General features: G+C 66.2%; 46 protein-coding genes (1 of these 46 running past the window's edge). 28 read left to right on the plus strand and 18 right to left on the minus strand.

The genetic code is table 11. From position 1 onward, the window contains the following. The 4 genes from mltG to AAF184_08275 all read left to right on the plus strand — a co-directional run. Positions 1-1,041, plus strand: a 1,041-nt coding sequence (gene mltG / locus AAF184_08260) for an endolytic transglycosylase MltG (GenBank protein MEO0422312.1), incomplete at its 5' end; no start/stop codon positions are given. Further along, positions 1,034-1,705 carry a dTMP kinase gene (gene tmk / locus AAF184_08265; protein MEO0422313.1) on the plus strand — a complete coding sequence of 224 codons (672 nt, stop codon included), beginning with the start codon at positions 1,034-1,036 and terminating at the stop codon, positions 1,703-1,705. The genes mltG and tmk, both read left to right, overlap by 8 nt. Next, positions 1,698-2,765: a DNA polymerase III subunit delta' gene (holB, locus tag AAF184_08270; protein ID MEO0422314.1), complete on the plus strand. Its 1,068-nt coding sequence runs from the start codon at positions 1,698-1,700 to the stop codon at positions 2,763-2,765. Before tmk ends, holB begins: the two co-directional genes overlap by 8 nt. Before the next feature lie 72 nt (positions 2,766-2,837). Beyond that, entirely contained in the window at positions 2,838-3,188 is a 351-nt protein-coding gene (locus AAF184_08275) for a PilZ domain-containing protein (GenBank protein ID MEO0422315.1), read from the plus strand. A gap of 4 nt (positions 3,189-3,192) precedes the next feature. On the opposite strand, the gene AAF184_08280 is transcribed toward AAF184_08275, so the two are convergent. From AAF184_08280 to AAF184_08320, 9 genes are all read right to left on the minus strand, one after another. Next, entirely contained in the window at positions 3,193-4,287 is a 1,095-nt protein-coding gene (locus AAF184_08280) for a cyclic nucleotide-binding domain-containing protein (GenBank protein MEO0422316.1), read from the minus strand. A gap of 295 nt (positions 4,288-4,582) precedes the next feature. After that, positions 4,583-5,017 carry an acyl-CoA thioesterase gene (locus tag AAF184_08285; protein ID MEO0422317.1) on the minus strand — a complete coding sequence of 145 codons (435 nt, stop codon included), beginning with the start codon at positions 5,015-5,017 and terminating at the stop codon, positions 4,583-4,585. After that, positions 5,014-7,113: a 3-hydroxyacyl-CoA dehydrogenase NAD-binding domain-containing protein gene (locus AAF184_08290; GenBank protein ID MEO0422318.1), complete on the minus strand. Its 2,100-nt coding sequence runs from the start codon at positions 7,111-7,113 to the stop codon at positions 5,014-5,016. The genes AAF184_08285 and AAF184_08290 overlap by 4 nt, the downstream gene beginning before the upstream one ends. 46 nt (positions 7,114-7,159) lie before the next feature. Further along, a complete protein-coding gene (locus tag AAF184_08295) occupies positions 7,160-8,446 on the minus strand; it encodes an acetyl-CoA C-acetyltransferase (GenBank protein ID MEO0422319.1) in 1,287 nt (428 codons plus the stop codon). A gap of 138 nt (positions 8,447-8,584) precedes the next feature. Continuing rightward, positions 8,585-9,946, minus strand: a complete 1,362-nt coding sequence (locus AAF184_08300; protein ID MEO0422320.1) for an energy transducer TonB — start codon at positions 9,944-9,946, stop codon at positions 8,585-8,587. A 32-nt stretch (positions 9,947-9,978) separates the two neighbouring features. Next, positions 9,979-11,643 (minus strand): response regulator, encoded by a 1,665-nt coding sequence (locus AAF184_08305; GenBank protein MEO0422321.1) that lies wholly within the window; start codon positions 11,641-11,643, stop codon positions 9,979-9,981. A 35-nt stretch (positions 11,644-11,678) separates the two neighbouring features. Continuing rightward, positions 11,679-13,442: a hypothetical protein gene (locus tag AAF184_08310; GenBank protein MEO0422322.1), complete on the minus strand. Its 1,764-nt coding sequence runs from the start codon at positions 13,440-13,442 to the stop codon at positions 11,679-11,681. A 115-nt stretch (positions 13,443-13,557) separates the two neighbouring features. Next, positions 13,558-14,043, minus strand: a complete 486-nt coding sequence (locus AAF184_08315) for a thioesterase family protein (GenBank protein ID MEO0422323.1) — start codon at positions 14,041-14,043, stop codon at positions 13,558-13,560. Next, a complete protein-coding gene (locus tag AAF184_08320; GenBank protein MEO0422324.1) occupies positions 14,040-14,819 on the minus strand; it encodes an SDR family NAD(P)-dependent oxidoreductase in 780 nt (259 codons plus the stop codon). The genes AAF184_08315 and AAF184_08320 overlap by 4 nt, the downstream gene beginning before the upstream one ends. 269 nt (positions 14,820-15,088) lie before the next feature. Here AAF184_08320 and gltB point away from each other — a divergent pair, with 269 nt between their 5' ends. Both gltB and AAF184_08330 read left to right on the plus strand, forming a co-directional pair. Beyond that, complete coding sequence (gene gltB / locus AAF184_08325; GenBank protein MEO0422325.1) at positions 15,089-19,576, plus strand: glutamate synthase large subunit; 4,488 nt, start codon at positions 15,089-15,091, stop codon at positions 19,574-19,576. A 13-nt stretch (positions 19,577-19,589) separates the two neighbouring features. Beyond that, entirely contained in the window at positions 19,590-21,020 is a 1,431-nt protein-coding gene (locus AAF184_08330; GenBank protein ID MEO0422326.1) for an FAD-dependent oxidoreductase, read from the plus strand. Positions 21,021-21,033: 13 nt separating this feature from the next. Here AAF184_08330 and AAF184_08335 read toward each other — a convergent pair whose 3' ends face one another. Continuing rightward, on the minus strand, positions 21,034-23,058 hold the full coding sequence (locus tag AAF184_08335) for a chorismate mutase (GenBank protein ID MEO0422327.1): 2,025 nt from the start codon (positions 23,056-23,058) through the stop codon (positions 21,034-21,036). Between the two features lie 204 nt (positions 23,059-23,262). Here AAF184_08335 and AAF184_08340 point away from each other — a divergent pair, with 204 nt between their 5' ends. From AAF184_08340 to AAF184_08380, 9 genes are all read left to right on the plus strand, one after another. Next, positions 23,263-25,647 carry a TonB-dependent receptor gene (locus tag AAF184_08340; GenBank protein MEO0422328.1) on the plus strand — a complete coding sequence of 795 codons (2,385 nt, stop codon included), beginning with the start codon at positions 23,263-23,265 and terminating at the stop codon, positions 25,645-25,647. Positions 25,648-26,098: 451 nt separating this feature from the next. Continuing rightward, on the plus strand, positions 26,099-27,058 hold the full coding sequence (locus AAF184_08345; GenBank protein ID MEO0422329.1) for a CoA ester lyase: 960 nt from the start codon (positions 26,099-26,101) through the stop codon (positions 27,056-27,058). Between the two features lie 12 nt (positions 27,059-27,070). After that, complete coding sequence (locus tag AAF184_08350) at positions 27,071-28,249, plus strand: malate--CoA ligase subunit beta (GenBank protein MEO0422330.1); 1,179 nt, start codon at positions 27,071-27,073, stop codon at positions 28,247-28,249. 7 nt (positions 28,250-28,256) lie between these two features. Further along, positions 28,257-29,147, plus strand: a complete 891-nt coding sequence (sucD, locus tag AAF184_08355; GenBank protein ID MEO0422331.1) for a succinate--CoA ligase subunit alpha — start codon at positions 28,257-28,259, stop codon at positions 29,145-29,147. A gap of 11 nt (positions 29,148-29,158) precedes the next feature. Further along, complete coding sequence (locus AAF184_08360; GenBank protein ID MEO0422332.1) at positions 29,159-30,130, plus strand: D-glycerate dehydrogenase; 972 nt, start codon at positions 29,159-29,161, stop codon at positions 30,128-30,130. Between the two features lies 1 nt (position 30,131). After that, complete coding sequence (locus AAF184_08365; protein MEO0422333.1) at positions 30,132-32,918, plus strand: phosphoenolpyruvate carboxylase; 2,787 nt, start codon at positions 30,132-30,134, stop codon at positions 32,916-32,918. A gap of 15 nt (positions 32,919-32,933) precedes the next feature. Beyond that, positions 32,934-34,607, plus strand: a complete 1,674-nt coding sequence (locus tag AAF184_08370; protein MEO0422334.1) for a formate--tetrahydrofolate ligase — start codon at positions 32,934-32,936, stop codon at positions 34,605-34,607. 78 nt (positions 34,608-34,685) lie between these two features. Continuing rightward, positions 34,686-35,936: a serine hydroxymethyltransferase gene (gene glyA, locus AAF184_08375; protein MEO0422335.1), complete on the plus strand. Its 1,251-nt coding sequence runs from the start codon at positions 34,686-34,688 to the stop codon at positions 35,934-35,936. A gap of 26 nt (positions 35,937-35,962) precedes the next feature. Continuing rightward, positions 35,963-37,144, plus strand: a complete 1,182-nt coding sequence (locus tag AAF184_08380; GenBank protein MEO0422336.1) for an aminotransferase class V-fold PLP-dependent enzyme — start codon at positions 35,963-35,965, stop codon at positions 37,142-37,144. A 64-nt stretch (positions 37,145-37,208) separates the two neighbouring features. Here AAF184_08380 and AAF184_08385 read toward each other — a convergent pair whose 3' ends face one another. Next, on the minus strand, positions 37,209-37,697 hold the full coding sequence (locus tag AAF184_08385; protein ID MEO0422337.1) for a YcgN family cysteine cluster protein: 489 nt from the start codon (positions 37,695-37,697) through the stop codon (positions 37,209-37,211). Positions 37,698-37,867: 170 nt separating this feature from the next. Beyond that, the gene (locus tag AAF184_08390) at positions 37,868-38,230 is read right to left on the minus strand and encodes a hypothetical protein (protein ID MEO0422338.1); all 363 of its coding nucleotides are present in this window, start codon (positions 38,228-38,230) and stop codon (positions 37,868-37,870) included. A 111-nt stretch (positions 38,231-38,341) separates the two neighbouring features. Here AAF184_08390 and AAF184_08395 point away from each other — a divergent pair, with 111 nt between their 5' ends. Then, positions 38,342-39,364: a nucleotidyltransferase domain-containing protein gene (locus AAF184_08395; GenBank protein ID MEO0422339.1), complete on the plus strand. Its 1,023-nt coding sequence runs from the start codon at positions 38,342-38,344 to the stop codon at positions 39,362-39,364. Between the two features lie 19 nt (positions 39,365-39,383). Here the strand turns inward: AAF184_08395 and hutG are convergent, their stop codons facing one another. Next, a complete protein-coding gene (hutG, locus tag AAF184_08400; GenBank protein ID MEO0422340.1) occupies positions 39,384-40,202 on the minus strand; it encodes an N-formylglutamate deformylase in 819 nt (272 codons plus the stop codon). A gap of 200 nt (positions 40,203-40,402) precedes the next feature. Here hutG and pabB point away from each other — a divergent pair, with 200 nt between their 5' ends. The 7 genes from pabB (at position 40,403) to fae (ending at position 47,315) form a co-directional block, all read left to right on the plus strand. Next, positions 40,403-41,779 carry an aminodeoxychorismate synthase component I gene (gene pabB, locus AAF184_08405; protein MEO0422341.1) on the plus strand — a complete coding sequence of 459 codons (1,377 nt, stop codon included), beginning with the start codon at positions 40,403-40,405 and terminating at the stop codon, positions 41,777-41,779. Positions 41,780-41,879: 100 nt separating this feature from the next. Beyond that, on the plus strand, positions 41,880-42,776 hold the full coding sequence (locus AAF184_08410; GenBank protein ID MEO0422342.1) for a formylmethanofuran--tetrahydromethanopterin N-formyltransferase: 897 nt from the start codon (positions 41,880-41,882) through the stop codon (positions 42,774-42,776). An 11-nt stretch (positions 42,777-42,787) separates the two neighbouring features. Beyond that, positions 42,788-43,870, plus strand: coding sequence for a beta-ribofuranosylaminobenzene 5'-phosphate synthase family protein (locus AAF184_08415; protein MEO0422343.1), 1,083 nt, complete (start codon positions 42,788-42,790; stop codon positions 43,868-43,870). A 34-nt stretch (positions 43,871-43,904) separates the two neighbouring features. Then, positions 43,905-44,795, plus strand: a complete 891-nt coding sequence (locus AAF184_08420; protein ID MEO0422344.1) for an NAD(P)-dependent methylenetetrahydromethanopterin dehydrogenase — start codon at positions 43,905-43,907, stop codon at positions 44,793-44,795. Beyond that, entirely contained in the window at positions 44,792-45,772 is a 981-nt protein-coding gene (mch, locus tag AAF184_08425; GenBank protein ID MEO0422345.1) for a methenyltetrahydromethanopterin cyclohydrolase, read from the plus strand. The genes AAF184_08420 and mch overlap by 4 nt, the downstream gene beginning before the upstream one ends. A 10-nt stretch (positions 45,773-45,782) precedes the next feature. Then, positions 45,783-46,703 (plus strand): triphosphoribosyl-dephospho-CoA synthase, encoded by a 921-nt coding sequence (locus AAF184_08430; GenBank protein MEO0422346.1) that lies wholly within the window; start codon positions 45,783-45,785, stop codon positions 46,701-46,703. Between the two features lie 99 nt (positions 46,704-46,802). Continuing rightward, positions 46,803-47,315 carry a formaldehyde-activating enzyme gene (gene fae / locus AAF184_08435; GenBank protein MEO0422347.1) on the plus strand — a complete coding sequence of 171 codons (513 nt, stop codon included), beginning with the start codon at positions 46,803-46,805 and terminating at the stop codon, positions 47,313-47,315. A 58-nt stretch (positions 47,316-47,373) separates the two neighbouring features. Here fae and AAF184_08440 read toward each other — a convergent pair whose 3' ends face one another. Then, positions 47,374-48,252, minus strand: a complete 879-nt coding sequence (locus tag AAF184_08440) for a dihydrofolate reductase family protein (GenBank protein MEO0422348.1) — start codon at positions 48,250-48,252, stop codon at positions 47,374-47,376. Between the two features lie 151 nt (positions 48,253-48,403). Here AAF184_08440 and AAF184_08445 point away from each other — a divergent pair, with 151 nt between their 5' ends. Genes AAF184_08445 through AAF184_08455 form a run of 3 tightly spaced genes read left to right on the plus strand, consistent with a single transcriptional unit; the run spans position 48,404 to position 50,833 of the window. Continuing rightward, positions 48,404-48,781: a 4a-hydroxytetrahydrobiopterin dehydratase gene (locus tag AAF184_08445; protein MEO0422349.1), complete on the plus strand. Its 378-nt coding sequence runs from the start codon at positions 48,404-48,406 to the stop codon at positions 48,779-48,781. 31 nt (positions 48,782-48,812) lie between these two features. Continuing rightward, positions 48,813-50,267 (plus strand): DUF6513 domain-containing protein, encoded by a 1,455-nt coding sequence (locus AAF184_08450; GenBank protein MEO0422350.1) that lies wholly within the window; start codon positions 48,813-48,815, stop codon positions 50,265-50,267. Beyond that, the gene (locus AAF184_08455) at positions 50,267-50,833 is read left to right on the plus strand and encodes a DUF447 domain-containing protein (GenBank protein MEO0422351.1); all 567 of its coding nucleotides are present in this window, start codon (positions 50,267-50,269) and stop codon (positions 50,831-50,833) included. The genes AAF184_08450 and AAF184_08455 overlap by 1 nt, the downstream gene beginning before the upstream one ends. An 18-nt stretch (positions 50,834-50,851) precedes the next feature. Here AAF184_08455 and folP read toward each other — a convergent pair whose 3' ends face one another. Next, positions 50,852-52,198, minus strand: coding sequence for a dihydropteroate synthase (gene folP, locus AAF184_08460; GenBank protein MEO0422352.1), 1,347 nt, complete (start codon positions 52,196-52,198; stop codon positions 50,852-50,854). A gap of 180 nt (positions 52,199-52,378) precedes the next feature. On the opposite strand from folP, the gene AAF184_08465 reads away from it, so the two are divergent. Beyond that, entirely contained in the window at positions 52,379-53,302 is a 924-nt protein-coding gene (locus AAF184_08465; GenBank protein MEO0422353.1) for an HDOD domain-containing protein, read from the plus strand. After that, the gene (locus AAF184_08470) at positions 53,259-55,034 is read left to right on the plus strand and encodes a PP2C family protein-serine/threonine phosphatase (protein MEO0422354.1); all 1,776 of its coding nucleotides are present in this window, start codon (positions 53,259-53,261) and stop codon (positions 55,032-55,034) included. Before AAF184_08465 ends, AAF184_08470 begins: the two co-directional genes overlap by 44 nt. Positions 55,035-55,059: 25 nt before the next feature. On the opposite strand, the gene AAF184_08475 is transcribed toward AAF184_08470, so the two are convergent. From AAF184_08475 to AAF184_08485, 3 genes are all read right to left on the minus strand, one after another. Continuing rightward, positions 55,060-55,500 carry a YtoQ family protein gene (locus tag AAF184_08475; protein MEO0422355.1) on the minus strand — a complete coding sequence of 147 codons (441 nt, stop codon included), beginning with the start codon at positions 55,498-55,500 and terminating at the stop codon, positions 55,060-55,062. Positions 55,501-55,514: 14 nt separating this feature from the next. Beyond that, on the minus strand, positions 55,515-57,251 hold the full coding sequence (locus AAF184_08480) for a CRTAC1 family protein (protein ID MEO0422356.1): 1,737 nt from the start codon (positions 57,249-57,251) through the stop codon (positions 55,515-55,517). Next, positions 57,248-57,671, minus strand: part of the annotated coding region (locus tag AAF184_08485; protein ID MEO0422357.1) for a tetratricopeptide repeat protein (this coding region is incomplete at its 5' end). 569 nt of the annotated region lie beyond the right edge of the window; 424 of its 993 annotated nt are in view. The genes AAF184_08485 and AAF184_08480, both read right to left, overlap by 4 nt.

Below are 57,671 nucleotides of genomic sequence, written 5' to 3' on the forward strand. Positions count from 1 at the left end.
CTGAGCCTGCTGCTGCTTGGCGGCGCCGCTGCGTGGGGAGCACACGTGGTATGGCGCTGGCTCGAGTCCCCTCTGCCCATTCCTGCCGATTCGGTGCTAGAGGTCGAGCCCGGTACCTCGCTCTCCGGGTTGGCGCAGCGCCTAGCGGAGCGCGGCTGGTTGACCCACCCACGCTGGTGGCGTGCGCTGGCGCGTTGGCAGGGAGACGCCACTCGAATTCAGGCGGGGCAGTACCGGCTCGATGGGGATCTCACCCCCTCAGGCCTCCTGGCCTTGCTCGTGAGCGGCGATGTCATCCAGTACCAGGTCACGCTGATCGAGGGGTGGACCGTGCGCGAAGCGGTCACGGCGATTCGCGAACATCCCCATGTGAAGGTGACGCCGGCGACCAGCAGCCCGGCGGCCATCGTGGAGGCCCTCGATCTTCCGGCGGACTGCACGGGGGACGCATGCGCCTGGGCGACCCTCGAGGGTCAGCTCTTTCCGGATACCTATCAATTCCCAGAGGGTAGTGAGGACGTCGCGCTGCTCGAGCGAGCGCATTCTAGACTGCGCGACGCGCTCAAAGCCGAGTGGGAATCACGCGATCCGCAGTTGCCTCTGGAGACCCCGATGGAATTGCTCGTGCTGGCCTCCATCGTGGAGAAGGAGACGGGCCTGGCACAGGAACGTGAGAAGATCGCCGGGGTGTTCGTGCGGCGCTTGCGCAAGCGTATGCGCCTGCAGAGTGACCCGACGGTGATCTATGGCGTGGGGGATGCTTACGCGGGCGATATCACCCGCGCTCATCTGCGCACGGATACGCCCTACAACACCTACACACGCGGTGGCCTGCCGCCAACGCCGATCGCCCTCACGGGGCGCGCCTCGCTACACGCTGCCGCTCACCCAGCGTCGGGCGATAGCCTGTACTTCGTGGCCACGGGGGCAGGGGACGGTAGCCATCAGTTCTCGGCCACCCTCGACGAGCACAACGCGGCCGTGCGGCGCTATCTTCAGCGTCAGCGGCAACGTGAGCAGCAGGAGCAGGCAGATGAGTAGTCACTCGGGCCGCGGTCAGCTGATCACCCTCGAAGGCATCGAGGGGGTTGGCAAGAGTACGCAGGTGTCCACCGTCACTGCCTGGCTGGAGGCGCAGGGGCTGACAGCGCTCGCCACCCGTGAGCCAGGTGGTACAGCCCGCGCCGAACGAATTCGCGAGGTGCTCCTCGACACGGAGGGGGACGAGTTGCCGCCCCTGGCCGAGTTGCTGCTCATGTTTGCGGCCCGGCAGACGCATATCAGCAACTTGATCCTGCCAGCCCTACGTCGCGGGGAGTGGGTGGTGTGCGATCGGTTCACGGATGCCACGCGCGCCTACCAGGGCGCGGGGCGTGGCCTCGATGACGTGCCAATCGAGACCTTGGCGAGTTGGGTGCACGGAGAGGAGTTGAGGGCGCCGGACTGCACGGTGCTGCTGGACGCGCCCGTGGACGTGGCCCTCGCTCGCGTGCGCACGCGCCGCGGACGTACGGATCGCTTCGAGCAGGAGGCCGCACCGTTCTTTGCCCGGGTGCGAGACCGCTATCTGGTGCTCGCCGAGCAGGAGCCAGACCGGTTCCTCGTGATCGACGCTGCCCAGGGTGGGCCCGACGCGGTGGCGGCACGCATTCGCGAGGCGCTCACCGCGCGCTACTCGGCGCAACTGGTGCACGGTGATGGCTAAGGCCCCGGTGACTTTGCGCGATGGTCGGGGACAGGCTGTGGTCTTGCCCTGGCTCGACGCACTCTTCGAGCGCCTGGTGGAGGCACGCTTCGCCCAGACCCTAGCCCACGCGTTGCTGCTGAGCGGTCCAGCAGGTGTGGGTAAGGATGCCCTGGCCCACGCCCTGGCCGATGCGTGGCTGTGCGAGGCCGAGGGGGTGCAAGCGAGCGAGCGCCCCTGCGGACGATGCCGCGGCTGCGGACTGACCGCGGTCGGTAACCACCCGGACCTGCATCGGCTCGTGCCAGCCGAGGGCAAAGCCACGATCTCCGTGGATCAGATACGGGAGCTCTCCGCAGAACTGGCCCTGAAGCCGCATGCCGGCGGCAGCCGGGTGGCGTTGATCACCCCGGCCGAAGGGATGACGGTCAGTGCACAGAATAGCCTATTGAAAACGTTGGAAGAGCCGCCGTCGGGAGCGGTGCTGGTGCTGATCACCCACCAACTGGATGCCTTGGCGCCAACCATCCGCAGCCGCTGCCAGCAGCTATCGGTGGCCGGGCCAGACCCCGCCCAGGCACAAGCCTGGCTCGCCGACCAAGGCGTGGAGCCAACGGCGAGTGCGGAGGCCTTGCAGCTCGCACGCCAATCGCCCCTGGCCGCGCTTCAGCTCGTCGAGGACGGGTTCGCCGAGCAGGCATCGAGCCTGGCGGAGGCCCTCGGTCAGATCGCCCTCGGCAGGGCGGAGCCGATCAACGTTGCCGGAGGCTGGGAGAAGCTCGACATGCAGCGGATCCTCGCCTGGTGGCAGGGCGCCCTGCATGCGATCGCCCGGGAGGGGTTGGCGAGCGGCGCGCAGGGGGCGGAGGAGGGCCCGGAGACGGCGACGAGCTACCGCGTGTTGGCCGCGCAGGGCGCGCGCTGGGTGGCCCCGAGTGACCTGTTCGAGTTCGCCGATCGCCTCGCGGAAGCCACCTTGACCCTGCGTGGTCAGGCCAACCCGAGGCTGCTCCTGGAGGGACTGTTGATCGACTGGGCACGCGTGACCCGTCCCGCACGTACGCGTCGTAAGCCCACATGATCGCGACTTCTCGGCGCGAGAGCGTGATCTAGCCACTTTGCCCACCGCAACACATCTGCCACTATTCAGAATATGGCCATAGCTCCCAACAAACCGGGTCTCCTGCGTCTGACGATCAAGGACACCAGCGCCTTGTATCTCGCCTATATGCCGTTCGTGAAGAATGGCGGGCTCTTCATCCCGACCAACAGCTCCTACCGCTTGGGCGATGAGGTCTTCATGCTGCTCACCCTCATGGATGAGCCGGAGAAGCTACCCGTAGCGGGCCGCGTGGTGTGGATGACGCCGAAGGGTTCGCAGGGTAAGCGAACGGCGGGGATCGGCGTTCAGTTCAGCGAGCAGGACCGCGGGGCTACGCAAGAGAAGATCGAGAACTATCTCGCCGGCAAGCTCACGGCCGATCGCCCGACGCACACGATGTAGCTGCTCAGCGCAGCCCCGCGACGCCGTCCTTCACGACGTACACGTCGAAGCCGCGCTCGGCGAGGAGGTAGGCGGCCGCGGTGGAACGCCCGCCGTCATCGCAGACCGCGATCAGCTTCTGCGCCGGATCCAACGACCGGGACTTCATGCGGATCATGAACAAGGGGATGGAGATCGCCCCTTCGAGCTGACTGTCCTCGGGCACCTCCGTCGGTAGCCGCACGTCCAGCCACTGGGCGTCCTTGGTCAGCACCATGCCCTGGGCTTGCTCGTAGTCGACGAACTTCAGCATGGGCTTGCACAGGAGCTCGAAGAAGTCGTCGTTGGACAGGCGCATCACGGCGCCGTCGGTGTTCATGGTGACCGATGCCGTGCGCTCGCGTCCCGACAGGAGTGCTTCCTCACCGAAGGTATCACCGGGGTTGAGCGTCGCGAGCACGAACCCACCGGTGCTGCTGTGGGGCGACGTTCGCGTCACTGATGCAGACCCTTCGATCACGAAGTAGAAGTAGTCGCCGGGGTCGCCCTGACGTACCAGCGTCTCGCCGGCAGACGTCGGGCGTCGCTCGAGTTTGAGAAAGAGCGCTTGAATGTTCCCCGGGGGAATCCGCTGAAAGAGCGCCGAGTGGAGCAGGGCGCTCATCCAGTCATCCCCGGCCCCATCCTCGCTATTGAGATCGCTCACCTCGTAGGAGCCGGTCTTGTCCCACGTGAGCATGATCTCGAGAAACTCGCTCTCCACCACGAGCAACTTGGTGTCCTTCTCCGCGCGCAGGCCGAGGCGGCGCGGCTTCATCGGGGCGAGTTCCGCCCTGGCCTCAGGACCGCCTTGTTCCACCGCGCGGACGCGACGGCCATCGTCGGTGTAGAGGCCGATGGAGCCGGTCAGCAGGAAGTAGGAGTGCTTGTCGTTGTCGCCGGAGCGGAAGGCCCACTCACCGCTCTTCAGCGAGATGCTCCGGGCGCGCTCCATGACCGCTTTGAGGTTGTCATTGCGCAAGCCTTCGAAGGGCGAGAGGCGACGTACGTCGGCCATGGTGACGCCGCCGCTCAGGGCGGAGCCGATCTGCGAGTCGGAACGGGTCACAGCGCTTGCCATTGCACTCATTCTACACTACCTAGCAAGCACCCAAGGGTGCTTGCCCCGGCGAACGGTTGTCGTCGCGCTCCGCGCTGTTGCTGCCCTTGTGCCGTAAACCCGTTGATTTCCATGGCCCTCGCCTTAATGAGGAAGGCGCTAGGTGAGGTTTCCGCCCTAGCGCAAGGTCCGCCCCTGGGGAGTTATAGCGCCATTCGGCGCGCTCCACCCGCACGCGGATCCGACCAGCAGCCTACCCGCGATATGTTCGACTACGCAGAGTAGCAGCGGGTTGCAGCATTACCCGGTACATCGTTCACATTTCATGATCGTTCACGTCGGCTGCGTCGCTCGGCACGGGCCGCGGCCGACGATCCTCGCCCACGTGCACGTAGGTGATACACGCCGTCGCCACCTGCAGTGGCAGAGCGTCGTGTCGACCAGGACGATCTACGCGGATATCGATGGCGACGCGCAAGGAACTGGTCCCCACCTCGGCCACGTGGGCGTAGCAAGAGACCACATCGCCCACGTACACCGGCTGCAGGAAGCGGAACTCGTTCACGGAGACGGTCACCACTTTGCCGCCGGCTCGCTGGTAGGCGAGGATCGCGCCAGCGAGGTCAGCGTGGGACATGAGCCATCCCCCGAAGATGTCGCCAAGCCAGTTAGCGTCGCGCGGCATCGCCATCGTGCGCGCGGTGGCGACGCCTTTTGGGGGAGCGTCCTCAGCTGCGTACATCTCGCTCATGGGGCTGCTCGCAAACGATCCCAACCGTCATCGGGGGCGAAGCGCTGTCCGTGGCGCTCACTCAGTGCCGTCAGTTCGGCAACGATCGTATCGATACCCCGTCGCCGCGAATGGTGGATGGGACCACCGGTGAAGGGCGCAAAACCCGTGCCGAAGATGATGCCCGCGTCCAATAGTTCCGGGTCTTCGATCACCCCTTCGCGCAGGCACCTAACCGACTCGTTGAGCATGGGCAGGATCAGACGTTGGGCGAGTTCGCGTTCCTTGCCGTCGTCCTGCGAAGGCCCCAGCACCGGTTTTCCCCGGCGCCATTGATAGAACCCTTCGCCTGTCTTGCGCCCGAGCTTGCCGTCCGCGACCATGCGTTGGAGCTTCTCGGGCACCTCCAGACCGAACTCTTCGGCGAACACGCCGGACACCAGCAGGCAGACATCGAGGCCAATAGTGTCGGCGAGCTCCACGGGGCCTACCGGCATGCCGAAGGCCTTTGCCGCGCGGTCTATCGATGACAGGGCGACGCCTTCCTCGATAGCGGTGAACGCTTCCATCAGGTAGGGCATCAGCACCCGGTTGACCACGAAGCCGGGTGCACTCGCGCAGGGCAACGGCAACTTGCCGATCTGCTTGACCAGGGCGCAGCCGCGCTGCAACGCGCCCGCATCCGCTCCAGGCGCCGCGATCACCTCGACCAGGGGCAATTTGGCGACGGGATTGAAAAAGTGCAGGCCGATCAGGCGTTGCGGCTGTTCCAGCGCTTCGCGAATGCGTTCGAGGCGGATGCTCGAGGTATTGGTCGCTAGCACCGCGTCAGGTCTCGCCTTGGCTTCCACCTGCGCGAAGAGCTCCCGCTTGGCGTCGAGATTCTCGTAGATCGCCTCGATGATGATGTCGGCACTGGCCACGCCGTTGCCCTGGGGGTCGGGAAGCAGACGATCGTAGGCAGCTGTAATCGCTCTGGGCTCCCGCAGGCGGCGCTTGAATAGACGGCCCGCGCGCTCGAAGGCGGGTGCCAGGTACTTCGCTTTGCGGTCTTGCAGGGTGACCGTGAGGCCGCGCATCGCGCACCAGGCGGCGATGTCGCCGCCCATCAGGCCGGCGCCGATCACGTGGACATGCTGCGCGCGGGGGGCTTTGCGTGGCGCCAAGGCTTTGAGGCGATCTTGCAAGCCGAACACGCGTACCAGGTTGCGAGAGGTGCACGAGCACATGAGTTCGGCGATGGAGCGCGCCTCGGCCTCGAGGAAGGTGCCGTGGCTGGAGTCGCCGTGGCGTTGCCACAGGTCGATGATCGCGTAGGGGGCTGGGTAGTGCGCTTGGCGAGCCTGCTGTGCCACCTGGCGGCGCAGTTGCCGCGCCAGCAGACCACGCGTGAAGGGCGTATCGAGCAATGTCTGGGTGACGGGACGCTGGCGCGGCGCGGGCGGCGCGAGGGCCAGGCGTCGGGCGGCGCGCAGGAGATGGCGGGCCGGTACGACCTGGTCGACCAGGCCGATGCGCTTCGCCTCGCGTGAACGGACGTTGCGACCTGTCAGCATCATGCTCATGGCGGGCACCGGGCCCAGCTGTCGGATGCTCCGTACGGTGCCGCCAAACCCCGGGTGTATGCCGAGCTTCACCTCGGGCAGGCCGAGGGTGGCGGCGGGGTCATCGACCATGACCCGGTAGCGGCAGGCCAGTGCGAGCTCCAGTCCACCGCCGAGGGCGAAGCCGTTGATCGCCGCCACGGTGGGGCAGGGCAGCTCAGCGATCTGTTCGATGATCAGCTGGCCTCGGCGGATCAGCGTGTAGGCCTCGTCGGCGTCGGACAAGCGCTCGAACTCGGTGATGTCAGCGCCCGCGATGAAACCACGTTTCGCGGAACAGAAGATGACCGCCTTAGGCGAGCGACGCGCCACCGTGTGCAGCAACGCCTCCAGCTCCCCCAGCACGAGGCTCGACAGCACATTCGTGCTACTGCGTGCGCGATCGAGGGTGAGGCACCACAGGCCCTCATCGTCGCACTCGATGCGCCAGTGTTCGGTGGTGGGAAAGCTATCGTCGAGAGGCTGGCTATCGCCCGCGTCGGCCGTGATGGCAGCACTGCTGGGTGAGCTCATATGAGGGCTTCCGAACTGTTGCCGTTGATAGGTATGGCGGCCGGCGCTAGGCCGGTCGCTCCAGGAGCATGGCACCGCCTTGTCCGCCGCCGATGCATAGGGTGGCAAGGGCGCGCCGCCCCCCGCTGCGCTTGAGGATCTCCAGGGCGTGCAGGACGATTCGCGCCCCGCTCGCCCCCACCGGATGGCCCAAGCTGATCGCGCCGCCGTCCACGTTCAGGCGATGGGCTGCCAGGGGCCCAAATGCTGCTTCGAGGCCGAGGTGTGCCTTGCAGTAGTCCGCATCTTGCCAGGCCGCGACGCACGCCAGCACCTGCCCGGCGAAGGCTTCGTTCAGCTCCACCGTATCGATGTCGGTGAGCGACAGTCCCTGGCGTTGCAGGATGGGGGTGGACGCGTGCACGGGCCCAAGGCCCATCTCCGACGGGTCGAGGGCGGCCCATTCCACATCCACCAGCTTACCGATCACGGGAAGATCGAAGCGCTCTACAGCGTCTTCGGAGGCGAGCAGGAGCAGGGCCGCGCCGTCGGTGATCTGTGAGCTGTTGCCGGCCGTCACCAGCCCCACGGAACGGTCGAAGAAGGGGCGCAGGCGCGCCAGCTTCTCGGCGCTCGAATCGCGACGCAGGCCATCGTCAGCGTCGTGCAGGCGACCTTCGCCGTCGAACAGCGGTGTCACCTCGTACATCCTGCCATCGTCGTACGCCTGGGCCAGGCGCTGATGACTTCTGACCGCGTAGGCATCCATGGCCGCGCGGGTGATGTCGAAGCGGTGGGAGATCACCTCGCAGGTCTGCCCCATATTGAGTCCCACGATGGGATCCGTGAGGCCACGTACCAAGCTCAACACCGGCGTCAGGTGCTTGGGTCGCAAACGCGCGAGGGTGCTCAGTTTGGGGAGCGGCGTACGGGCCTGGCTCAGGGCGGCCAGCCAATTCACGGCCTCGTCGTTGAGCAGGACGGGGGCTCGGCTCATCGCCTCCGTGCCGCCGGCGAGCACCAGCTCCGAGCGTCCGAGGGCGATGTCCTTGGCGGCACTGTCGAGGGCCTGCATGGCTGATGCGCAGTTGCGCATCACGGTGTACGCCGGCACACGCTCGCCGCAACCCAGGCGCAGGGCGATGACCCTGGCGATGTTGGCTTCGTCGGGCGAGGGCATCGCGCAGCCGATGACGAGCTCGTCGACATCTTCGGGGGAGATCCGCAAGCGAGCGAGCAGCTGGCGGCCTGCCTGCACCGCCAGGTCCGACGCGGCAAAGGCACCGGGCTTTCCACGGGCTTTCAGGAAGGGGGTGCGCAAACCGTCGACGAAGTAGACCGGACGGCCACTCAAGGCAGTCGTGGCGATGGTGTGCCTCCTTGTGGGGGCTGATGCTGTGAGCGTGGATCAAGGGGGTGCGCCAGACGGCGCGGGCAGTGTGCCCAGACGAGAAGTGTAGCGCAGCTGGCGCGTGGCGCTCTGCGGGAGACGCTAGTCGCCCAGGCGGAAGGCAAGCCGCGTACGCACCCGCTGCGACAGGGGACGCCCGAGGTAAGTGCGCGGCTCGAGCTGCCACTGGCGAATCGCCGTCAGCGCTGCGTCGCGAAAGTTTGCGGTGCGCGCGGAGTCGAGTACCACGATGTCCGTGATGCTGCCGTCCTCCTGCACCAGAAACTCCACATCGACCCAGCCCTCGGCCCCGCGCTGGCGGGCAACGGTGGGGTAGCGAGGGGGTACGTAGTTGGCAAACTCGAATTCGTTGAGGTTGGCGATCCGTTCGCTTTCCGCGGCGTGCCGCGCGGCGGCGACTTGGTCCCGCAAGGTGGGCAGGCGTTGATCGTGTTCATTGACCATCGCCGCTTCGGTGATCCAGCCCTCTGCGGAATCGAAATCACCGCCCTCGATACGCTGGGCAACGCCATCGATGAGCTTGTTGAGGTAGGCGCCACGCAGGCGCGCCATCGCGACGGGGTCGGCCTCGAGGTAGTCGAGCTCGGCGATAAGCTGCTTGGCGTTCTCCCATTCGGGCGATAGCAAGCGATCCTCCTCGATCGCCCCGCGCGCGGACGCCAATAGCTGACCCATGCGGGTCTGAAGGGCACGCTCGCGTTCAGACTGCGCCTGCGCCTCCACCCGCGCGGCTTCGGCCTGGAGGATAGCAGCCTCGTTGGCGGTTGCCTCAGCAGCGGCGGCTGTCACGGCGGCTGCACGCAGGTTCCCCAACTCGTCCCAGGCGTTTTGCAGTCCGTCCTCGCTTGGGCCCGGGATCGCCTCCGCCCGCGACAGCATGTCGCTCGCCACATCGAAGTTGCCGGAGCGCGAGAGAATCTCGGCGGTGTTGATCAGGCGCGACCGCTCAGCTTGCAGTTGCTGCTCTACCAGTGCCACGAGGCGATGACCGGGGCGCAGTGACTTGGCGGCAGCGAGCTGGTTGATCGCGGTTTGTACCTGCTCCTCCGCCAGAGCGCCCGTCGCGCGCTCGAGCACGATTTCGGCGAGTCGGTCGAGCCCGAGATTCGCTTGCACGTGTTCCGGGGCGAGCGCCAGCACGGACTCGTAGTAGCCGCGAGCGTTTTGCTCGGGGGGCGAGAAGTACTGCTCGGCGGCCATGGCGAGGTTCGCGTTGTCCAATAGCCGATCGATATCCTTAGCCAGCGTGGCATCATCGCCCTCACTGGCCGGCAGGGCTTCCCCATCGACGGTGACCGCGTTCGCGACGCGCACCAGGGCGTCGGCCTCCGCCGAGGCCATGCCGAAGGCGCCGCCCGCAAACCACGCGGCAGCCGTGCCGACACCGACGAGGGCGGCGACCTGAAGCAGCAGGATGCTGGGTTGGCGCGAAAGCAAGGGCATGGTGGCTATCTCCGGCGGCTAGGTCAGAGCTCTCAGTCGTCGTGGGCACCGGTCAGGAACCGGCTCACGCGCCGTAGGCGGTCGCTCAGCAAGGCGCCAGTGCTTTGCGTCGAAGCGGCCGCGCTCGGCAGGCCCCGCGCCTGCGCCACAGGCGGATCCACCACCACCGGCGGCACGGCGAGCGCCGCATCGAGCAGCTCAGTCTCGTAAGTGGCCACCGCGTGCGCCCAGCTGAGAGCGCCGAACAGCTGCTGGGGTGTGGGCAGAGCGTAGAGCAAGCTGATGATACCGGGCACGCGAGCGGGGAGTTCGAACAGGGCGGCACACTCGGACACTTCCGCGAACACGAGAATACTCAGCTCCGGCGCCGCGCCCAGCAGGGTGCGTGCGGTGCGTTCCACCGCTCGTGCCGAGCGCCCTCGACCGTCGACCAGGGCGACCGCGCAACAGGAGCTGCAGATGGCGTTCAAGGCCGCGTCCGGCGACGCCGCATCCACCACGACGTGGACGCGTTCGAGGGCGCGTCGTAGCTCGGCGCGCGTGATGGCATCGTCCGAGAGCAGCAGCACTTCGGTAGGCACCACCGGGGCGGTGGTCGACGCCCGCGGCGCCGCAGGCGGCTGCGGAGGCATCGCTGCGCCCGGCAGCGCCTCGCCGACGCCACCGATAGGGCCGGCCAGAGGGGCGTCCGGGAGCACGCTGTGACCGCCCGAGTCGGCGGCGAGCGAGGCGCTCACCTGCACCGCCGGAGAGGTGTTCTCCTCCGTCGCGTGCGGCGGGCGGGTCGACTTATCGTGGAGCATGCTGGCGAAGACCCGTTGCGTGTCGGTCGGGTCGTCGTAGGCGTCCTCTTCCACGGTGATCCCGTGGGCGCTCCAGACGCGGGTGCTGATCGGGCGACTGTGTTCGTCCGTGCTCTCACCGGGTGCGGGAGCAACGTCAGTATCGTCGATGGTGCTCGAGGCTGTGTCCGGCGTGGCGAATGGTGCTGATAGGCCGCCCTCGGAGGAGGGCGTCGACGCGTCCGTCATCGCAGCGGGGGAGGCCTCGGTGTTCGCCGGAATCGCATCGACGTCGGCAAGGGGGACACTTCCGGTGACACTCGCCGAGTCGATCGACCGGGGCGTGCCGCCAAAGGTGTGCTCGGCGCCATCCAAGGTGCGGTGCAGGCCAGAATCGTCGTCGCTCAGCGTCAGCACCGGACGGGTCCCGTCCTTGTCTTCGCGAAGGATGTCGTTAGCGGCGCTATCAGGCTGGGCGGCGCTGGCGGCGGCGCGCACCAGGGCACTGGCACGTCCGACGCGTGCGGTGCGCCCGGCCTGAGCGATGGTCGCCCTCAGCACATCGGGGGCGCACGGCTTGGAGAGCACGCGAAAGAGCTGGGCGCGGCGAATGGTGGCCGCGTCGTAGGGTTGCTCCCCAGCACCGACCAGCAGGATTCTGGCGGCTTCGGGCGCGCGCAGGCGAACCCAATGCAGCAGATCGAGGCCGTTGGTGTCAGGTAGGCGATCGTCCGCAACCACGACGTCCACCGGCGTCTCGTCCAAGGCCTGGAGTGCCTCGTGCACATGGGTGGCTGCAACAACATCGTGGTCGTGGCGGAACATCGCACGCAGGCTGTTCAGTACGCGCCGGTCGGCGTCGACGAAGAGCAACTTCAATCGCGAGGCTGACTCGAGTCGATCTTCGTGATTCATGCCTGCATGGGTCCGTGTCTGCACATCGTGTGGCGTCAGCTCGCGGTGGCCTGCTCGCCGTCGGGATCGGCGGTGCTAGGGGTGGACACTAGGGCCGTCTCCGGCTCCTGTTGGGCGAGCAGTACAGGAAGGGTGATGGTGATGGTGGAGTCCGTCCCATCCGCCGCGTCGCCGCCTTGGAGCTGACCTCCCGCGCCGGCGATGAGCTTGGCCGCGATGGCGAGATCGAGGCCGGCACCCGTGCCGGATTGACCGACGGGTTGGGCGGCCGCCAGCATCAGTTGTACCTGTTGGCCGTCGCGGTGGGCGCTGGCCATGATCGATTGACCTCGCGCCTTCGCATCCATCGGCGCCAGCGCCGTGAACGCCCGTGCCAGGCCCCGCTGAAGGGGCTCCTGGGAGGCGTCCACGATGATGGGCCCATCGAGGGCAACCGTCACCGGCGCGTCGGAACGTTCCGCGGCCCACTGCCCGGCCACCTGGCCGACGAGGGCCGCCAGGTCCGGCGCCGGGGACTGATCAGCATGCTGCAGGCCGGACACGATGGAACCGACATCGCGAGTCAGGTCATCGAGGCCGTCGGCGTTGTCCTGCAGGAGCCCGCGCACTTCCACCACGCTGTCCGTCAGGTTGTTCTCGCGCAGGGTGCGACGCAGGGCCGTCAGGCCTTCGGCAACGCGCTGGCGATCGGTTTGTTCGCCACTGAACAGGGCGAGGGTTTGCGCCGTCTGGTCGACGAAGCCCTGCAGCTCATCCAAACGTTCATCCACCAAGGTGGTGTTGCTGCGCAGGTACCAAAGGGGTGTGTTCATCTTCGAGTCGATCTGCGCGGCCACCTGCTCGAGCTGGTCAGCGTGGCGGCGCTGGGCCAGTCCACGTTGCGCTAGCTCCAGGTCGGCGATGGCATCGTCCAAGGTTGCCAGCTGCTCGGCCAGTCGCAGCTGGACGTCGGTTTGCGCCTCCACGTCCGCCACCAGGGGGCGGGGTGCCGCCGCCGCGACGGCCGGCATCGCGTCCTCCTCTAGCTTGCGCAGGCCGAGGAGCAGCAGGGCAGCGAGCGACAAGGCCGAGAACGCAGACAACGCGGCCCAGCCCTGGGCGGCGCCCAGGTTGGTCGAGCCACGCAGCAGGCTCGCTTCGGCCTGACGGGCGAGGCGCGGAATCGACAGCGCCTCCAATTGCGCGAAGGACGCGTCGGCGAGCGGACGATCGCCCGCCACAGACTCGACCGCATCGAGCAGCGGTGTCAGGTAGGGCAGATCTACCGTGTCGGCCCGCAGCAGCTCGGCGTCCTCGCCCAGGGAGGACTGGTCCGTGCCCCCGCCGCGGCGGGCGGCGTCCACGGCGCGGGTAAGCAGGGAGAAGGCACGCTCGGCGGTCAGACTGTTGCCGCTCTCGCGCAGCTGGCGCACCACCTGCGGGCCTTGGCCACGTAGCCAGGCCACGTGGTTGGACAGGCGGGCGCGATGATCGACGAGGGCGCCGCCGGCCGTCAGGGCATCACGACCGGCCAGGATCAGCGCCTGCGCTTGCGTGTTGCTGGTGCCGTCGAGCGCATCGATGGCCGTATTCAGTTCGGCGAGTGAGCGGTCACCGCGAGCCGAGGCGTCAGCGGTAAGCTGATAGGGGTCGAGGTTGGCGAGCAAATCGGCGTATTCGACGGCGATCCGGCGAACCGCCGGCACCTGTGCTGCGTCGTTACCCGCCGCATCCGAGGTTGGTCTCGAAGCCAACACGAGCAGCACTAGCGCGCCGCACAGCACGCCGGCCGCTAACCATGCGCCGATCGCTTTGAGCAAGTGTGCCCCCGGTGGTGGTGGAAACCCCTCGCCGGTGTTGTCCCAGCGTGAATCCTCCCGAGATTACCACCGCAAGTTGCTAGACGACAGTGGTCTTTCGGGGAGAAATATGTCCTCACGATGGACGGTTTGGAGCTCGCTGTTCGGGCACTGGAGTGAGCACCGACGCGTAAGTGTCGGCGAAGGCTTGGGGCATCCTGCTCGCCCGCCCCGTGTCCAGATTGATGCAGGCAAACTCCGTACGCGCTCGCAATAGGGTGCGGCCATCATGCGCATTTCGAATCTGGAATCGCCGTACGATGCGGATGATCTCGTCGCACTCCACCACCCAGGTGGCCAGGCGCAGCGGCTCGTCCGCGTAGGCGGCGGACAGGTAGTCGTACTCGCAGCGTCTGATCACCATCGCCCGGCGCATCGTTTGATAAGTGTCTAGGGTGATCCCGAGGCTCTCCGAGTGGGCCCAGCTCACCCGCTCGCACCAGCGCATGTAGCTGGTGTTGTTGGCGTGGCCGAGACCGTCGATATCCTCGCGCGCCACCGCGTGATCGATCAGAAACGGCGTCGGCAGATCCCAGCCATCGTTCGCAGTTCGCTGGGTCACGGCTCGATCCTCTGGCCATCCCACGCGAAGCAGCTACCGCTATCGCCCTGGTCTAAACCGCCGAGCACGTCGAGCAGTGCGCCGGCGGCACGGGTTGGTGAAAACAGCGCCTGCGCCGACACGCCACTGCGAAACGGCGCCGACAATTGCGTGTCCACCGTGCCTGGGTGGAGCCCGACGCAGATGCACTCGGGCAGGCGTCTGGCCCATTCGATGGCGAGGGTCTTGGTCAGCATGTTCTGAGCCGCCTTAGAGGCACGGTAGGCGTACCACCCTCCCAGACGGTTGTCGGAAATGCTACCAACGCGGGCACTCAGGGAAGCGAATACGCTTGGACCCTCTTTGGGAATTAGTGGCATGAACTGCTGAGCGACGAGGATCGGCCCGGTCGCATTCACGGCGAAGGCGCGCGCGAGCGCTTCGGCCTCTACGTTCTCCAAGCGCTTTTCCGGTTGATGGGCACCGTCGTGCAGGAGCCCCGTGGAATTGATCACGATGCGCAGCGCCTCATCCTCCGGCAGTCGCGCTGAGACCTCGCGCGCCGCCGCCTCAATCGAGCTGGGCGCCTCCACATCCAGCGGCACGGTGATCAGTCGCGGACCGAAGCGCTCGCTCAAGTCCGCTAGCGTCGACGATTGGTGCGGGCGGCGGCTGGTGGCGACCACGCCGAGGACATTCACACGGGAGAGCAGGGCTTCGACCAAGGCGTAGCCGATGCCGCGCGAGGCGCCCTGCACGAGGGCCCAGCCAGGCGTAGCGATCAATGTATCGGGCAATGGGGATCCTCATATCGGGCTGGTCTCGCCCGAGCGTGCGGCGTCGGCACGCTCAGGTGAACCCGAGTGTGCTTGACACGGGTCGATGGCGGCACATGCACCGGGAAAGGATTGCCGCCTTGACCGCTTCTTCGCCCCTATAGCAGGATTGCTGCTATGCACCGCACGGCACGGGCCCAGACCCGCGCCAGGCCAACCAGGGGCGCTTGGGGCTCTCTCCCGGCGCCCTTGTTGTTTCTGGCCTGAAGGGGAATGCGGTCGGAGGTGGAATGACGATACTCAGCAAGCGGGCCGCCGAGGCTCACCCGGATCACGGCCTGTGGCAGCCCGATTTCGAGAAGGACAGCTGCGGCTTCGGCTTGATCGCGAGCATCGACGACCGCCCTGATCACCGCATCGTCTCCCGCGCCATCGAGGCGCTCAGTCGGCTGACCCATCGCGGCGCTGTGGCGGCGGACGGGCGCTCCGGCGACGGCTGTGGTTTGCTCATTCGCCGACCCGATTCCTTCCTTCGCGCCGTCGCCGCCGCCGCCAACATTACGCCGGCCAAGCGCTTTGCCGCCGGCAACGTCTTCCTGCCGAAGAATGCACCGCGCGCCGAACAGGCCCGTCAGGCACTCGAGCGCGCGGTCAGCGACGGTGGCCTGTCCTTCGCCGGGTGGCGCCAGGTGCCGGTGGACGTCGCCGCGTGCGGCGAGGAAGCCCTGGCGCTCCTGCCCACGGTCGAACAGGCCTTCGTGAATGCCCCGGCGGAGATGTCGCTCGGGCAGTTCGAGCGCCGCTTGTTCGTCGCCCGTCGCCGCGCGGAGATGGCGATGGCTGGCGACGTGGAAGACTTCTACGTCTGCAGCCTGTCGAGCGATGCCATCGTCTACAAGGGCATGGTGTTGCCGCGCCTGCTGCCGGAGTTCTACCTGGACCTGCGCGATGAACGCCTGACCACGTCCGTCTGCGTGTTCCATCAGCGTTTCTCCACCAACACCCTGCCGCAATGGTCCCTCGCCCAACCGTTCCGCTACCTCGCGCACAACGGCGAGATCAACACGATCCGGGTCAATCGCAACTGGGCCGAGGCGCGCCGCGGTCGCTTTACCTCAGACCTCCTGCCCGAGCTCTGCGAGCTGGCACCTCTGGTCTCCATGCAGGGCTCCGACTCATCGTCGCTGGACAACATGCTCGAGGTCCTGCTGGCCGGCGGCCTGGATCTCCTGCTCGCGATGCGCCTGTTGGTTCCCCCGGCCTGGCAGGCCACGGCCAGCCTCGATCCCGATCTGCGCGCGTTCTACGAGTTCTACTCATCGCACATCGAGCCCTGGGATGGCCCAGCCGGCATCGTCATGGCCAACTCGCGCTACGCGGCCTGCACCCTGGATCGAAACGGGCTACGTCCGGCGCGCTACTGGCTTACGGACGATCGGATCATCACCGTGGCCTCGGAGACGGGGGTCATCGACTACGAACCGTCCACCGTGGTGGCCAAGGGCCGCCTGGGCCCCGGCCAGATGATCGCCGTCGACCTTGAACACGCGCGGCTCCTGCACAGCGCCGACATCGACGAGCGCTTGAAGCAGACGGCGCCTTACAAGCACTGGCTAAAGGAAGGTGTGCGCTATCTCGACTCGCAGCTGGTGGACTCGCGCCTCGCCGCGGAGCCGATGCCCGCCGACACGCTTCTCGCCTACGAGAAGATGTTCGGTGTGAGCAACGAAGAGCGCACCTCGGTGATCCGCCCCCTCGCGGAGAGTGAGATGGAGGCGGTTGGCGCCATGGGCGACGACACGCCGATCGCGGTGCTCTCGCGTCGCGTCCGATCACCTTACGATTTCTTTCGCCAGCAGTTCGCGCAGGTCACCAATCCGCCGATCGACCCCCTGAGAGAATCGGTGGTGATGTCGCTGCAGACGCAGATCGGGCGAGAGTGCAACGTGCTCGACCCACAGCCCGATCACGCCCATCAGATCGTGCTGTCCTCGCCGGTGCTCTCCCAGCGCAAGCTGCGCCAGATCCTGGACTTCGATCAACACGGCGTCAGCCACGCGTTCCTCGACCTGAATTTCCCCGTCACCATGACCCTGGCGGAAGCGCTGGACTCGCTCTGCACCCAGGCGGAGCAAGCGGTGCGCGCCGGCAACCTGGTGCTCCTGCTGAGCGATCGCTACCTCACGCGCGAGAAGCTCCCCCTGCACGCCCTGCTGGCCACCGGTGCCGTGCATCAGCATCTGGTGGACACGGGCCTGCGCTGCCGCTGCAACCTCGTCATCGAGACCGGCACCGCACGCGACCCGCATCACTTCGCGTGCCTGATCGGCAACGGGGCGACGGCCGTGTACCCCTACATGGCGTATCAGTGTTTGCACGATCTGAGCCGCAGCAACGAGATCAAGCAGGACTACCATTCCAAGCAGCTCGGGCGCAGCTATCGCCGCGGCATCCGTAAGGGCCTGCTGAAGATCATGTCCAAGATGGGCATCTCCACCATCGCCAGCTACCGCGGCGCGCAGCTGTTCGAGATCGTCGGCCTCCACGAGGAGGTGGTGGCGCGCTGTTTCCGCGGTACCCCCAGCCGCATCCAGGGGGCCAACTTCGATGATCTGAAGGCGGATCAAGTGGCGCTCAGCGAGCGCGCGTGGAACGAGCGCGCCCCGCGAGAGCAGGGTGGCATCTACAAGTGGGTTCACCGCGGTGAGTACCACATGTACAACACGGAGGTCGTGCAGGCCCTGCAGATGGCCGTGCGCACCGGAGACCGGGAGGACTACGACGTGTTCGCCCGTGCGGTCAACGAGCGTCCTATCGCCTCCCTACGCGATCTGTTCGAGTTGGACCCCTTGGGCGAGCCGGTGCCGCTGGAGGAGGTCGAATCGGTCGAGGCCATCACCAAGCGCTTCGAGTGCGCGGGCATGTCTCTCGGCGCCCTATCGCCCGAAGCCCACGAGGCCCTTGCCATCGCGATGAACCGCATCGGCGGGCGCAGCAACTCGGGCGAGGGCGGGGAAGACCCCGCGCGCCATGGCACGGAGAAGCGCTCGAAGATCAAGCAGATCGCCTCCGGGCGTTTCGGCGTCACGCCCGAGTACCTGGTCAACGCCGAGGTGCTGCAGATCAAGATCGCCCAGGGCGCCAAGCCGGGTGAGGGTGGCCAGCTGCCCGGGCACAAGGTGGATCAAACGATCGCCCGCCTGCGCTACGCCAGCCCGGGGGTCGGTTTGATTTCGCCGCCGCCCCACCATGACATCTACTCCATCGAGGATCTGGCCCAGCTCATCTTCGATCTGAAGCAGGTCAACCCCTCGGCGCTCGTCTCCGTGAAACTGGTCGCCGCCCCGGGTGTCGGCACCATCGCCGCGGGTGTGGCCAAGGCCTATGCCGACCTCATCACCATCGCCGGCCATGACGGCGGCACGGGCGCCAGCCCCCTGACCTCGATCAAGTACGCGGGCGGACCCTGGGAGTTGGGACTCGCCGAGACCCATCAAACGCTGCGCGCGAACAACCTGCGCCACAAGACTCGGATTCAAACCGACGGCGGGCTGAAGACCGGTCTCGACGTGGTGAAGGCCGCGCTCCTCGGCGCGGAAAGCTTCGGCTTCGGTACGGCGCCGCTGATCGCCCTTGGCTGCAAGTACCTTCGCATCTGTCACCTCAACAACTGCGCCGTGGGCGTGGCCACCCAGACCAAGACCCTGCGCCAGCGCTTCTTTACCGGCTTGCCGGACATGGTGGTGAAATACTTCCAGTTTGTCGCTGAAGAGGTGCGCGAACTCATGGCCTCGCTCGGCGCGCGTACGCTCGATGAACTCATCGGTCGGGTGGATCTCATTCGCCTCCGCGAAGGGGAGACGGACCGCCAGCGGCGCTTGGACCTCACCCCGATCACGGCCGGTAAGGGCTTGGACGACGGCAAGCACCTGTGCACCTCGCCCACCAACGATCCCTTCGACCAGGCCGAGCTCGCCCAGCAGATGCTGCGCGACATGCGAGGCGCCATCGAGGCTGGCCACGGCGGGCGCTTCCATTACACCGTGCACAACTACGATCGGTCCGTAGGCGCGCGCATCTCCGGGGAGATCGCTCGCCATCACGGCGATCAGGGCATGGCACGCACGCCGCTCGAGGTGCGCCTCCAGGGCAGTGCCGGCCAGAGCTTCGGCGTGTTCAATGCCGGCGGCCTGCACCTGCACTTGGAAGGGGATGCCAACGACTACGTTGGCAAGGGGATGGCGGGCGGCAAGCTCGTGCTCTACCCCCCGCGCAGTGCGACCTTTCGCGCACGCGACACGGTGATCATGGGCAACACGTGCCTCTACGGCGCCACCGGAGGCGAGATCTACGCCGCCGGACTCGCGGGCGAACGCTTCGCCGTGCGCAACTCTGGCGCCGTCGCCGTCATCGAGGGCGCCGGGGATCACTGCTGCGAGTACATGACCGGCGGCGCGGTGACCGTGCTCGGTCGCACGGGGGTGAACTTCGGCGCAGGCATGACCGGGGGCTTCGCGTTGGTGCTCGACCTCGACCGCGACTTTGTCGACCGCTACAACCACGACCTGATCGACATCCACCGTCTCACGCCCGAACGCATGGAGGCCCACAGCCAATACCTCCTACGCCAGCTCGCCACCCATGTGCAGGAGACGGGGAGCAAGTGGGCGCAGGAGATGCTGGACGACTTCCGCAGCGTGGTGGGGCGCTTCTGGCTGGTGAAGCCGAAGGCCGCGAGTATCGACAACCTCGTCGAATCTCTGCGTCGCGCCAGCTAGGAGCTTCATCAACGTGGCACAAGACAAACCTCTGCACTTCCTGGATACGCCCCGGCGCGAACCGGAAAAGGCGCCCGCCAGCGAGCGTGTGCGCCATTTCGGCGAGATCTACGGACACTATGGCGCTGACGCGGCAGCGGAACAGGCCGCCCGTTGCCTGGGGTGCGGCATCCCCTTCTGCGAGTGGAAGTGTCCGGTGCACAACTACATCCCAGACTGGCTGCGCTTGATCGAGGAGGGCAACCTCTTCGAGGCGGCGGAGCTCTCCCACCGCACCAACTCCCTGCCCGAGATGTGTGGGCGCATCTGCCCGCAGGATCGGCTCTGTGAGGGCGCTTGCACCCTGAACGACGGCCATGGCGCCGTCAGCATCGGCGCGATCGAACGCTACATCACCGACGAGGCCATCAAGCGCGGGTGGCGTCCGGACCTCTCCTACGTGCAACCCACCGGCAAGAAGGCGGCGGTGATCGGCGCCGGTCCGGCGGGACTCGGCGCGGCGGACATCCTGGTGCGCAACGGCGTGGAGGCCGTCGTCTACGACCGTTACCCCATGATCGGGGGGCTCCTGACCTTCGGCATCCCGCCGTTCAAGTTGGAGAAGGAGATCGTTGAGCTGCGCCATCGCTTGATGGAAGAGATGGGCGTGGAGTTTCGCCTCGGGGTCGAGGTGGGCCGGGACGTGGGCTTCGAGGAGTTGCTCGAGGAGTACGACAGCGTGTTCCTCGGCCTGGGCGCCTACAGCGCGGTCAAGGGAGAGTTCCCGGGCGAGCAGCTGCCGGGTGTCTATCCGGCGTTGCCGTTTCTCATCGGCAACGTCAACCGCTTGCTCTCGGTGAGCACGGACGATCCGTACATCAGCTTGAAGGACAAGCGCGTGGTGGTGCTCGGCGGTGGAGACACGGCAATGGACTGCAATCGCACGGCGCTGCGCCAGGGCGCGAGAAGCGTCACCTGCACCTATCGCCGCGATGAGGCCAACCTCCCGGGCTCCCGCCGCGAGCTACGCAACAGCGTGGAAGAGGGCGTCGAATTCCTCTACAACCGCCAGCCGGTAGCCATTGTCGGAGAGGACCGAGTCGAGGGCGTGCGGCTGATGGAGACTCGCGTGGGGCCGGCGCGCGGACGCGCCGGTCGGCGCAGCACGGAAGTGGTCGAGGGCACGGAGCACGTGATCGAGGCCGATGCGGTAATCATCGCCTTCGGCTTCCGTCCGAGTCCGCCCGCGTGGCTCGCTGACCACGGGATCGCCTTGGCACCTGATGGCAAGCTACAAGTCGGCCGGGACGCCGATCGCCCCTACCAAACCACCAATGAGAAGGTCTTCGGCGGTGGGGACATGGTGCGCGGCGCCGACCTTGTGGTCACCGCCGTCTTCGAGGGCCGCGAGGCGGCGCGCGGTATGCTGCACTACATGGGCGTGCCGCGTCAGCAGCAGGCGTAGGCGCGAGAGCCGCTCATCGCCGCAACACCTGTGCTACGACGTCGGCGAAGTGTGCGCGGGTTAGCGTAGGCGCCTCGCTCTCAGCACCATCACCTTTCAACGCAATCAGGCAACCGTTGGCGCCGGCCGCCTTACCGGCCGCCAGCAAAGGTGTGGCCAGGGCCGCCGTGCCGCCCAGGGCGGCGCCGGGATCGATCAGTACGGGGCAGTCCGTCTCGTGACGAAGGCGGGCGACGGTGCCGAGATCCAAGGTCGGTTGCGTCGCGTCGTCCGCGGCGGCGGCGCCCGCTTCACACAGCAACACCTGTCGATTGCCTTCCGTGCGCAGGATGTTCAAGGCGCGCAGGAGTTCGCGCATGCTGCTCGACCGCCCGCGCGTGAGAATCACCGGACGCGCCGTACGACCGACCGCCCGTAACAGGTCGAGATGTTCCATGTGGCGGCCGTCCAAACGCAGGGCATCTGCCGCGGCCGCCGCTTCGGCCACGTGTTCCACCCGCATCACCGTGGCGACCAGGGGCAGGCGAGTGGCGCGCGCTGCCTCGGCCAACCATTGCAGCTGCCGCCGCCAACGTTGGGCATCGACGGCGAGGGCGTTGTCCTGCAGTCCACTCACGAGGGCGCTGGCGCCCGCTTGAGCAGCCTGCTCAGCCTCGCGCAGGGCGGTTTGTTGAGTGGTCTCCTGCGCGGGGCCGGCCATGATGGCGAAACGTTGCGCATCCACGGTCATCGGGCCGATCCTCACGCTGACCAAATGAGCCGATTCGGTAGCGGGTACCGTGGAGGAGTGACCTGCCGAAGTCGCCGCCGGTTCGCTGCCGACCCAGCGCTCGGGCGCCACCGGGGTGGCGCGAATCTGATGCGATGGGTAGCACCCGAGTACCTTCAGGTAGCGGGTCACACGCGCCAGGCGTCGCAAGGTCTCGCGCATCGCTGGGGCATCGACGTTGCCCTCCACATCCACGTAGAACATCTCCTCCCAGGGGTTGCCCATGATGGGGCGCGACTCCAGCTTGCACATGCTCAAGCCCGCATCGCGAAAGAGGGTGAGTGCCTCCACCAGCGACCCGGCCGTGTCCGCTGTGGCCATCACCAACGAGGTCTTGCAGGCGATCGGCAGGGGCACCGCGCGCGCTTGGCGGGCCACGCACAGAAACCGCGTCACGTTTTCCCGCTGGTTCGCGATGTTCGTCGCCAGGGGCACGAGGCCGTAGCGCTCGCCCGCTTGCCGGCTCGCAATCGCACCCGCACGCTTGTCGGTGTCCTGAGCGGCGCGACGCACGGCCTCCGCCGTCTCCAGGGACTCCTGGCGACAGTGGCGTAGGCCCGCCACGAACTGACTGCACTGGGCGAAGCCCTGCGGGTGGGCGTAGATGCGATCGAGGGACTCCAAGCTGGTGCCCGGCGGCGCGAGCAAGCAGTGGTCGATCTGCAGGGTCTCCTCGCCGATCACATTGAGGGGCGTGTGCATGAGCAGGTCGTAGACCTCGTTGATACCGCCGGAGGTGGTGTTCTCGATCGGCAGCATGGCGTAATCCGCGGCGCCGGACTCCACCGCCTCCACCGCTTGGGAGAAGGCGTCGAAGCCGAGGAATACGAGGCGGTCGGCGCGGCTCGCGAAGTGCTGTTGCACGGCGACCTGGCTGTAGGAGCCCGTGTCGCCCTGGAAGGCGACCCGAATGCTCGGGGCGTCCACCGCCGGGTCGTTGCTCTCCACCAGTCGCGATTGTTGCAGCCGAACTGAGTCGTCGATGATCAGATGAAAGACGCGGGTGACATAGGGCGCGTCGAGACCGTGCGATTTGCCGCGTTCGATGAGTCGGACCAGCAGGTCTTCTTCCCGTTCCTGGTCGCGGATCGCGCGCCCGGAGGTGGCCTTGGTTTGCGCGATGCCCACGGCGAGTTCACGGCGCCGGGCGAGCAGCTCGATGAGCGAGCTGTCGAGCGCGGTGATCTCATCACGCAGGCCGGTCAAGGCATCGGGGGTAGGTGGGGCTGATGGGTCTTGTTTGCCGTCGACGGTCGGTTTGTCGGCCATAGCCGGGGTCCTTTTCATGGGCGAGCGTCGCGAGCGCCCTAGGGTGCTCGCCGCGGAGCATTATCGTGCACGTTGCCGCCCGTGTCTGTGCGCTCGAGCCTCATCGGGAGGCAGGCAACATTGCTGCCATCGGACCCGGTGGGCTACATTGCCCGCGTTTGCAATCGTTGCCGTGGGGGCATAGGGGGAGCAATGACGGTCGTGGTGAAGGATAAGAGCATTCAGCTGGCGCGGGCGATGTGGCCTGCCGGGGTGGCGCTCGCACTGGTAAGTACGGGTGTGCAAGCCCAGCTGGAAGAGGTGGTGGTCACCGCGCAGAAGCGCGAGGAATCCCTGCAGGACGTGCCCATCGCCGTGAATGCGATCGACTCCGGCACGCTCGAGAAGGCCGGCATCGTCGACATCCGACAGCTCACGGCGCTCGCACCGAGCCTGGTACTGTCGAGTTCCGCGTCAGAGGCGGCCGGCACGGTGGCTCGTATCCGCGGCATCGGCACCACCGGGGACAACCCCGGCCTCGAGTCTTCCGTCGCCATCTTCATCGATGGCGTCTACCGAAACCGCAACAACAACGCCTTGACGGAGCTCGGTGAGATCGAGCGCATCGAGGTGCTGCGCGGCCCCCAAGGAACGCTGTTTGGTAAGAACGCCTCGGCGGGTTTGATCAATATCATCACCAAGGGGCCTTCCTACGAACCGGAAGGTCATCTGAGCGGCTCCTTCGGCAGCTTCAATGAGATGCGGCTGAACGCGGGGTGGAGCGGTCCGTTGGTAGAGGACCAGATCGCGTTCCGTATCGATGGCGCGTTCACGGAGCGTGACGGGTTTCTGGAGGACCGCGCCACGGGCGTGAGCTTCAACGACCGTGACCGCGTCTTGTTGCGCGCCCAGTTGCAAGCCGACCCCACCGAGGCGATCTCCATGCGGATCATCGCCGACTACGCCGATCGCAACGAGACCTGCTGCGCGGCCACCACCATCGTGGCAGGACCCACCACCGGCTTCATCACCGCCCTTGGCGGCGATGTGGTGGTACCGCCCGATCCCTTCGAACGCGACGCCACGGTGAACGTGGAGCGTGGCTACCAGCAAGACGTGGAAGACTACGGCGTCTCCCTGCAGATCGATGCGGACGCCTCCTTCGGCACCTTTACTTCCATCACCGCCTACCGCGAGTGGAACGCGAACCGGTCCCAGGATCTCGACTACACGAGCGCCGATGTCCTCTTCCGTGACATCGACGGCAACGTGCAGGGCTTTGATACCTTCACCCAGGAGCTGCGGCTTGCGGGCACGAGCGATCGCTTCGATTGGATGATCGGTGGCTTCTACTCAGATGAGGAACTCGCGCTCGATGACGCGATCCGAACCGGCGCCGTGTACGAGCCTTTCCTCGACCTGCTCCTCGGCGGTGGCGTTCCCGGCACTCTGCCGGCCATCACCGGCCTGGCGCCTGGCACTATCTACAGTGAGGGCCAGGGCGTCGTGAGCGACTCCTTCCACCAGGAGGCGGTGAGCTGGGCGCTGTTCACCCACAACACTTTGCGGTTTACCGACCGCGTCTCCTTGGGCTTCGGCGTGCGCTACACGGAGGAGGACAAGGATCTCGAGGCCAGCCTGCTGTCGGACAATCCAGCGTGTTTGGCATCGGTGGGGTTGGGGGTGGCACCGCCCGACGCTATTGGTCTTGTTTGCCTGCCGTTCTTTAATCCTCTGACCGACGGTGAGTACGCCGCAGATCGCACGGACAGGGAAGTCACGGGAACCGTCAACCTCGGCATCGAGTTCACTGACAGCGTTTCCGGCTACGCTTCATACGGCAGGGGCTTCAAGGCCGGGGGCTTCAACCTGGACCGTGCGGGGCTTGCCAACCCTCTGCTCGGGCTGACGCCCTCCGGTGCCGATCTCGAGTTCGAAGCCGAGACCGTGGACTCCTACGAGATCGGGCTCAAGTCGCGCCTGGCCGGCGGCGCCCTCCAGTTGAACCTGGCAGCCTTCAGCAGCGAGTTCGAAAACTTCCAGCTCAACACCTTCACGGGGATCAACTTCGTGGTGAGCAATCTCGCGGAAGTGACCACGGAGGGCTTCGAGCTCGACTTCACCGCGCTGCCCTTCGAGACGCTCACGCTACGCGGCGGTGTGGCCTTCGCCAACGCCCGCTACGGCGACGACATCATCGACCCGGCCACCGGTGTGCTATCGCCGTTGGCAGGCCAGACGCTTACCAACGCACCGCGCTGGAGCGCGTCGCTGGCCGCGACCTACGAGCAGCCCCTCGGCAACGGCCTGCTCGGGTTCATCCACCTCGATTCGCGCTTCACCTCTGAGATGAACACCGGTTCCGATCTCGATGTGGAGAAGATCCAGGACGCGTTCACCGTGCTCAACATGCGGGTCGGGCTCGGTAGCGATAGCGAGCGGTGGACCATCGAGGTGTGGGCGCGCAATTTGCTGGACGAGGACTTCATCCAGATCGCCTTCGACCAGCCGCTGCAGGGGTCGGGAAGTGGCCCTGGGTCCACCCAGACTTTCGGCGCCTTCCTCGGCGAGCCTCGCATGGTCGGCGCGACCCTTCGTTTGCGCTTCTAGCGCGTCCTTCCTCAGCTTCGGGCGGCAACTTTTTCCATCTCTGGGAAGGAGTTGCCGCGCCTTCCCCTTCGCTCCACGAGTTCTCGTGTACATTCCGAAGGGATGTATCCAGGTCGATGCCCTAACCCAAGGAATACTTGCCGGAATGTAAGTATTCCTTATTTCGTCTTATATTTTGGTTCCGGCAGACTTGGCCTCCGTCTTTCGCAAGTCGTGCGGCAACGAGCATTCGACGCCCGTTGCCCACAGAGATCGAGACGCGTCGCCTGATCGGGGAAGCCAGGATCAGCGACGCAGCGTCAAGGGCCACCATCGCCCTGACCACGATCGGCTCGGGTGAGCGCAAACCCAGCGTAAGGCCAGAACTGAAAATGCAGCGGCGCGATCGCCAGGACGGCTTGTCCCGCGCGATGACGTCGAGAATGCACCCTTCACGCGCACAGGAGAATCAATGAGCTTCACCCAGTACCCGCCGGCCCCGGCGAGGCTGCATCGCAGTGAATTGGCCGTACCCGGCTCCAACCCGAAGATGATCGAGAAGGCGGCCGATAGCGCGGCCGACTACGTGTTCCTCGATTGCGAGGATGCCGTGGCGCCGGCGGACAAGGAGCAGGCACGGCGCAACATCATCGAAGCCCTCAACGAGATCCCCTGGCGCGAGAAGGGCAAGACCATCTCCGTGCGCATCAACGGCCTCGACACCCACTATATGTACCGAGACGTGGTGGACATCGTGGAGCAGGCCGGCGCCAACCTGGACACCATCTTGATACCAAAGGTGGGTGTGCCCGCAGATGTCTACACGGTTGACTGCATGGTCACCCAGATCAGCGACGCTAAGGGCTTCGGCGAGCACCGCATCGGCCTCGAGTGCCTGATCGAAACGGCCCTTGGCGGGGCTAACGTAATGGCAATTGCGCAATCGAGTGCAAGGCTCGAAGCGTTGCACTTCGGCGTCGCCGACTACGCCGCGAGCATGCGGGCGCGGACCACCGTGATCGGCGGCCTGAACCCGGACTACCAGTGCGAGGGGGCGCTTGCAGACCAGTGGCATGCGGCCCTGGTGAACATGGCCACCGCCTGCCGAGCCTACGGCTTGCGTGCGATCGACGGCCCCTTCGGCGACTTCAGCGATCCCGACGCCTACCGTGCCGCTGCCCGCCGCGCCGCGGCCCTCGGCTACGAGGGCAAGTGGGCGATCCACCCGTCCCAGATCGAACTGGCCAACGAGGTCATGTCGCCGCCGGACGCGGAGATCGACCGCGCCGAACGGATCGTTGAGGCGCTGGGCGAAGCGGCAGCCCAAGGCAAGGGCGCGGCATCGCTCGACGGCAAGATGATCGACGCGGCGTCGGAGCGTATGGCGCGCAACGTACTGCAGCAGGCGCAGCTGATGCGCGCCAAGGCGTAAGGGGGAACACAAGTGGACATTCACGAGTATCAGGCAAAGGCACTGCTGCGCGACTACGGGGTGGGCGTGTTGCCCGGCGCCCTTGCGTACAGCCCGGAACAAGCCGTCTACCGTGCCCAGGAAATGGGCGGTGAGGTATTCGCCGTCAAGGCGCAGGTGCACGCCGGCGGCCGCGGCAAGGCGGGGGGCGTCAAGATCTGCCGTTCACCGGACGAGGTCTGGGAAGCGGCCGAAGCCCTGTTGGGTCGTCGCCTGGTGACCCACCAGACTGGCCCCGAAGGCAAGCTCATCCATCGCATCTACGTGGAAGCGGGCTGCGACATCCAGCGCGAGTTCTACCTCGGCTTCGTGATGGACCGCGAGAGCGAGCGCATCATGATCGTCGCCTCCGCTGAAGGCGGCATGGAAATCGAGGACATCGCCCAGAGCAAGCCGGACTCTCTGATCCGTGCGGCCATCGAGCCCGCTGTTGGCATGCAGGCCTTCCAGGCGCGTGAAATCGCCTTTGCCTTAGGGCTTAGCGGCAAGGAAGTGAATCAGGCCGTCAACCTGATCATGGGCGTCTACAAGGCCTTCACCGAGTGGGACGCCAACATGGCCGAGATCAACCCGCTGGTGGTGACCGGCGATGGTCGGGTGCTGGCCCTCGACTGCAAGATGTCCTTCGATGACAACGCCACCTTCCGCCACCCGCGCATCGCCGAGTTGCGAGACAAGACCCAGGAAGACCCCCGCGAGATGCGCGCGGCCGACCGTGGCCTCAGCTACGTGGGCCTCGACGGCAACATCGGTTGCATCATCAACGGTGCCGGCCTCGCCATGGCCTCCATGGACATGATCAAGCATGCGGGAGGCGAACCGGCCAATTTCCTCGACATCGGCGGCGGTGCCTCACCGGAACGGGTGGCCAAGGCCTTTCGTCTGGTGATGTCCGACGACAAGGTGCAGACCATCCTGGTCAACATCTTCGCGGGCATCAATCGCTGCGACTGGGTGGCCGAGGGCGTCGTGCAAGCCGTCCGCCAGGAGAACCCGCAGATGCCGCTCGTGGTGCGCCTGTCGGGTACCAACGTGGAGGAGGGTCGCAAGATCCTCAACGACTCGGACCTGCCGATCATCCAGGCAGAGACCCTGCGCGAGGCTGCCGAAGTGGCGGTGGCCGAGTGGAAAAAGACCACCGGACGGAGCTGAGCGAACCATGGCAATTCTTCTCGACAACGACAGTCGCGTCATCGTGCAGGGGTTCACGGGGCAGCACGGCAGCTTCCACGCCCAGGCGATGATGAACTACGGCACCAACATCGTCGGTGGCGTGACCCCGGGCAAGGGGGGCACCACGCACCTCGATCGCCCGGTGTTCAACACGGTGAAGGACGCCGTGGAGGCCACGGGCGCCAACGCCTCGATCATTCTGGTGCCGCCACCCTTTGCCGCGGACGGCATCATGGAGGCGGCCGACGCCGGTATTCGCTTCTGCGTGTGCATCACCGACGGCATCCCCACCCAGGACATGATCCGCGTCAAACGCTACATGCGCCGCTACCGCGCGGAGAACCGCATGGTGCTTACCGGGCCTAACTGCGCCGGTAGTATCAGCCCGGGCAAGTGCATGATGGGCATCATGCCGGGCCACATCTATATGCCTGGTTCGGTCGGTGTCATCGGTCGCTCGGGCACCCTCGGCTACGAGGCCGCCTCGCAGATGAAGTCCTTAGGCATCGGCATCTCCACCAGCGTCGGCATCGGCGGCGACCCGATCAACGGCAGCGCGTTCCGCGATCACCTCGAGCGTTTCGAGGAGGATCCGCAGACCAAGGCGGTGGTGATGATCGGGGAGATCGGTGGCCCGCAGGAGGCGGCAGGCGGACGGTTCTTCAAGGAGAACATGAGCAAGCCCGTCATCGCCTACATCGCGGGGCTCACCGCACCGAAGGGGCGTCAGATGGGCCACGCGGGCGCGATCATCTCGGCCTTTGGTGAATCAGCTGCGGAGAAAGTGGAGATCCTGCAGGAGTGCGGCGTGACCATCGTGCCGACGCCTGCGGACTTCGGCCCGGTGGTGGCCAGTGTGCTCGAGAAAGTCGCCTAGGGGGGCAAGCTATGACTAAGGCCAAGGTGATCGTCACCAGGCGCTGGCCGGAAGCGGTCGAGCGCACCCTCGCGGATGAGTACGAGCTGGTGCTCAACGAGTCCGACACGCCGATGACGGCGGAGCAACTGCAGGCTGCCTTCGCCGAGGCGGACGCGGTGTGCCCGACCGTCTCGGACAAGATCACCGAGGCGGTGATGAGCCCTCCCACGCTGCGGGCCAAGGTCATCGGCAACTACGGCGTCGGCTTCAATCACATCGATCTCGAGGCCGCCAAGGCCCGTGACCTGGTGGTGACGAACACCCCCGAAGTGCTCACGGATTGCACCGCCGACACGGCCATGACCTTGATGCTGATGGCGGCCCGACGTGCAGGCGAGGGCGAGCGCCACGTGCGCACCAAGGCGTGGACCGGTTGGCGACCCACCCACATGATGGGCACCAAGGTTACGGGCAAAGTGCTCGGGCTGGTGGGCTTCGGCCGCATCGCCCGGGCCATGGCGCACAAGGCCCATTTCGGCTTCGGCATGCAGATCCGCTACTTCGATCCCTACCCGCCGGCCGACGAGGTTGCCAATGCCTACGGGGCGATTCGCTGTGATTCCATCGACGAGGTGATGGCGAGCGCCGATTTCGTCTCCCTGCACATGCCGGGCGGTGGCGCCAACACCGGCATCATCAATTCCGAGAAGCTCGCCTTGATGAAGCCCGGCGCCTACCTGATCAACACCGCCCGCGGCGATGTGGTGGACGAGGCCGCGCTGACGGCAGCTCTGCGCGATGGGGTGATCGCCGGGGCGGGCCTCGATGTCTACGAGAAGGAGCCCACGGTTACCGAGGCGTTGCTGAGCATGGACAACGTGGTGCTTCTGCCTCATCTCGGCAGCGCCACCCTGGAGACGCGCGAAGCCATGGGCATGCGCGTGGTGGACAACCTCCGGGCCTTCTTCGCCGGCAAGCCGCCGCGCGACCGGGTGGCCTGACATGAGTGAAACCACCGGTGACTCAGGTCCAGAGGTGCTCTTGGAGGGCACGCCGAGTTCAATCGCCGATCGCGTGGCGCACTACGCGAACGAGGCGGTCGAACTGCTCAGTCAGTCCTTCCATAAGGTGATCCAGCGGCGCGAGCCGCGCATCGAAGTCTACCTGCGCGACGGCAGCGCCACGCCGCCCTCGGATCGCACGCTGATCCTGGCGATCCTGCAGGCGCAGGGAATCTGGTTTCAGCTGCTCAGCATTGCGGAGGAAAACGCGGGCATGCGCCGCCGGCGCATGATCGAGATGGAGCGCGGCGCCGCGGAGGTGGCGGGCAGCTTCGCCCAGATGCTGCGCGACGCGCGGGAGCAAGGGTACTCCGCCCAACGCCTGCAACAGGTGCTCAACGAAGCTCGGGTGCGGCCAACGCTTACGGCGCATCCCACGGAGGCCAAGCGGGTCACCGTGCTGGAGATCCACCGTCGCATCTACCTGCTGCTGATGGAACTGGAGTCGCCACGCTGGACGCGGCGCGAGCGGGACAACCTGCACGCCGACCTCGAGGAGGAGATCGACCTGCTGTGGCTCACGGGGGAACTGCGGATGCAGAAACCCACCGTAGCGCAAGAGGTCGCTTGGGGCCTGCACTTCTTCCGCGACGCGTTGTTCGCGCGTACTCCGGAGATGTTCGACAAGCTCGAACAGGCCATTGAGGAAGCGTATCCGGGAGCGAACATCATCGTTCCGGCCTTCTTCGATTTCGGATCCTGGATCGGTGGTGATCGCGACGGGAACCCCTTCGTGACCGCCGACACCACCCAGGAAACCTTGTTCTCCTGCCGCTTGGAGAGCCTGCGACGCTACTCGGAACAGCTGCAGACCCTCTGTCGCCGGCTCAGCATCGCCGAGTACGCCTTCGAACTCAGCCCCGAGTTCCGCACGCGGCTGGACGGCCTGCTCGAGGCGAGCGGGGAGGGCGAGGAGATCGCGACCCGCAACCCCAATGAGGTATTCCGCCAATTCGCCGTGTGTATGCAGCACAAGCTGGCCAACACCCTGGCCGCCGCCGAGCAACACGCGGCCCCGCTGGCGGGCACCTACGCGTACTACTCGGCAGACGAGCTTATCGATGACCTGCAGATCATGGAGCACACCCTGGCGCGAGGCGGGTCCGTAGGCCTTGCCCGCGGGGCGGCCCGTGCCCTGCGCCGGGAGGTAGAAGTGTTCCGGTTCAAGACGGTCAGCCTCGATGTGCGCCAGAACACCACCGTGACGCGCCAGGCCCTGCAGGACATCTGGCTGCGCATCACCGGGAGCTCCGAAGACAAGCGCCCGGCACTGGATTCCCCCGAGTGGCGGGACTGGCTGCTGAGCGAACTCGATCGCGAACGCCCCTACGAGATCACCTTCAACGATCTGCCCCCGGCATCACAGGAGTTCTTCCGACTGCTGCGCACCCTGCGTGACCTCGGCCCGAGCCTGGACGAGAACGCACTCGGTGCGATCGTGCTCAGCATGACCGAGAGTGCGGAGGACGTGCTCGGTGTCTACGTCACGGCCAAGCTCGCCGGACTCGTGGCGCGTGATGAGGAGGGCGAGTACTGCCCCCTGCAGGTGGTCCCACTGTTCGAGACCATCGGCGATCTGCGCAACGCGCCCGACATCATGAACGCGCTGCTGGAGGTGCCGTACGTGCGGCGCACGACCCGGTACAGCGGTGGCTACCACGAGTGCATGATCGGGTACTCCGATTCGAACAAGGACGGCGGCTACTTCACCTCCAGCTGGGAACTGCACATCGCCCAGCAGCGGCTCACTGCCCTCGGCGAACGCCACGGCATCCCGGTCGCGTTCTTCCACGGCCGTGGAGGCTCCGTGGGCCGCGGCGGCGCGCCGACGGGGCGTGCGATCGCGGCCCAGCCGGCAGGCTCGGTGGGTGGACGCTTACGCCTGACGGAGCAAGGCGAGGTCGTCTCCTTCAAGTTCGCCAACAAGGGCACGGCGCTCTACAACATGGAGCTACTCGCCGAGAGCGTGCTCGAGCACACGGTGAAGTCCGAGCACGAGTCAGCCCTAAAGCCCAACGATGAGCTTAATGCGGCGATGGATAGCCTCTCGGAGTTCTGCTACCAGGCCTATCGTCGCCTCATCGAGCACCCAGGCTTGGTGCAGTACTACGCCGCCGCCAGCCCCGTCGAGGAGCTGAGCTTGCTCAACATGGGCTCGCGTCCTGCACGGCGCTTCGGGGCTACGTCCTTGTCCGATCTACGCGCCATCCCCTGGGTGTTCGCGTGGACCCAGAATCGACACATCGTGCCGGGCTGGTACGGTTTCGGCAGTGGCATAGAGGCCTTCATTCGCGAGCGGGGCGGTGAGGAGGCGCGCACCACCTTACGCAGGATGTTCGCCCAGTCACGCCTGTTCCGCCTAGTCATCGACGAGGTGGAGAAGACGTTGCTGCAGGTGGATCTGGAGATCGCCGAGGGCTACTCGCGTCTGGTGCCCGACGAGCAGGTGCGCTCGGAGATCTTCGGCATGATCACCTCCGAGTACGAGCTGACCGTGCGCCACGTGCAAGCGATCTCCAATAGCGAGGCGCTCGCCTCCCGCTTCCCGCGCTTCCGCCGCAAGCTGTCGCGACGCTCGGAGGCGATCAAGCAAATCGGGTACGAGCAGATCTCGCTTATCAAAGAGTTCCGAGGCAGTTCGAGCAACGGCGAGCAGCGTCTGGAGGAGCTCGTACCACTGCTGCTGTCGATCAACTGTATTGCGACCGCTTTGGGCTGGACCGGATAGAGGGGAGTCAACGTCATGTCTGATATCGAAATCGCACGCAAAGCCAAGATGCGCCCGATCATCGAGCTGGCCGGAGAGCGGCTCGGGATCGAAGCTACTCATCTGGACCCCTACGGCCACTACAAGGCCAAGCTCTCCCTGGAGCACATCGGCGCCTTGGCCGACAAGCCCGATGGCAAGTTGATCCTGGTCACGGCCATCAGTCCCACACCGGCGGGCGAGGGCAAGACCACCACCACCGTGGGCCTCGGCGATGCGCTGAACCGCATCGGCCGCAAGACCGTGGTCTGCCTGCGCGAACCATCGCTCGGGCCGTGCTTCGGCGTGAAGGGTGGTGCCGCCGGCGGTGGTTACGCTCAGGTGGTGCCGATGGAAGACATCAATCTGCACTTCACCGGCGACTTCCATGCGATCGGCGCGGCCCACAACCTGCTCTCGGCAATGATTGACAACCACATCAATCACGGCAACGCGCTGGAGCTGGATCCCAGGCTCATTCAATGGAAGCGCGTGGTCGACATGAACGACCGCGCCCTGCGCCAGATAACCGTCGGCCTCGGCGGCACGCCAAACGGCTTCCCGCGCGAAGACGGCTACGACATCGTCGTGGCCTCGGAAGTGATGGCCATACTGTGCCTCGCCGATGGCCTGGCGGATCTCAAGGAGCGTCTCGGGCGCATCATCGTCGGCTACAAGCGTGACCGCACGACCCCGGTCTACGCCCAGGACCTGAATGCGCACGGTGCCATGGCGGCCCTGCTCAAGGACGCCATCAAGCCGAACGTGGTGCAGACCCTGGAGAACAACCTGGCGTTCATCCACGGTGGCCCCTTCGCGAACATCGCCCACGGCTGCAACACGGTCATGGCGACCAAGACCGCCCTCAAGCTGGCCGACTACGTCGTCACCGAGGCCGGTTTCGGCGCGGATCTCGGTGCCGAGAAGTTCATCGACATCAAGTGCCGCAAGGCGGGACTGAAGCCGGCGGCGGTGGTGCTGGTGGCCACGGTGCGTGCGCTGAAGTTCCACGGCGGTGTGGACAAGGCGGAGCTCAACACGGAAAACCTGGCGGCGCTGGAGGAGGGCCTCTCCAATCTCGAACGACACGTGAGCAACATCACGGAACGTTACGGGCTTCCTTGCGTTGTCGGCATCAATCACTTCACCTTCGATACGGACGCGGAGATAGCGGCGGTGAAGGCCCGCTGCGAGAAGCTCGGGGTCGAGGTGGTGGTGGCGCGGCACTGGGCTGACGGTGGCGCGGGCGCCGAAGACCTCGCCACAAAGATCGCCGGGATCCTGGACGAACGCCCGGGGACCCACCAGTACGTGTACCCCGACGATGCGTCTCTGTGGGAGAAGATCGAAGCAGTCGCCACGCGCGTTTACGGGGCGTCGGATATCAGCGCCGACCCGAAGGTGAAGGCCAAGCTTGCGGAATGGTCAGCCCTGTATCCGGATTATCCGGTGTGCATGGCCAAGACGCAGATGAGCTTCTCCACCGACCCCGGTCTGCGCGGAGCGCCGTCCGGACATACGGTTCACGTCAGGGATGTGCGGCTAGCGAACGGGGCAGGATTCATCGTGGCGATCTGTGGCAGCATCATGACCATGCCCGGGCTGCCCAAGGCCCCAGCTGCCGAGCGAATCGACATCGACGAGAACGGCAGCATCAGCGGCTTGTTCTGATTTTTTATGAAGCTGATTCGAGAGGCGGACAGCACCTCGCGAATCGACTTGCGCTATTGATTACTGGAGGTTAGTGGAGTGTTTAACAAGACCGACTCCATCGAGCAGTTCGATCCGGCCCTGTGGGAGGCGATGAGCCACGAGGTGACTCGTCAGGAAGAACACATCGAGCTGATTGCATCTGAGAACTACACGAGCCCCCGGGTGATGCAGGCGCAGGGATCCGTCCTCACCAACAAGTACGCCGAGGGCTACCCGGGCAAGCGCTACTACGGCGGTTGTGAGTACGTCGACGTGGCGGAGCAGCTGGCGATCGATCGGGCCAAAGAACTGTACGGCGCCGACTACGCAAACGTGCAGCCCCACTCCGGTTCTCAGGCCAACGCCGCCGTCTTCATGGCCCTGCTTCAGCCCCACGACAAGATCATGGGTATGAGCCTCGACCACGGCGGGCACCTGACCCACGGCGCCAAACCGAACTTCTCCGGCAAGATCTACGATGCCACCCAGTACGGTGTGGACTCCGATGGCCGCCTCGACTTCGATGTCATCGAGGAGATCGCCGTCGAGCAGAAGCCGAAGATGATCATCGGTGGCTTTTCTGCGTACTCGGGAATCATCGAGTGGGGCCGCTTCCGCGAGATCGCCGACAAGGTGGGCGCTTACCTCGTGGTCGACATGGCGCACGTCTCAGGTCTCGTCGCGAGTGGCCACTACCCCAACCCCGTGCCTCACGCCGACGCGGTGACGACGACCACCCACAAGACACTGCGCGGCCCTCGCGGCGGTCTCATCGTGGCGCGCAAAAACGATGAGCTCACCAAGAAGTACAACAGCCTGATCTTCCCCGGTATCCAGGGCGGGCCCCTGATGCACGTGATCGCGGCCAAGGCCGTGGCCTTCAAGGAGGCCTTGGAGCCAGGCTTTAAGGACTACCAGACTCAGGTCTTGAAGAACGCCCAGACCATGGCGGAGACCATGATCGGTCGCGGCTTCAAGGTGGTTTCCGGTGGTACACAAAACCACCTGTTCTTGCTCGACCTCGTGGACAAGGGCCTGACGGGCAAGGCCGCGGACGCCGCGCTAGGGCGAGCCAACATCACAGTGAACAAGAACACGGTGCCGAACGATCCGCAATCACCCTTCGTGACCTCGGGCGTTCGCATCGGCTCACCGGCCATCACCACGCGCGGCTTCAAGGAAAAGGAAGTGATGCAGGTGGCGAACTGGATCGCTGACGTGTTGGAAGACATCGAGAGCGAAGCCACGCTCACGCGCGTCAAGAATGAGGTGGTCGAGCTGTGCTCCCGCTTCCCCGTCTATCGTTGATATCTCGGCAGGAGAACTGATCGATCATGACCATGCTCACCGGAAAGCACCACCTCTTCGTCCCCGGCCCCACCAATGTGCCGCCCGAGGTTATGCGCGCCATCCACGCGGACATGGAGGACCATCGCTCGCCGCTGCTGCCGTCCTTCACCAAGCCCCTGATGGAGGACCTCAAGCAGGTCTTCAAGACCACCGAGGGGACCGTCATCGTCTTCCCCGCGTCAGGCACGGGCGGTTGGGAATCCGCCTTGCAGAACACCCTGTCGCCGGGCGACAAGGTGTTGATCGCGCGCTACGGGCAGTTCAGTCACCTGTGGATCGACATGGCTCAACGGCTCGGCCTCGACGTGATCGAGGTGGACGCCGAGTGGGGCACCGGCGTGCCCGAGGAGACCTTCGCCCAGATCCTCCGCGATGACACCGGCCATGACATCAAGGCCGTGCTCATGACCCACAACGAGACCGCCACCGGGGTCACCAGCGACGTCGCCCCCGTGCGCAAGGTGATGGACGAGGCCAAGCACCCGGCGCTGCTGTTCGTCGACGGCGTCAGCTCGATCGGCAGTATCGATTTCCGCATGGACGAATGGGGCGTCGACGTGGCCGTAAGCGGCTCGCAGAAGGGCTTCATGCTGCCGGCGGGGCTTGCGATCATCGCCGTTAGCCCGAAGGCCCTTGCTGCCCGCGAGAACGCCAAGCTCGTCCGCTGCTTCTTCGACTGGAACGACATGCTGGCGACCAACCCGGGGGGCTACTTCCCCTACACGCCGTCCATGCCCATGCTGCGGGGTCTGCGAGTCGCGTTGGATCGTCTGCTCGAGGAGGGCCTGGAGAACGTCTACGCCCGGCACCATCGTCTCGCCGAGGGCGTTCGCGCCGCGGTGCGCCAGGGCTGGGGCTACAAGATCTGTGCCAAGGCGACGCGTTGGGAGTCGGACACGGTCACGACCATACTGGTGCCCGAGAACATCGACGGTGCCAAGGTGGTGCAGCGGGCCGCCACGCACTACAACCTGGCCCTCGGCGCCGGCCTCTCCCAGCTTGCCGGCAAGGCCTTCCGCATCGGTCACCTCGGCGATCTCAACGAACTGATGCTCTGCGGCGCGATCAGCGGTGCCGAGATGATTCTGCGTGAATTCGGCGCCGACGTGACGCCTGGGAGCGGTGTGGCAGCGGCCACGAGCTACTGGCTGGAGAACGAACGCTAGCGATTTCGCTCAGCGAGTGGGGCGCCGGCGGCAGCGGCCGGCGCGCCCCCTCGCGGGTGGCGGCTCAGTCGGTCAGCCAGCCATCCACCAGGTGGTGTTCGAGATCACCCGCCTCATTTTCGTGAATGACCCGGCCACGCACGGTAATCCCGGCGTCGATCACCGTTTGCGGTGTTCCCGACACCAGCGGGTGCCACCACTCCAACCCGTCACCCTCGGCGATCCGCCGATAGGCGCACGAGCCCGGCAACCAGCTCGCGTCCCTGGTCAGCATCGACGCGGTCAGGGTGATGCACTGGGGTTGGCGGATCGAGCGGCGAGGGTAGTCGGTGCAGCGGCAGCTGTCGGTGTCCAGGAGATCGCAGCACACGTTGGTGCCGATGCGCTCTCCGGTCCGCTCATCTTCCAGGCGGAACACGCAGCAGCGGGCACAACCGTCGCAGAGTGATTCCCACTCCCGCTTCGACATCTGCTTCAGTGTCTTGCGTTCCCAGAACGGGCGGTCGTCGCCGTCATTAGGTGCGGTGCCGGGCTTGTCGCTGCGATCTGCCATGGCGGGAGTGTAGCGGGCTTTGCCGGTCGAATCCGTGACGGCGATGCCTGCTGGGGGCTGTTTCAGGTGCCGGCGGGGCGCGTCGGTAGAGGGCGGGGCGCGGTTCGGCGGTCGGGGCTGGCCACGACCGCCGCCAAGTCTCGCGCCCTCGTGGGAGTCAGGGGTGGGGGTCAGCCGCCGAAGAGTCGCTTCAACCAGCCGAAGAAGCCGCCGCCACCACCCTTGGCCGCTTCGGCCTCGCCAGCACTCGCCGAGCTGGCTGCCGGGGCGGCCGCCGGTGCGGGGGCAGGGCTCGCCGCGGGCGCGCTCGCCGGAGCACTGCTGGCGACAGACGCGGATCCGCCGCCACCGAGCAGAAGCGCCGCGGCATCGCTACCCACTGCGGCGCTGAGCGCTTGCTGCACGGAGCAATCGAAATGGCGACGAAGCACTGAATCACTCGGGCGCTGCGGCATGCTGGCCAGGATGTCACCCAGCTGGCTGGCGACGTGATGGCGCTTGAGCACCGAGTCTTCCGGTATCCTTGAGTTCATTCCCTTGCACTCCCCGTGCGTTAACTGCCACTGAGCTCAAGTGTATCTGCCGTCCGTGATATCGAAAAGCGCCACGCTACCCGGAGCGTTGATCGGTACGACGACCACGCCATGAGCGAACCCCTCGCGAGCCCGACGTCCCTGCCCGAATCGCTTCGGCAAAGCCGCGCGTGGAGTGAGGCGCGACTCGCGCAACTTCGCTCGTTGCTGGCGCAGGATGCCGTTGGCCTCGACGCGTTCGAGTGCGTGGCCGTCGCCGGATCCCTCGCCCGCGGTGAGGCGGGACCTGGTTCCGATGTCGATTGCGTGGTGGTGGGCGGCGATGCGGTCGACGAGCACGAGTCGGCGCCGGCGATGGCTCGCGTGCTACAGGCCATCGAGGACACGGGCTTGCGAGCCCCACGCGCGGGAGGTTTTTTTCGCCGAGTGGTGCGTCGCGCAGAACTGCTCGATCCGCGGGGGCTGGGCAAATTAGACGAGTCTCCACACGTCTACGGCAAGCGGCTTCAGTGCCTCCTCGACACGCAACCGCTGACTCAGCCAGCGCGCTATCGAGCCCTCAGGAGCGAGGTGTTGCGCTGGTTCACCCTCGGCCAGGGTACGTCCGCGCCGCTCGCCCTACTGGCCTCTGAGCTGGTGCGTTACCGGCGCAGCTACGTGGCCTATCAAACCTACGATTTCACCCACAGCGATGAGGACAGCTGGCGCCTGCGGATGGTCAAGCTGCGCTCATCGCGCCTGGTCACCGTGGCCGGGCTGTTGGCCCTGGTGGGCGAGAGCAGTGTTCGCGAAGACCCTATCGCCTACGTCGAGGATCGCCTCGACCTCTCGCCGCTTGATCGCCTGCTGCAGGTGATGGCGCCGTCACGACCGGCGTTGGCAATCGCCGTCGCTGAGCACTACGCGGAGGCCCACGGCGCCGTCAGCGCAGCGTCCTCCCGGCGCGCCTTGGTGGGGGAGGGTGATCCCGTTGATCGCGAGAGGCTCGCGAGCGCCGAGACGACGACGCTCGGCGTGTGGTTGCCGCCGGCGCTCGACAGCGCCCTCGAAGACCTCGCCCGCGACGTCAACGATTTCTTCCTGACCCAGCGTGGGCACTGGGCCAGCTGGTTCTTCCACGCACTGCTGCTCTAGGCCGCAGTGCCGTGCCTTCTCACGCGCCCCCGCGACCGCCCAGCTCCAGTACGCGCGCCTCGAGCGAGGCCAGCATCGAGCTCAGGTACGGCCGGAGTTGATCCGCCAGCGCCGGCGCGTAATCCCAGGGCGGCGTTTCGTGCAGATACGCCCGTTGCGCGGTCTCCATCTGGATCGCGTGTACGCCCGTCTGCGGCTGGCCGTAGTGGCGGGTGGTCCAGCCGCCCTTGAAGCGCCCGTTCAGTACCCAGTTGTAACCGCCCGCCTCAGCCGCACGGCAACCCTCCACGGTGAGCGCCTCCAGGTCCGCATGGCAGGTGGCGCCCTGATTGGTGCCGATGTTGAGCACGGGCAGCTGGCCCTCGAACAGGTAGGGGATCACCGAGCGAATCGAGTGGCAGTCGTAGAGCAGCACCGCCCCATGGCGCGCCTTCAGACGCTCGATCTGGGTGAGGATCGCCTCGTGGTAGGGGCGGTGGTAGATAGCGACGCGCTCGGCCACCTCATCCTCGTCCGGTGCCTGGCCGTCCAGATACAGCGATTCGCCATCGAAATCCGTCACGGGACAGGTGCCGGTGGTGTTCTGGCCGGGGTAGAGCGAACCGCCATCCGGGGAGCGGTTCAGGTCGACCACGTAGCGCGAGTAGCGGGCGGAGATCGTCGTCGCGCCGGGGAGCAAACCCGCGTAGAGCTGGTGGACGTGCCAATCCGTGTCGTCCAGGGCTCGGCCGCGCTCGGAGAGCCGAGCCAGGATGGGCTCTGGCACTTGGGTGCCCACGTGCGGGGCACTCAAGATGATCGGCGAGTCGCCTTCGTCCAGGTCGATGATGGGATCCACGGATGGGCACTCCTAGGGTGGCTTGAAACCCAAGAATTATAGGCCGTTCCCGCAGCAATCGTGATGACGCACGCTGTCGGACTCGGGTCACGAATGCGCTACACTTGTCCGCCCAGCGAGGCGCCTCCCGCCCCGCGATTCGGTGGGAACGGCGGAGAGTAAGCGTCCTGTCAGCATCAGCATCCCAGCGTGTCATCGAGTTGCCCTACGCTGCGGACTCGGCACGCCAGTTCCAGCACCTGTCGGCGCAGCCGTGGTTCGTCTTCCTCGACAGCTGCGTGCCACGGGCACCCCTGGGGCGATTCGATATTCTTGCCGCTCGGCCGCGCGCTACCTTGTGCACCCGCGGGGGCGTCACCGCCGTGCGCGAAGGCGACGATCTTCAGCTGAGCGATACGGATCCCTTAGACCTGCTCCGGGAGCGCCTGGGGCCACGCCAGGCACCGGTGCCAGAGCTGCCGTTCTGCGGCGGCGCCCTGGGCTACTTCGGGTACGACCTCGGCAGGCGCTTCGAGCGCTTGCCAGCGATCGCCGAGCGCGACGTCGACCTGCCGGACATGGCCGTTGGCGTGTACGACTGGGCCGTGGTGGTCGACCATCGCGAACGGCGCACGCACCTGGTGGCCGCGCAGGCGCAGGACAGCGCCTGGTGGGAGCGAGTACACGCCCTGGTCACAGGCGGCGTCTCTTGGGGTGGCTCGGAGCGGGTGGCCGCAGCGGGCTACCAGCTGATCGGCGAATGCGTGGCGAACTTGTCGCGGCAGGACTACGCCGGCGCCTTCGCCCGCATCAAAGCGCACATCCGCGCGGGGGATTGCTACCAGGTCAACTTCGCCCAGCGCTTCTCGGCGCCGGTCGCAGGAGATGCCTGGGCCGCGTATCGACAACTGCGCGAGGTCACCCCCGCCCCCTTCTCGAGCTTCATGCGCTTGCCGGACGGTGCCGTACTCTCCTCATCACCCGAACGATTCCTTAAGGTGCGCCGCGGCGTGGTCGAGACCCGACCGATCAAGGGCACGCGCCCCCGCCAGCTGGGCGCCGAGGCCGACCGCGCCATGGCCCAAGAGCTTTACCAGAGCGAGAAGGATCGGGCCGAAAACGTCATGATCGTCGATCTGCTGCGCAACGATCTGGGCAAGGTCTGCCGACCCGGGAGCGTGCGCGTGCCGGAGCTGTGGAAACTCGAGAGCTTCGAGCGGGTGCACCACCTAGTGAGCACGGTAACCGGCGAACTCGAAGAGGGGGCGGACGCCATCGAATTGCTGCGCCACTGCTTCCCCGGAGGATCGATCACCGGCGCGCCGAAGATCCGTGCCATGGAGATCATCGAGACCTTGGAACCCCACCGACGCAGCGTCTACTGCGGGGCCATCGGCTACCTGGGCGTCGACGGCAGCATGGATACGAACATCGCCATCCGCACGATGGCCTGGCACGGCGGCATGCTGCACGCGTGGGCCGGCGGCGGCATCGTGGCGGACTCCGCGATGGATGCGGAGTATCAGGAGAGCTTCGACAAGGCCTCGGGCATGCTCGCGCTGATGCGTCGCGAGCAAGCGGCGGACCTGATCTCCTAAGCATGTCGAGGGCCAGCGCGCACCACCGATGTCGGTATGTCGCCGCGCTCGTCCAACCTGAGAACGCACTACAAATCTTTCCTTATCTGGAGCACACCTCATGGCCGAACTGAAGATCAACGGTATCCCCATCCAGGATGATTACTCGGAAACCTTCGCCGCTCGCGATGCCCGCATCCTGGTCACCAGCATCAACCGCAAGTGGGCCTACGAAGCGGCCATGGAGACCAAGGGCCTTGGGCGTTCGGCCACCGCACCGCCCTGCGAAGCCACCCTCGAGCGCGAGGTCAGCCCTGAGGACACGCCCGACGGACGCCCCGGCTTCATCATCCAGGTGATGGACCGCAAGCTGGAGCACCTGACCAAGTGCCTGGCCCTGCGCATCCGCAAGGGGGCGGTGCCCAACCCGCAGACGAGCGTGTTCGATGCCATGCCCAAGGAGTACGCCGAGGAGACCCTCGATCTCGAAGGTACGGTGATCCAGAAGTTCGGCGACGGCTACGAGCAGGAGATCGAACATCACGGGCGCACCGTGTACCGGGTGCCGCGCATGGATGGGTTCCTGCACGTCGAGCGCACCTTCGGCATCACCGAAGCGGTCACCGGCGGCATGTTCCTGATCCTGGCCGACTCCATCGAGAACTGCCTCGAGTCGGCGGAGAAGTCTATGGAAGCGGTCTCCGCCATCGACGAAGTGGTGGTCAAGTGCGCTGCCAGCGGCTCGAAGGTGGGCGCGAAGAACTACAAGGACATGGTGGCGACCACCAACCACCACTACTGCCCGCTGATCGACGTGGAGGACAGCTACGTGCCCGAGGGCGTGAAGTGCATCTACGAGATCATCGTGAGTGCACCTCGCGAGGCCCAGGTGCGTGAGGGCATGCGCGTGGGTATCGAGGCGGCGACCACCGTCGCGGGCGTGAAGGAGATTCACACCGCCAACTACGGCGGCAAGCTCGGCAAGGGCAAGATTCAACTGCACAGCCTGTTCGACTGAGGAGCGGCTCGGTGGGAAATCGACCACCAGGCACGTGGGGCAGCCTTGGCACCCCCACGACGGTGCCAGTACCGAAGCCCTTGGGGGCGGTAGAGGTGCTGGCGCCTGCTCGCTTGCATATGGGGTTCATCGATCCCGCCGGCACCGCCGCGGGGCGTCGCTTCGGCAGTGTGGGGATGGCGCTGGACCAGCCCCATACCCGCGTTTTGGTGAGCGCCGGCGATAGCCTGCAGGTGAGCGGCGCTGAGGCACCGCGTGCTACTCGCTACGCGCGGGCCTTGCTCGATCACCTCAGCATGGCGCATCGGGTGAGTGTCGAGGTGGTCGAGGCCATGCCGGCCCACGCCGGCCTCGGCTCGGGCACGCAGCTCGCGCTGGCGCTGGGGGCCGCCCTGGCTGCCCAGGCCGGCCGACCGCTTTCGGCCGCACGCACCGCGAGCCTGCTCGATCGAGGCGGTCGATCGGGCATCGGCGTGGGTGCCTTCGAACAAGGTGGCTTCCTCGTCGATGGTGGAAAGGCGGCGAGCGAAGGCACGGTGGAGCCGCCACCGATCATCGCCCGCGCCGAGGTGCCGTCCGCGTGGCGGGTGGTGTTGGTGTTCGATCAAGCCTTCCGGGGGCTATCGGGGGAGCGCGAACGCACCGCCTTTCGCGAGCTTGCGCAGCGCTCGCCGCCCGGGGTACACGAACATGCGACGCTGGTGCTCATGGGCATGCTGCCCGCCCTCGCGGAGGCTAATCTGCGCACCTTCGGGGAGGCGATCACCGAGCTACAGGAACGCGTAGGTGATCACTTCGCCCCGGCGCAAGGCGGACGCTTCGCGAGCCCTGCGGTTACCGAGGCGCTGGCCTGGATGCGCGCACGCGAGATTCACGGCGTCGGCCAGAGCTCGTGGGGGCCAACCGGCTTCGGATTCTGCGCCGACCACGCCCAGGCACAACATCTGATCACCCAACTCGAGGCGCGGCGGCGCCCCGGGAGTGGCCTGCAGTTCACCATTGCGACGCCGCGAAACACGCCCGCGAGACTGCAGCCCATCGTGTCAGGCGATGGCACGGCCAGCGATACGCTGGCCGCCAGCGCCGACCACTGAATTCACAATCGATTACGTCTCAAGGAAAGCGACAATGGCAATACCGCGCATTCTTCACATGCTCGTCCCGGGCGATAACGTGAGTCCCTTCGACGTCAACATGGCCGTTGACGCAGGCTTCGAAGTCATCGTGCCGTACACGGGGATTGGTACGGACAGGGTGGTGGCGATGGTGCAGGACGCCATCTTCTCCCGTCCCCCCAAGCGCTTCCGTGAGACCGGCATCTTCATCGGTGGCTGGGACGTGAACGAAGCGGCCGAGATGCTCAAGCAAACCCGTGGCGCCATGGTGCCGCCGTTCGAGGTATCCGTCTTTGCGGACCCGAACGGGGCCTACAGCACGGCCGCGGCGATGATCGCCATGGCGGAGGCCGAGCTGATCAAACGCGACGGTCGCGGCTTCGAGGGACGCAACACGGTGGTCTTCGGCGGTGGCCCCGTCGGTATGTGTGCCGCCGTGCTGGTTGCCCAAGAGGGCGGTAAACCCATGCTTGCCCGCCTGACGCCGGCAAAGCCCGAGCGTGAAGCCGCGGCGACGGGCTTCTTCGAACGCTACGGCGTCAACATCCCCTGGGTGTCAGCCCAGTCCGACGACGGCAAACGCAGCGCCCTGGAATCGGCAGAGGTGGTAATTGCCGCCGCCAAGGCGGGTATTCGCATCATCACCGCCGACATGTTGGCGGAGGCCAAGCACATGAAGGTGGCGGTGGATGTGAACGCCGTGCCGCCGAGCGGCATCGAGGGCATCGGCCCGCGCGATGCGGACGTGGCCCTGGCCGGGGGCGCCGTCGGCATCGGGGCGCTGGCGGTGGGTGACATCAAGTACAAGGTGCAGTCGGATCTGCTGAAGTACATGCAGCAGGCAGAACAGTCCGTGGTCCTGGATTTCCCTGACGCGTTCCGCCGCGCACGGGAACTGCTGTGAACGATTCGTCGCGCAACTTGCGGATCAACGCGCTCGCCGCGCCCTTGGTCGCGCGCCTGATCGGCGAGGCCGAAGCGCTGCGGGTGGGTGTCTCGACGCTGGCAGGCGCCACGGTGGTGGATGCGGGCATCGATCACCCGGGCAGCCTCGAGGCGGGGCGCCTGATCGGCGAGATCTGCATGGGCGGCCTCGGCCACGTGTCTCTGCAGAGCATCGCGAGCTTCTCCCAGTGGCCCTGGCAGGTGCAGGTGCGCACGAGCCAACCGGTGATCAGCTGTCTGGGCAGCCAGTACGCGGGCTGGTCCCTGGCGCACAAGGAGGAGGGCGACGGACAGCGCTTCCATGCCCTTGGTTCAGGGCCAGCACGGGCCCTGGCGCGCAAGGAAGCGCTCTTTGAGGAACTGGCCTACGCCGATGCTGGTGACCAAGCGGTGCTCGTACTCGAGACCGACAAGGCGCCGCCTGCAGCCTTGGTCGACAAGGTGGCGAGCGACTGCGGTGTGGAATCCGGGGCATTGACCTTCGTGCTGACGCCCACGGGCAGCCTCGCTGGCGTGGTGCAGATCGCCGCGCGGGTGGTCGAGGTGGCCTTGCACAAGGCGCACGAACTCGGTTTTCGCCTCGAGAACGTGGTCGAAGGGTTGGGCACTACGCCGCTGCCGCCCCCGATTCGAAACGGCTTGGCCGCCATGGGCCGCACCAACGATACGATCCTGTTCGGCGGCCAGGTGCACCTGTTCGTCACCGGCGCCGACGAGGCCGCCGAGCAGCTGGCGAGAGCACTGCCCAGCGGCACCTCGCGAGACTACGGCAAGCCGTTCGCCGAGGTGTTCAAGGCCTACGAGTACGACTTCTTCAAGGTCGATGGCATGCTCTTCAGCCCGGCCCGCGTGGCGGTGACGGCGGTGGAGAGTGGACGTACTTTCCACGCGGGAGCCCTCGACGAGGCACTCCTCGATCGGTCCTTCGGAGGCTGACGTACGCGACATGGCGATGACCGCAGGTGCACAGCTGCTCGACGATAGTGCCGCCCGGGCTGCGGCGGCGGTGGATCCCCTCCAGCGCGCCTACCTGTTGGCCTGTCTGGATGAGCTGCGCGCACCGAAACCCGGCAACGTCAGCATCTACTCGCCGGGTCACGGCATGACCGCCCTCGACTTCGCGCGCAGCGCTGAGGCCAGTGCGCCGGCCCTGTGCGATGCCCAGCGTGGTCTGGGCGCTCGCGTGCTGGGCGCCGTGCGCGGCTCCTGGGCCGTCGCCGGGTGCAACACGAACCTCGGGATCGTCCTGCTCGCCGCGCCGCTGCTCATGGCAGCGCAGCAGACGGGCGGGGGGGCGCCGCTTCGTGACGGCGTGCGCACGGTGCTGCGCCAACTCGACGTCAGCGATACGCAGGGCGTTTTCGAGGCGATCCGCACGGCTGCCCCTGCAGGATTGGGCGATGCACGCCAACACGACGTGCACGAGCCGGCCATGGCGCCCTTGCGCGAGGTGATGGAAAGCGCCTCCGCCGAGGATCGCATCGCCCGCCAGTACAGCCACGACTACGTCGATGTTTTCGAACTCGGGGTGCCGGCTCTGCAGGCATCCGCGGAGCAATACACCTCCCGAAAATGGCAGGTGGTTGCGCTATACTTGGGATTGCTCGCGTGGATACCCGACACGCATATTCGGCGCAAGTTCGGCGCAGATGAAGCGGCATCCGTTCAGAAGGAAGCGCGTTCAGTACGAGAGTCACTGCGACGACAGGGGGAGGGGGCCGCGGCGCTGGCGATGTTGCGCGAGTTCGACGCGCGGCTGAAAGCGAGGGGAGTCAATCCAGGAACCACGGCCGACCTGACGGTCGCCACCCTGCTGGTCTCGAGGCTAGCGGGCGTGGTGCCCTCGTCAGGGCGTCCATCGACTTGACACTCAAGGGGCGGCCGCTGAGCGGCTGAGCACCGAGGGTCTCGACGGGGCAGGGCATGAGAGGGCCCAGCCCGATTATCTAGCTCAAGGAGTAATCTAATGGCGAAAGTGACGGGAGTAATGGTGGGTGAGGCCCTGGTGGGCGACACCAACGAAGTGGCACACATCGACCTGATCGTGGGCCCGCGCGGCTCCGCTGCCGAGACCGCATTCTGCAACTCGCTGACCAACAACAAGGACGGCTTCACCAGCCTGTTGGCCGTGGTCGCACCGAACGTGCCGGCTAAGCCCAACACCCTGATGTTCAACAAGGTGACCATGAAGCGTTCCAGCCAGGCGGTGCAGATGTTCGGCCCCGCCCAGCGTGGCGTTGCCAAGGCTGTGGTCGAGTGCGTGGAAGACGGCACGATTCCCGCTGATGAGGCTGATGACCTCTACGTGTGCGTGGGTGTGTTCATCCACTGGGAAGCCACCGACGATGCGAAGATCGAGCAGTGGAACTACGAAGCCACCAAGCTCTCGCTGAAGCGTGCTATCGCAGGTGAGCCTTCGGCGAAGGAAGTGGTTGCTCAGAAGAACGCTGAGCACCCGTTCGCTGCCAACGTTTCCTAAGGGAATCGTTGACTGCCGCCGGGTGCCACCTGGCACCCGGTCGGCCGCTGCCCTGGTTCTAGGGCCTCGGCCGAAAGCGGGCGAAGAACTGCCCGTTCTCACCCGTCAGCAAGTAGAGCTGCTCCAAACTGAGCTCCCCACACCCTTGCAGCGGTGCGCCGTTCACCAGCGTGTGAAACGCATCTCCGCCCAACAAACGATGACCTAAGGTCAGGTACAGGCGACCGAGATAGCGCTCGCGCAGCATGGCGCCGAGCACGGTCGGCCCGGCCTCGAGGTAAGCGCGGCTGCAACCCAGGGCCCGCACGGCCTCCACCAGCAAGCTGGCACCAACCGGTCCAGGGGTGTCGGCCACCATGACGTTCACGCCACTCTCCTCGCGCAGGTGTCGCACGCGCGCTTCGGGGGCATCACTCGAGGTCACCACGACCACCGATTGGTCGTGTTGGCCAAGGGAGTCTGGCAGCACGAAGTCCAGCGAGCGGCTCGCGATGACGACGGCGGGTTGCCGGGTCAGGCCGCGGCCGTGGCGCCAAGCCAGTAGATCCGCACTGTCTTGGCGCAGTCCCACCTGCAAGATGTCGCTGAGGCGACCGGCCGCCAGCGCACGCAGGTAGGCGCCGTGCGTGATGAAGCAGTCGGCATGGGCCTGCAACTCCTGAAACAAACGCCAGTCCGCACGGGTGGTGAGCGCCCGCGGTACATGGGACCCCTCTTCCGTGTCACCGAGGGCGATCCGGCCGTCCAGGCTGGTCACGAAATTCGCGTAGATCAGGGGCCGCTCAGGCGCACTGTCGGCGGCTTCCTGCAGTACCCCCGACTCGGGATCCAAATAGCGTCCGCGCACGGACATCGGCGCCGCCGGATCCGACGTCGTCGGGAACAGCGCCAGCAGGTGAGGATCGCGCGTGTGGCTAGGGTCGGCACCCAGGGTCATGACAGCATTTTGCGTGGTGGGGCAGCGATGCCACGATAGTCTACACTCTGGCCTCGCTCGCGGCCGCTTGTACGCGCCCGGGAGTGGCGAGGCGCGCTCGGCTTGCCGATCGGCGCGCACGCACTCACCGCCATCGCAGGGAGATCACACCGTGGCAAACGACGAGAAGACCTACAGCGAAGATCAGATCAACGCCCATCTGCAGGCCCACCTGCCCCAGTGGTACTACGAGGACGGGTGGATTCGCCGCAAGTACCGAACCCACGGATGGAAGGCCACGCTGATGGTGGTGAACACGGTGGGGCACCTGGCCGAAGCCGCCTGGCATCACCCCGATCTTACGGTCTCCTACGCCTTCGTGTTGGTGAAGCTGCAGAACCACGCGGCGGGGGGCATCACCGACAAGGACTTCGAACTGGCGGCACGGATGGAGGATGTGATCCAGTGGCAACCGGGCGAAGACAGTGAGAGTGCGCTCGAGGGCACGCCGAAGGACGATGCCCGCGTTCGCTACGTGAAGTACGACTGAGCGAACCTCGGGCGGACGGGCCACGAGCGCCATGGGCGAGCGCATACTCTTCCTGACCGGGCGTCTTGCCAAGGACAGCCTGGAGCGAGAGCTCGAAGCCCTCGAGCAGCGCAAGTTCGACTACGAAGTGCGCGACCTAGGGCTCAAGGTGGCCGCGCTGATGACGGCCCAGATGATAGATCGGCGGTTGGACGATGTGGCGGGCTTCGACCGCATCCTCGTGCCCGGCCTGTGCGGTGGCGATCTCGAGGCGGTTAGCGCCAATGCCGGCATCCCACTCGAACGCGGGCCTAAGGACCTCAAAGACCTACCGGAATTTTTCGGTGGGCGAGGGCGGGAAGTAGACCTCACCCGCCACTCGGTGCTGGTCTTCGCTGAGATCGTCGATGCGCCAGACGTGCCCGTGGAAGCTGTGGTGGAGCGAGCGCTGCGCTACCGGCGGGACGGTGCCGACGTCATCGATATCGGTTGCCTGCCGGGGCGAGCGTTCCCCCATCTAGAGGACTGCATCGCGGCGCTGCACGACGCTGACCTGCGCGTGAGCGTGGATTCGCTGGAGGTGGATGAGCTGCGTCGCGCCGGGCGCGCCGGCGCTGACTATCTCCTGAGTCTCAAGCTGAGCACCTTGCATCTGGTGGACGAGGTGGCCAGCACGCCGATCCTCATCCCGGAACAGCACGGCGATCTCGACAGCCTGTACGAGGCCGTCGAGGCCATGGAAGCGCGAGGTCGCGACTACTTCGCCGATGCGATCCTCGATCCGATCCACTTCGGCTTTACCGAGTCCATCGTGCGCTACCAGACGCTGCGCGAGCGCCTGCCCGAGGCGCCGATCATGCTGGGGGTGGGCAACGTGACGGAGCTTACGGATGCCGACACCACGGGCATCAACGCGGTGCTGTTCGGCATCATCTCCGAGCTCGACGTCGGCGCCGTGCTCACCACCGAGGTGAGTCGCCACGCGCGCAGCGCCGTGCGCGAAGCGGACGTGGCTAGACGCATGATGTTTGCGGCGAAGGCGGATCAACGGCTTCCTCGCGGCTACAGCGGTGATCTCATGACCCACCATGAGAAGAAGCCCTTCACCCACTCCAGCGCAGAGATCGCTGACATCGCGGCGCAGATCCGAGATCTCAACTACCGGATCCAGGTGAGCGAGGAGGGCATTCACGCCTACAATCGCGATGGCCACCAGCAAGCGCAGGATCCCTTCGCGTTCTATTCCGGGCTCGGGGTGGAGGACGATGCGAGCCACGCCTTCTACCTAGGGGTGGAGCTAGCCAGGGCGCAGATCGCCTGGCAGCTGGGCAAGCGCTATCTGCAGGATAACGAACTCGAGTGGGGAGCCCTGCGCGCCCCGGCGCAGGCGGCGCCCGTGGATCCCGCAACGGGCTATCGCGAACCGGGCCCGACTCTGAAGGCGCGACGTGAGAAGGCGCAGGTTGCGAGACGACAGGCAACACAACAAAAAGGCGAATCGACGTGATGATTACTGAGACGGTGGTGACCACCGTCGCTCCCACAGGGAAGGTCCACATCGCCCCCATGGGCGTACGCGAAGCGGATGGCCGATTGCTCCTGGCGCCGTTCCGTCCTTCCACCACCCTCGACAACCTGCTCGAGACGGAACGCGCGGTGATCAATCTCATCGATGACGTACGCGTATTCGCCGGCTGCGTCACCAAGCGTCAGCGGGAATGGCCGACGGAGGACGTCGGCGACGGCCGGGTGCGCCTGGCTTGCGCGCTGGTGCACCGTGAGCTGAGCGTCGATGAGGTGGAGCCGGACGACCAGCGGCCCCGCATCTGGTGTCGCCAAACGGCTGCCCACACCCATGCGCCCTTCGCGGGCTTCAACCGCGCGCAGGCGGCGGTGGTGGAGGGAGCGATCCTGGCCAGTCGCCTCTCCATGTTGCCGCAGGAGAAGATCACCAACGAGGTGGCATACCTGCGTATCGCGATCGACAAAACCGCGGGCCCGCGCGAGTTGGAAGCGTGGACCTGGGTGATGGACGCGATCGACGCGCACCTGCAAGCGACACCGGCCACCTAGCCGCAGGCGGCGAACTCGTCAGGTAGTGCTAGGGCGCTCCGCGGGAGGCAGGGGCATCGCCACCAGATGACTCCAGCCGCGGTAGGCGGCGCTGTGCATGGGCACGTTGTGCACCCGGATGATGTCCACGCCCTGCTGCGCGAGGTGCAGGGACGCGCCCGTGGTGATGAGATCGCGTTCCGCGCTGTCCAGGGGCCCCTCGCTGAAGCTCTTCATGAACGACTTTCTCGAGTGGCCGATCAGTAGGCGCACACCGAGGCGACCGAGATCACCGGCGGAGCGCAACAGGCGCAGGGACTGCAGCGCATCCTTGCCGAAGCCGATGCCGGGATCGATCACCGTGCGGTGCGGGTCGAGCCCCGCCGCCGACCAGGCATCGAGCTTGCGCGCAATCCAATCACGTACCACCTCGTAGGGATCGGAATCACCCGGCAAGGTCACTGCGCGATCGGCCGGTACGCCGAGGTTGTGCATAGCGATAACCGTGACCTCAGGGTGGCCGACGGCCACCTCCAACATACCTGGCGCCTCCAGTCCGCTCACGTCGTTGATCACTTGTACACCGACGTCGATGGCGCGCTCGGCGACGCTCGCGTGATAGGTGTCGACGCTGATCGAGGGCCGCAGGGGGTCGTCGCCGAGAAACTCCACCAGAGGCAGCAGGATCGGTGCGAGGCGTGCCCATTCCTCATCGGCGGTGAGTGGCGTGGCGCCGGGGCGAGTGGATTCGGCGCCGAGGTCGAGCAGGTGCACGCCATGCTCACGCATGCGCTGCACCTGAGCCTTCACCGCTTCCCAATCCTCGTGCTTGCCGCCATCGGAGAAGGAATCCGGTGTGATGTTGAGCACGCCCATCCACAAGGGGATGTGGTGGGGTAGGGCACGGCTGTGCGCCAGGGCGCTCTGGCCGGTCGGTTCGCCCGGTATGCGTAAATCGGGGGCGATCGCCGTCAGGGGACTGAGCACGAAGTTACGCGTCAACAGATCCGGGTGGGGCACCGTGACCCGACCCACCGTGCGTTGCTCCTCACCGAACATCAGCACGTCGATGTCCAGGGGCCGCGGCGCCCATCGCGAGGGGTGGGGACGGCCGCAGGCTGCTTGGGCCGCGTCGATGTGTTCGCGCAGGCGAGCGATGGCGCTCTCCACACTCACCTCGCCACTGTGCGCGTAGGTGGCGACGCAGTTCAGGAACGGTCGGTTCCAGTCCCAGGGCGAGCCCGCAGGCAGAAGGGCCGGCGACTCCACCACAGGTGAGACCCGTTGCAGGGTCAAGCCGGGTACGCCTTCCATCGCGCGGATGCCCTCGCGCAACCAGTGGTGGCGATCGCCGTGATTGGAACCGAAGCCGAGGATTACTTGCATGAACCGTGGGTCTACCTTTGCCGTTGGCGTGGACGAGACCGCTCGTCCGGCATATGCGGGCCAGTTCACGGACCCATAGTGCGCACGATCGGTAGTCTCTCGAGTTGGCGCATCCTACCCCAACCGGCCGCAGGCCAGGGGCGCGCCAGCGCGTCTACCGACCAAAGAGTCCAAGCCCCTATGCCCGTAGTGCAAAGCGACAGCCTCGAGGCCCTCACCCGAACCACGAGCGCCGAGGTTGCCCCCACCATCACCACCAGCGTCAGTGCCGAGCGTATCGCGCGGCAGATGGAGGCACTCGGGCCCTTGCCCGCTGTCGCCTTGGAGGTGATGCAGCTCACCGAGGATCCGAACTCGGACGCGAAGGACCTGCAGCAGTCGATTTCCCGCGATGCGGTCATCGCCGGCAAGGTGCTGAGGATGGCCAACTCCGCGTATTTCTCGTCGGGGACACCGTGCCAGACCTTGCAACAGGCGAGCACGCGCCTCGGCATGAAGATGATCCGAAACCTCGTGGTCAGCTCGTGCGTCACCGGCATGATGGACAGGGACTTGCCGAACTACCCCTACCATTCCTTCGGTTTGCAGAAGCACTCGTTGGCAACGGGGTTGATCACCGGTGAAATCGTCACCCGCCTTGGCTTGCCGCGTACCCTGATCGACGAGCTTTTCCTCGACGGGCTGCTGCACGATGTGGGCAAGCTCGTGCTGAATCCCCTGTTGCCGAGCCGGGTGATCGCCACCGGCATTACGGGGATCGAACGCGAACGGCTGCTCACCGGCACCGATCATGCGGCCGTGGGCATCCTCATGGCCGAGCACTGGAAACTGCCAGCGCACGCGGTGGCGGTCATCGGCCACCATCACGACGTGACTGGTGTGGACGAGGACTTCCGTGCCCATGCAGCGGTGGTCGGCATCTGCGACTGGCTGCTCAACATGCGCCGCATCGGCTTGGCCGACGACGCACAGGACGTCGCACCACACCCGGACGACTCCGCGCTCGACGCGCTGGAGATCGATCAAGAACGACTAACGGAATTTACCAGCGATATCGATGATGCCCTCGTCACCATCCTCGAGTTCTGCGACGCCGCTATCTAAGACCCTGGCGGGCCTCGTACCCGCCGCGGTCTTCGATCCACTGCCCCTGCACGCTGCCGAGTCGGCCGACGAGTTGTCGGCGGCACTCAGCCAAGTGCTGCAGACGGTGGAGATCTCCAGCGGTTGGAGCATCGCCTTTCGCCTCGTTGGCGAGGAAGACCAGGTAACGGTCTACCTCACCACCGCCAAGGCCGTGCACGTCGGTGAGCAGATCAGTTTGCCCGAGCCGGTGCTGCGCGCCGGGCTCATGGCCGGCGATGAGGCGATCGACGTGCGGCGCGCCAACGGCACGCAGGCAGGACTTCAGTGCTCGGCGCTAGTCTCCTTGGAGGCTCGCCACAACCATTACGGTTACCTGCTCCTGCACGACGATCTGGAGGTGACCCAGCGCGCCGTGCTGCTGGCGCTCGCCGATCACCTGGCCCTCGCCCTCTACGCGCTGCAGACGCGCCAGGAGCGGGCTCGCCTGCAGGAGCTGGACGGGCGCAAGCTCTCGCTCATGGTCCAGGCGTCGAGCGTGGTCCTGCGCGAGTTGGATCTCGAGCGGGCGATGTTCAAGCTCGTCGAACTCGCGGTGGATAGTGTGTGCGGTGAGGTGGGGTGCGTCGCGCTCACCAGCCGCGAAGGGGACACCCTGGACACCCACGCCAGCTGGGGCATCGACGAGGCCGCGCTCGCCCAGTTTCGTCTCGTCGACGGTCGCAGCGTCGCCCACCTGGTCACCGCCGACGGCTTGGCCTGCTTGTTCCGCAATGCTGAGGAACTGCAGGAGCTCGTGCGTTGCGAGGCACTCGAGCGAATCACCAGCCTCGTGGCCCTGCCGCTGCGCGCCGCCAGTGGCATTCGCGGATGCCTGCTGGTGGCCAACGCGCCCGATCTCGACAGCGATGCGATCGACCTACTGAAGCTTCTGACCGAAGTGTGTGCCACCAGCGTGGACAACGCCATGCGTCACCTCGACTCCATGGAGCGCGAGTCTCTGGCGGAGCAGCTTCGCCTCGCCGGGAGCATCCAGCAGGCCCTGCTCCCCGACCGCGCTCCCCAGGTGCAGGGCGTGGCCCTCGACGGCTGCAACCTGCCGTGCGACGACTCGAGCGGGGACTACTACGACTACTTCAAGATCGACGACTCGCGCGTCGGCTTCGTGGTGGCGGACGCCACCGGCCACGGCATTGGCGCGGCCCTGATCGCCACCACCGCCCGTGCCGCCCTGCGCGCGCTACTCCATCGTCAGAGCCACGAGTCTCTCGATCTCGCCGACCTCCTCGAGCAGCTCAACGAGCTCGCCGAGTCGGACATGAAGGACGATAAGTTCATCACCTTGTTCGCGGGTGTGTTCGACGCACACACGGGCACCCTGACCTATGCGAGCGCCGGTCACGATCCACCCATGCTGCTGTTGCGGCGTGAACAGGATGCGGTCGAGCGGCTGGAGGCCACGGGCCTCCCCTTGGGCATGTTCCCGATGGCCAGCTACGAGTCCGTCACGGTGAAAGCTCTCGAGCCCGGCGACCTGATGCTGGTCATGACCGACGGTGTCGACGAGGCACGCAATCGTGCGGGTGAGCAGTTCGGCCTCGACCGGGTGGAGCAGGTGCTACGTGGCGCGGGAGATCTCGGGCCGAATGAGATGATCAGCACCCTGATCGAGCAGCATCAGACCTTCACGGAAAACGGCAAGCGCGAAGACGACATCACGATGATCTGCGTGCGCGTGGGCGATCCGTCCTGATCGCCCCGCCCGACCATCGACTTCGTCAGTCGCTGGTGACGTAGCGCAGGATTTCCACCACCTGGGACGGCGTGCGCGCCCAGGCCATCGCGGCCGCATCTACCTCCTTCAGCGCATGCACGATCGACTCGTCGTGCAGAGTGATATAGGGCTTGTCCATCGCCGCGCAAAGCCCCGCGTCAAAGGCCGCATTCCATTGCTTGTACTTCTCCCCGAAGCGCACCACGACGATGTCGGCGCGCTCGATCAGGGTACGCGTGCGAATGCTGTTGACCTTGGAGGAGGCGTGATCGCGCCAGAAGGGCGTCGCGCCGAGATCCAGTACGTCCGCCGCGGCATCGCTCGCCTCGTGATCGGTGACGGGCGCCGTGAAGTCGATGCCGAGGTTCAGCTTCTCCGCCCCTTGGACGATTTGCTCACGCCAGTCGCTGTGGATCTCACCGGACAAATACACTTCCCAGACCATGACAGCAATCTCCTTTATGGTTGCCCGGCGCCGGTCGGCACCGGTAGGCAGTTCTCAACTTGCTCGCACGCGACACCCTGGCCGCGAGCGAGCACGTGGTAGCGATCGGCTTCAGTCACCTCGAACCGTTCGAGTTGCCCCGTCGGCCAGCGCACCACGGCACCGATCAGCGCCGCGCTTGCGCCCAGACCGAAGTGCACCCGTGGATCGTTGCTCGACTGATAGCTGTACGCCGGCTGCGCCACGGCGCGGCGCAGGCGACCGTCGGCGCTGCGCACGATGACCTCGCCGCCGAGGCCTTGGGGCAGGGCGAAGCCGACCCAGTGGCCGTCGCCGCGCGGGGCATCGTTGCGCAGCAGACGCGTGGGGCCGCCGTTGTTGACCACCAGTACGTCGATGTCGCCGTCGTCGTCGTAGTCGGCGAAGGCGGCGGCACGGCTGTTCTCGATGTCGGGCACGTCAGCGGTCAACTCGGCGTCCAGCAAGGTGAAACGTCCGCCGCCCGTGCCACGAAAGAGCAAGTTCGGCTCAGCGAAGGGCTTGCCCGGCACGAGCGGCGGTAAGCTCGCGCCGACGCGGCCGTTGGTGACGTAGAGATCGACCGTGCCGTCCAGATCGAAGTCGGCAAACCCCAGTCCGAAGCCCGTGTAGGCCACGCTGGGGGCGGCCAATCCTGCGCCCGGCGTCGCGTCGCGGAAGAAGTCACCGCCCTCGTTCACGTAGAGGGTGTTGGTCTCGCCCCGCAGGTGGCTCATGAACAGGTCGAGGTCTCCATCGCCGTCGGCGTCGACCGCGGCGACGCCCATGCCGGCCTCCGCCTTGCCGGCCATGTTCACCGCCGTGCCCGAGAGCAGGCCGATGTCCTCGAAGGTGCCGTCCCCCAGGTTCTGCCACAGCTGGTTGGGCATGCCGTCATTGGCCACGTAGATATCCGTGCGCCCATCGCCGTCGAGGTCCGCCACGGCCACGCCGAGTCCATGGCCGAAAGCGCTCAGCAGGCCCGCCGCTTCCGTCACATCGGTGAAGGTGCCGTCCCCCTCGTTGCGATAGAGCACATCAGCGGCGGGGGCGTTGTAGTGGCGCGGATGGCAGTAGTCGCGGGTGGCTCCGCCGGTGAAGCAGTTCAGCTCCTGGGTCGGGGCCCAGTTGATGTAGTTGGCCACGAACAGATCGAGATCGCCGTCGGCGTCGTAGTCGAGCCACGCGGCACTCGTGCCCCAACCGTCGTGACCGGTGCCGGAGGCGGCCGTCACATCGGTGAATCGCCCATCGCCCTCGTTTCGATAGAGCACGTTGGGTCCCAGGTTGGTGACGTAGAGATCGGTGTCGCCGTCGCCGTCGTAGTCCGCGGCGGCGGCTCCCATGCCGTAGCCCGTATCGCCAGTGCCGCTGCTGGCGGTGATGTCCTCGAAGCGCTCCCCGTCGTTGCGCAGGAGCACGTTGGCGGGCAGCTGCGCGGGCACCGATGCGTCGTTGGCGTCATCCTCGGGCGTCCGAGCCCGCTGCGCCAGGTACCCCCCTTGCACCAGGTAGAGATCGAGGCGTCCGTCACCGTCGACATCGAGCCACGCCGCTCCGCCCGACATGATCTCGGGCAACCACAAGCGCTTGGTCAGCGCCCGCACATGCGCGAAATCCACGCCCGTCGGCGCCGAGACGTCGGTGAACCAAGCGCCAGCGTCATCCGCTGCCGCGCCTTGCACAGTACTGCCTAGGAGGGCGATTAGCCCTGCGGCAATTCTGCGTCTCATGGGTTGGTCGTCGGCGGGGCCGCCAGGGCTTCCGCCAGCGCCTTCACGCCCGGGTTGTTCGGGGCGAGGGTCGCGGCACGAAGGTACATCGTGCGCGCGGCCTCCTGGTCGCCGGCCCGCAGGTGCAGCTTCGCCAGCGACAGCTGCACGGGAAGGAGGTCGGGAAACAAGGCCAAGGCGTGGGTGTAGCGAATGGCCGCCTGGGCGTCCTTACCGAGCCGAACCAACACGTCCCCGTGCATGGCCGCGAGCTGGGGATCGCGCGAGTCGAGTTGCTCTGCACGAGCAAGGCTGGCGGCAGCGCCCTGCCAATCGCCGGTCTGGGCCTGCACGCGAGCGAGGGTCTGGTGGGTGCGCGCGATGCGGGGCGCCACCTCCACCGCACGGCGGGCATGGCGAAGCGCGCGGGGCACATCGCGC

The sequence above is a fragment of the Pseudomonadota bacterium genome (genome assembly GCA_039815145.1).
Taxonomy (GTDB): Bacteria; Pseudomonadota; Gammaproteobacteria; order Steroidobacterales; family JBCBZW01; genus JBCBZW01.

Excerpts from the sequence above, each read along its gene's own strand:
- tmk (MEO0422313.1), top strand. The coding sequence starts at position 1,034 with ATGAGTAGTCACTCGGGCCGCGGTCAGCTGATCACCCTCGAAGGCATC.
- holB (MEO0422314.1), top strand. The coding sequence starts at position 1,698 with ATGGCTAAGGCCCCGGTGACTTTGCGCGATGGTCGGGGACAGGCTGTG.
- AAF184_08275 (MEO0422315.1), top strand. The coding sequence starts at position 2,838 with ATGGCCATAGCTCCCAACAAACCGGGTCTCCTGCGTCTGACGATCAAG.
- AAF184_08280 (MEO0422316.1), bottom strand. The coding sequence starts at position 4,287 with ATGGCAAGCGCTGTGACCCGTTCCGACTCGCAGATCGGCTCCGCCCTG.
- AAF184_08285 (MEO0422317.1), bottom strand. The coding sequence starts at position 5,017 with ATGAGCGAGATGTACGCAGCTGAGGACGCTCCCCCAAAAGGCGTCGCC.
- AAF184_08290 (MEO0422318.1), bottom strand. The coding sequence starts at position 7,113 with ATGAGCTCACCCAGCAGTGCTGCCATCACGGCCGACGCGGGCGATAGC.
- AAF184_08300 (MEO0422320.1), bottom strand. The coding sequence starts at position 9,946 with ATGCCCTTGCTTTCGCGCCAACCCAGCATCCTGCTGCTTCAGGTCGCC.
- AAF184_08305 (MEO0422321.1), bottom strand. The coding sequence starts at position 11,643 with ATGAATCACGAAGATCGACTCGAGTCAGCCTCGCGATTGAAGTTGCTC.
- gltB (MEO0422325.1), top strand. The coding sequence starts at position 15,089 with ATGACGATACTCAGCAAGCGGGCCGCCGAGGCTCACCCGGATCACGGC.
- AAF184_08335 (MEO0422327.1), bottom strand. The coding sequence starts at position 23,058 with ATGGCCGACAAACCGACCGTCGACGGCAAACAAGACCCATCAGCCCCA.
- AAF184_08345 (MEO0422329.1), top strand. The coding sequence starts at position 26,099 with ATGAGCTTCACCCAGTACCCGCCGGCCCCGGCGAGGCTGCATCGCAGT.
- sucD (MEO0422331.1), top strand. The coding sequence starts at position 28,257 with ATGGCAATTCTTCTCGACAACGACAGTCGCGTCATCGTGCAGGGGTTC.
- AAF184_08360 (MEO0422332.1), top strand. The coding sequence starts at position 29,159 with ATGACTAAGGCCAAGGTGATCGTCACCAGGCGCTGGCCGGAAGCGGTC.
- AAF184_08365 (MEO0422333.1), top strand. The coding sequence starts at position 30,132 with ATGAGTGAAACCACCGGTGACTCAGGTCCAGAGGTGCTCTTGGAGGGC.
- AAF184_08370 (MEO0422334.1), top strand. The coding sequence starts at position 32,934 with ATGTCTGATATCGAAATCGCACGCAAAGCCAAGATGCGCCCGATCATC.
- AAF184_08380 (MEO0422336.1), top strand. The coding sequence starts at position 35,963 with ATGACCATGCTCACCGGAAAGCACCACCTCTTCGTCCCCGGCCCCACC.
- AAF184_08385 (MEO0422337.1), bottom strand. The coding sequence starts at position 37,697 with ATGGCAGATCGCAGCGACAAGCCCGGCACCGCACCTAATGACGGCGAC.
- AAF184_08390 (MEO0422338.1), bottom strand. The coding sequence starts at position 38,230 with ATGAACTCAAGGATACCGGAAGACTCGGTGCTCAAGCGCCATCACGTC.
- AAF184_08395 (MEO0422339.1), top strand. The coding sequence starts at position 38,342 with ATGAGCGAACCCCTCGCGAGCCCGACGTCCCTGCCCGAATCGCTTCGG.
- AAF184_08410 (MEO0422342.1), top strand. The coding sequence starts at position 41,880 with ATGGCCGAACTGAAGATCAACGGTATCCCCATCCAGGATGATTACTCG.
- AAF184_08420 (MEO0422344.1), top strand. The coding sequence starts at position 43,905 with ATGGCAATACCGCGCATTCTTCACATGCTCGTCCCGGGCGATAACGTG.
- AAF184_08430 (MEO0422346.1), top strand. The coding sequence starts at position 45,783 with ATGGCGATGACCGCAGGTGCACAGCTGCTCGACGATAGTGCCGCCCGG.
- fae (MEO0422347.1), top strand. The coding sequence starts at position 46,803 with ATGGCGAAAGTGACGGGAGTAATGGTGGGTGAGGCCCTGGTGGGCGAC.
- AAF184_08440 (MEO0422348.1), bottom strand. The coding sequence starts at position 48,252 with ATGACCCTGGGTGCCGACCCTAGCCACACGCGCGATCCTCACCTGCTG.
- AAF184_08450 (MEO0422350.1), top strand. The coding sequence starts at position 48,813 with ATGGGCGAGCGCATACTCTTCCTGACCGGGCGTCTTGCCAAGGACAGC.
- AAF184_08455 (MEO0422351.1), top strand. The coding sequence starts at position 50,267 with ATGATTACTGAGACGGTGGTGACCACCGTCGCTCCCACAGGGAAGGTC.
- folP (MEO0422352.1), bottom strand. The coding sequence starts at position 52,198 with ATGCAAGTAATCCTCGGCTTCGGTTCCAATCACGGCGATCGCCACCAC.
- AAF184_08465 (MEO0422353.1), top strand. The coding sequence starts at position 52,379 with ATGCCCGTAGTGCAAAGCGACAGCCTCGAGGCCCTCACCCGAACCACG.
- AAF184_08470 (MEO0422354.1), top strand. The coding sequence starts at position 53,259 with ATGCCCTCGTCACCATCCTCGAGTTCTGCGACGCCGCTATCTAAGACC.
- AAF184_08475 (MEO0422355.1), bottom strand. The coding sequence starts at position 55,500 with ATGGTCTGGGAAGTGTATTTGTCCGGTGAGATCCACAGCGACTGGCGT.
- AAF184_08480 (MEO0422356.1), bottom strand. The coding sequence starts at position 57,251 with ATGAGACGCAGAATTGCCGCAGGGCTAATCGCCCTCCTAGGCAGTACT.